The organism is Streptomyces sp. NPDC048295 (assembly GCF_040652135.1).
Taxonomy (GTDB): Bacteria; Actinomycetota; Actinomycetes; order Streptomycetales; family Streptomycetaceae; genus Streptomyces.
Genome location: NZ_JBEZLL010000007.1, coordinates 1 through 55,952 on the forward strand (window position 1 = coordinate 1; position 55,952 = coordinate 55,952).

A 55,952-nucleotide genomic window follows, 5' to 3' on the forward strand; every position below is an offset into this window, starting at 1 on the left:
GATCTTCCCGAGCCGCTCGTCCAGCATCTTGCCGGTGAACTTCGGCCACCAGAAGTGGAATCCGGAGAACATCGCGAAGACCACGGTGCCGAAGATGACGTAGTGGAAGTGCGCGACGACGAAGTACGAGTCCGAGACGTGGAAGTCCATCGGGGGCGATGCCAGGATCACGCCGGTCAGACCACCGAAGGTGAAGGTGATCAGGAAGCCGACGGCCCAGAGCATCGGTGTCTCGAAGGACAACGATCCCTTCCACATCGTGCCGATCCAGTTGAAGAACTTCACACCGGTCGGTACCGCGATGAGGAAGGTCATGAACGAGAAGAACGGCAGGAGCACACCGCCCGTGACGTACATGTGGTGCGCCCACACGGTCACGGAGAGACCCGCGATGGCGATCGTCGCGCTGATCAGGCCGATGTAGCCGAACATCGGCTTCCGGCTGAACACCGGAATCACCTCGGAAATGATTCCGAAGAATGGCAGGGCGATGATGTACACCTCTGGATGGCCGAAGAACCAGAAGAGGTGTTGCCAGAGCAATGCCCCGCCATTGGCCGCGTCGAAGACATGCGCACCGAATTTACGGTCCGCCTCCAGTGCGAAGAGCGCGGCGGCGAGGACCGGGAAGGCCAGCAGGACCAGCACACCGGTCAGCAGGACGTTCCAGACGAAGATCGGCATGCGGAACATCGTCATGCCGGGAGCGCGCATGCAGATGATCGTGGTGATGAAGTTGACCGAACCGAGGATCGTGCCGAAGCCGGAGAAGGCCAGACCCATGATCCACATGTCGGCGCCGACACCCGGCGACCGGACCGCGTCCGAGAGCGGGGAGTAGGCGAACCAGCCGAAGTCCGCCGCACCCTGGGGGGTGAGGAAGCCGGCCACCGCGATGATCGAACCGAAGAGGTACAGCCAGTACGCGAACATGTTCAGCCGCGGGAACGCCACGTCGGGCGCGCCGATCTGCAGCGGCATGATCCAGTTGGCGAACCCGGCGAACAGCGGCGTCGCGAACATCAGCAGCATGATCGTGCCGTGCATCGTGAACGCCTGGTTGAACTGCTCGTTCGACATGATCTGCGTGCCGGGACGGGCCAGTTCGGCGCGCATGAAGAGCGCCATCAGACCGCCGATGCAGAAGAACGCGAACGATGTGACCAGGTACATCGTGCCGATCGTCTTGTGGTCAGTGGTGGTCAGCCACTTGATGACGACGTTTCCCGGCTGCTTGCGCCGGACCGGCAGCTCGTCCTCGTACGAGTCGTCTGCTGCCGCGGCACCCTGAGGTTCGTTGAGGATGCTCACAGTTTGTTCGTCTCCGCATTCCTGGCCGGGTCAGTCTGCTCGATGCCGGCCGGCACGTAGCCCGTCTGGCCCTTCTTCGCCAGCTCCTTGAGGTGCGCCTGGTAGCGCTCCGGGGAGACGACCTTGACGTTGAAGAGCATCCGGGAGTGGTCGACGCCGCAGAGCTCGGCGCACTTGCCCATGAAGGTGCCCTCCTGGTTCGGAGTCACCTCGAAGGCGTTGGTGTGGCCCGGAAGGACGTCCTGCTTCATGAGGAACGGCACCACCCAGAAGGAGTGGATGACGTCACGCGAAGTCAGAACGAAACGGACCTTCTCGCCCTTCGGCAGCCACAGGGTCGGACCCGGGTTGCCGTTCTGCGGGTTCCGCGTTCCCGGGATGCCGAAGTCGTAGACGCCTTCCGCACCCTTGGGGAAGTCCTTGCGGAACCGGTCGGGGATGGCGTCGAGCTCCTTGGGGATCTTGTTGCCCGTGGCGGTCGAGCCGTCCACGTTCTCGATGTAGTTGAAGCCCCAGCTCCACTGGTAGCCGACCACGTTGATGGTGTGGGCGGGCTTCGGGGAGAGGGTGAGGAGCTTCGTTTCATCGCGCGCGGTGAAGTAGAACAACACCGAGACGATGATCAGAGGGACCACGGTGTACAGCGCCTCGATGGGCATGTTGTACCTGGTCTGCGGAGGAACCTCGACCTTGGTACGACTGCGCCTGTGGAAGATGACGCTCCACAGGATCAGGCCCCAGACCAGCACGCCCGTGGCGAGCGCTGCCGCCCACGAGCCCTGCCAGAGGGAAAGAATCCGTGGTGCCTCTTCTGTTACCGGCGTGGGCATTCCAAGGCGGGGGAAGTCCTTGTATGTGCAACCGGTGGCGGTCGCCAGGATCAGGCCCGCAGTCAGCACCTGCGGCAGCTTCCGCCGCATCGGGCGCCGCGACGAGCGGTCGGAGCCGTTGGGACTCACGTAGCGCCTTCCCGAGAGTCTCGCCCGCGCGGTCGGCGCGGCCGTCTTTCTGGTCGGTCGCCGCCCTGACGCGGGCAGGGGTTTGGATGTTTATGCGGACCAAACCCTACTGGACGCTATTTGGGGTCGCGCGGGGAGGGTGCCCAACGCGCCGTCCGACTCCCCGAAGGGGTGGAACACGGGCCTCGGAGCACCATCTGACGCCCCCTCTCCTGGCTGTGCGGGCGGCCTGTTCCCGGGCCGGGGCCCGGCTCGGGCTAGCGTGGCCGCGTGCCCTACTTCGACACCGCATCCGCTGCCCCCCTGCACCCCGTCGCACGTCAGGCGCTGCTTGCCGCGCTGGACGAGGGCTGGGCCGACCCGGCCAGGCTCTACCGCGAGGGGCGGCGGGCCCGGCTGCTGCTGGACGCCGCCCGGGAGGCGGCCGCCGAGGCCGTCGGCTGTCGCCCGGACGAGCTGACATTCACTCCTTCGGGGACCCGGGCGGTGCACTCGGGGATTGCCGGAGCCCTCGCGGGACGTCGGCGTGTCGGCCGCCATCTGGTCGTCTCCGCGGTCGAACACTCGTCGGTTCTCCATTCGGCGGCCGCCCATGAGGCGCAGGGCGGATCGGTCTCCGAGGTGGCGGTGGACCGGACGGGGGCGGTGAGCGCGCCGGCGTACGCGGACGCGCTGCGCGAGGACACCGCGCTGGCCTGTCTGCAGTCCGCCAATCACGAGGTCGGCACCGTGCAACCGGTGGCCGCCGTCGCGGAGCTCTGCCGGGCGGCGGGGGTGCCGCTGCTGGTGGACGCCGCCCAGTCGCTGGGCCGGGAGGCGGTGCCGGACGGCTGGTCGCTGCTGACGGGCAGCGCCCACAAGTGGGGCGGGCCCTCGGGCGTCGGGCTGCTGGCGGTGCGCAAGGGGGTGCGGTTCGCCGCTCAAGGACCGGCCGACGAGCGGGAGTCGGGGCGGGCGGCGGGGTTCGAGAACATTCCGGCGATCGTCGCGGCGGCGGCGTCGCTGCGGGCGGTACGGGCCGAGGCCGCGGCGGAGTCCGTGCGGCTGCGGGCCCTGGTGAACCGCATCAGGGCGACGGTGGCGGAGCTGGTGCCCGATGTGGAGGTGGTCGGCGATCCGGTGCGGCGGCTGCCGCATCTGGTGACCTTCTCCTGTCTCTATGTCGACGGGGAGACACTGCTGCACGAGCTGGACCGGGCGGGGTTCTCCGTGTCGTCCGGCTCCTCCTGCACCAGCAGCACGCTGACGCCGAGCCACGTGCTCAGGGCCATGGGGGTGCTTTCGGAGGGGAACGTACGGGTGTCGCTGCCGAACGGCACCGCCGAGGAGGACGTCGACCGGTTCCTGGAGGTGCTGCCCCGGGTCGTGGCCGAGGTGCGGCAGCGGCTGGGCGCGCCCGTCTCCGCGCCCCTGGAGGCCGCCCGGGGCGCGTCCCTGGTGGTGGACGCGCTGGGGAAGCGCTGTCCGGTCCCGGTGATCGAGCTCGCGAAGGTGATCGGGGAGGTGCCGGTGGGCGGGACGGTGACCGTGCTCTCCGACGACGAGGCGGCGCGGCTGGACATCCCGGCCTGGTGCGCGATGCGCGAGCAGGAGTACGTGGGCGAGGAGCCGGCGGACCGCGGCTCGGCCTATGTGGTCCGCCGGCTGTCCTGACTACGCGAGGTGCGTGCGGACCTCGGCGGCGGCGTCGTGGCCGTACGCCTTGGTGAAGCGGTCCATGAAGTGGGTGCGGCGCAGGGTGTACTCCTGGGTGCCGACCGTCTCGATGACCAGGGTGGCCAGCATGCAGCCGACCTGGGCGGCGCGCTCCAGGCCGACGCCCCAGGCGAGGCCGGAGAGGAAACCGGCCCGGAAGGCGTCGCCGACGCCGGTCGGGTCGGCCTTGACCTCCTCCTCCGGGCAGCCGACCTCGATCGGATCCTGACCGGCGCGCTCGATGCGCACGCCGCGGGCGCCGAGGGTGGTCACCCGGTGGCCGACCCTGGCCAGGATCTCCTCGTCGGTCCAGCCGGTCTTGGACTCGATGAGCCCCTTCTCGTACTCGTTGGAGAAGAGGTACGTGGCGCCGTCCAGGAGGATCCTGATCTCGTCGCCGTCCATCCGGGCGATCTGCTGCGAGAAGTCCGCGGCGAACGGAATGCCCCGGGAGCGGCACTCCTCGGTGTGGCGGAGCATCCCCTCGGGGTCGTCGGCGCCGATCGAGACCAGGTCGAGGCCGCCGACCCGGTCGGCGACGGCCTTCAGCTCGATGAGCCGGGCCTCGCTCATCGCGCCGGTGTAGAAGGAGCCGATCTGGTTGTGGTCGGCATCCGTCGTGCAGACGAAACGGGCGGTGTGCAGGACCTCGGAGATCCGGACCGAGCCGGTGTCGACGCCGTGGCGGTCGAGCCAGGCGCGGTAGTCGTCGAAGTCGGAGCCGGCGGCGCCGACCAGGATCGGCTCCGTGCCCAGCAGGCCCATGCCGAAGCAGATGTTGGCGGCGACACCGCCCCGGCGCACGTCGAGGTTGTCGACCAGGAAGGAGAGCGAGACCGTGTGCAGCTGATCCGCGACCAGCTGGTCGGCGAAACGGCCGGGGAAGGTCATGAGGTGATCGGTGGCGATGGAGCCGGTGACTGCGATTCGCACGGGGAGACTGCTCCTGCGTAGATCGGGGGAAACGGGTGGCTGTGTTCCCGGGGCGGCGTGACAGTTCACGCTACCGGTTCCCCGCACCCGTCCTGAAGGGGGGAAAACTACCCGATAGTAGGTCTTTCTTCCTGATGCCTGCGATGCCTACGGTGCCGATATGTCGAACAACATCGCCACGCGCGAGTCCGAGATCAGCCTGGCCGAGCTGCGCGGGGACTGCGCGCGGATGGCTCCGCACTGGGTGGCCCCCGCGAAGTCCGCCCCCGCTCCCGTCGCGCCGTCCCGGATCCACGGGGTCACCGTGCCCGCCTCCTCCGCCCGGCTGGTCGACGCCATGTCCGAGTACGGCGACTGAGGGGCGGCGAAGACCGGCTCCCCTCTCGCCTGACGCCCCGCACGGAAGCCGTGCGGGAACCGCGCGCGCCGCTGCCCCGTCCCACCGTTGTCCCCGTTCCCGGGGACGGACAGGCCGGGCAACGGCGTGTGACGGCAATGCAGGCGAAGGAGCGATCCGGTGAGCACCGAGCGATCCGACAACGACGTGACCGGCCCCCGGCGGCGTTCGCCGCTCGCCGTGGCCTCGGTGGCGGCAGCCGTACTGCTGGCCGGTGGCGGCGGCGCGTACTGGGCGGCGACCGCGGCGGACGGTGACGGCAGGTCCGGCGACAGCGCGGACAGCGGCGCGGGGCGCACCCCGCCCCCGCTGGCCCTGGACGGGCGGGAGGGCGCCCCTGCGGCGCCCGAGGCGCCCTCCCGGGGCATCGCACCGGGCGAGCCCGACCCGAACGGCGGCCGGGTGGTCTACCGCGCCGCCGGCAAGCTGCCCGAGGGGCCCCGCACGGCCGCCGTGCAGCGCGCCGCGGGGACCGTCTCCGCGGCCGAGGTGGCCCGGCTGGCGAAGGCGCTGGGGCTTGCGGGCACGCCACAGGCGGAGGGGACGTACTGGAAGGTGGGGTCCGACGGCGACGGTTCGGGCCCGTTCCTGCGGGTGGACAAGCAGGCCCCGGGCACCTGGAGCTTCGCCCGGTACGGCTCCGGCGGAACGGACAACTGCCCGAAGAAGGCGGTCTGTTCGGGCGGGAACCCGGCCCGGGGAGACAGCGGATCCCCGGTGAGCGAGAGCGCCGCCAGGGCCGCCGCGGCACCGGTGCTGAAGGCGGCGGGGCAGGACGGCGCCGCGCTGGATTCCCGTCAACTCATGGATTCGGTAAGGGTGGTGAACGCGAATCCGAAGGTGGACGGCCTTCCCACGTACGGCTGGTCGACCGGGATCCAGGTGGGTCCGGACGGTGAAGTGGTCGGCGGCAGCGGGCAGTTGAAGGGGCTGGAGAAGGGCGACAGCTATCCGGTGATCAGCGCCGCCGAGGCGCTGAAGCAGCTGAACGCCTCGGCGCACGGCACCCGGGCACGCGCGGACATCGGCGGATGCGCCACCCCCGTACCGCTGGACGAAGGCCGGAAAACGCCGAAGGTCCACTGCGGGACGCTGACCGGGGCGGAGCGGCCGACGACGACGGTGACGGTCGACAAGGCGGCGTTCGGTCTGGCGGCGCAGTACGTGGCGGGCAAGCAGACGCTCGTACCGTCCTGGCTCTTCTCCGTGCGCCCGGCCGCCGGTGGCCGGGGCACCACGGTCTCCCAGGTCGCCGTGGCCCCCTCGTACCTGGCGAAGGACGCGCCCTCGACGGCCCTCCCCACGCCGGCCCCCACGACTCCCCCGGGCGACGCGGAGAAGTCCGGGCCGCAGCCGCTGTCGTACCGCGCCGACGGGCGGACCCTGTCGGTGACGTTCTGGGGCGGGGCGTGCAGCACGTACACCGCGAGCGCGACCGAGGGCCCGGACCGGGTGACCGTGAAGGTGACGGAGTCGAAGCAGCCCGGGAAGAAGGTCTGCATCATGATCGCCAAGGAGCTGACCCGGACGGTGACGCTCGACGCGCCGCTCGGCGACCGGACGGTGGCAGACGCGGCGTCGGGCGGTGACGTGCCGCGCAGCTGAGCGCCGGCCCCTCGGACACGACGACGGCGGCGGCCCCGGATTCCGGGGCCGCCGCCGTCCTGCCGTTCCGCGCCGCGCTCAGGCGTACGCGCCGCCTTCAGGGCTCAGCTGAAGGAGTCGCCGCAGGCGCAGGAGCCCGTGGCGTTGGGGTTGTCGATCGTGAAGCCCTGCTTCTCGATGGTGTCGACGAAGTCGATGGAGGCGCCGCCCAGGTACGGAGCGCTCATCCGGTCGGTGACGACCTTGACGCCGTCGAAGTCCTTCACGACGTCACCGTCGAGCGAACGCTCGTCGAAGAAGAGCTGGTAGCGCAGGCCCGAGCAGCCGCCGGGCTGGACGGCGACGCGCAGCGCCAGGTCGTCACGGCCTTCCTGCTCCAGCAGGCCCTTGACCTTGGCTGCGGCGGCGTCGGACAGGAGGATGCCGTCGCTCACGGTGGTGGTCTCGTCCGATACGGACATCTGCTTCTCTCCCGGGTTGTACGGAGACTGCTTGCCGACGTTGCAACCGTCGGGACCGCGGATTCATTCCGGGCCGAGCGCTTGCCTGTTCCATTCATGCTCGCATACCGGTCGGCCGGGGGGATGCGTCACATCGACACTATGGCCATCGTCAAAGTGACGTGAACCGGATATCATAGATAGCGTCAATTAGACGAAAAGGCTTCGCGGAAGCTTTTCGCAGAGGCTTTCAGCAGAGAAGAAAGGGTGCGTGACGTGACCACGGCCCACCCCGTCCAGGATCTCGACGTCCAGCCGACGCCCCTCGCCCTGCTCCTGCTCGGCCGTGAGGCCGACCCGCGGAGCGAGCGTGGCGTCGAGTGCCCCGGCGACCTGCCATCCCCGTCCGACCCGGACCTGGTGGAGCGTGCCCGTGCGGCCAAGGAGAAGCTCGGGGACAAGGTGTTCGTCCTCGGCCACCACTACCAGCGTGACGAGGTCATCCAGTTCGCCGATGTCACCGGCGACTCGTTCAAGCTCGCCCGGGACGCCGCCGCGCGGCCGGAGGCCGAGTACATCGTCTTCTGCGGTGTGCACTTCATGGCCGAGTCCGCGGACATCCTGACCACCGACGACCAGAAGGTCGTGCTGCCGGACCTGGCCGCGGGCTGCTCCATGGCCGACATGGCCACCGCCGAGCAGGTCGCCGAGTGCTGGGACGTGCTGACCGAGGCCGGGGTCGCCGGGCAGGTCGTGCCGGTCTCGTACATGAACTCCTCCGCCGACATCAAGGCCTTCACCGGCAGGCACGGCGGCACGATCTGCACCTCGTCCAACGCGAAGCGGGCGCTGGAGTGGGCCTTCGAGCAGGGCGACAAGGTCCTCTTCCTGCCCGACCAGCACCTGGGCCGGAACACCGCGGTCCGGGACATGGGGATGTCGCTGGAGGACTGCGTCCTCTACAACCCGCACAAGCCGAACGGCGGCCTGACCGCCGAGGAGCTGCGGAACGCGAAGATGATCCTGTGGCGCGGGCACTGCTCGGTGCACGGCCGCTTCTCGGTCGAGTCCGTCAACGACGTCCGTGAGCGGATACCGGGCGTCAACGTCCTGGTCCACCCCGAGTGCAAGCACGAGGTCGTGGCAGCGGCGGACCACGTCGGCTCGACGGAGTACATCATCAAGGCCCTGGAGGCGGCCCCGGCCGGCTCGAAGTGGGCGATCGGCACCGAGCTGAACCTGGTGCGCCGGCTGGCGAACCGGTTCGCGGCCGAGGACAAGGAGATCGTCTTCCTCGACAAGACGGTCTGCTTCTGCTCGACGATGAACCGCATCGACCTGCCGCACCTGGTGTGGGCGCTGGAGTCGCTGGCCGAGGGCAACCTGGTCAACCGGATCGAGGTCGACCCGGAGACGGAGAAGTACGCCAAGCTCGCGCTGGAGCGGATGCTGGCGCTGCCGTAGGGCGGCGTGCAGAGCAGGAGGCCCCGGCACCGTGGAAGAACGGTGCCGGGGCCTCCTGTGCTGGGCCGCTGTGCGTTACGCCTTCGCGGGCTCCGGCTCCTCGGAGGCGCTCTCCTCCGCGAGGGCCGGGGCGGACCCGCCCGCCTTCTCCGCCCGCTTGAGCGCCTTCTTCTTCGCGCGGCGCTCCTTGCGGAGCTCCACCATCGCGTAGAGCGTGGGCACCAGGAGCAGCGTGAGCAGCGTCGAGGTGACCAGGCCGCCGATCACGACCACCGCGAGCGGCTGCGAGATGAAGCCGCCCTCGCCGGTGACGCCCAGTGCCATCGGGAGCAGGGCGAAGATCGTCGCGAGCGCGGTCATCAGGATCGGGCGCAGACGGTGGCGGCCGCCCTCGATGACCGCCTCGACGACGCCCATGCCCTGCCTGCGGTACTGGTTGATCAGGTCGATCAGCACGATCGCGTTGGTCACCACGATGCCGATCAGCATCAGCATGCCGATCATCGCCGCGATACCCATGGGGGTGCCGGTGATGACGAGCAGGCCGATGGCGCCCGTCGCCGCGAACGGGATGGAGACCAGCAGGATCAGCGGCTGGACGAGCGACCGGAAGGTGGCGACCAGCAGCATGAAGACGATCGAGATCGCCGCCAGCATGGCCAGGGCCAGCTTCACGAACGCGTCGGACTGGTCCTCGGTGACGCCGCCGATGGTGGCGGTGGCGCCGTCCGGGAGGTCCAGCTTCTTGATCGCGTTCTGGAGGTCGGTGCCGACCGCGCCGGTGTCGTCGCCGAGAGGCTTGGCGGTGATCGTCGCGGCGCGCTGGCCGTCGATCCGGGTCATGGAGACCGGTCCGGGGACCAGTTCGACATCGGCGATCTGTCCGAGCTTCACCGGGCCGAGGGGCAGGTTCTTCAGCTCTGCCATGGTGGTGGCCGGGTGGGCGGACTTGATGACGACGTCCCGCTCGGTGTCGTCCATGATCGCCTTGCCGGACGGGGTGCCGCGCACCGCTCCGGCGACGGCCGCGCCGAGCGCGGTCTGGTCGAACCCGGCCTCCGCGGCCTTGGGGGTGGCCCTGACCGAGATCCGCGGAACGCTCTGCGCGAGGTCGCTCTGGACGTCGGAGACGTTCTTGAGCTCGGCCACCTCGGTGCGCACCTTTTCGGACGCCTTCTTGAGCACGTCCGCGTCGGCGGCCTTGACCACGACGCTGAGCTTCTGGCTGCCGAAGCCGTCGCCCCCGGAGAGGGCGGTGTCGCCGATGCCGTCGAGCTTGCCCAGGGCCGTCTCGATGCGCTCCTGGGCTGCGTCGTAGTCGGACGAGTCCTTCAGCGTGATCTGGTAGGAGGCCTGGTTGGCGCCCGTACCGCCGCCGAAGGCCGCCATGAAGCCGGAGGAGCCGACGGTGACCTGGTAGTCCTTGACGCCCTTGTCGTCGGCGAGGACCTTCTCGACCTTCTTGGCCGCTTCGTCGGCGGCCGCCAGGCTGGTGCCCGGGGTGAGCTCCTGCTTGAGGGAGAGGACTTCCTGCTCGCCCTGGTCGAAGAAGGTGGTCTTCAGCAGCGGGGCCATGCCGAAGGTGCCGAGGAGCACGACGACGGCGATGACGACACTGGTGACACGGCGCCGGGTGGCGAAGCGCAGGACCGGGACGTACAGCTTCTGGAGCCGGCTGCGGGCCTCCTTCTCCTCGGCCTCGCGGCGCGCCTGGTCCGGGTTCTCCGTGGCGCCCTTCGGGGCGCGCAGGAACCAGTACGACAGGACGGGGACGACGGTCAGCGAGACCAGCAGGGACGCCAGCAGGGCCGCGGTGACGGTCAGCGAGAAGGAACCGAAGAGCTCGCCGACCATGCCGCCGACGAGACCGATCGGCAGGAAGACGGCGACCGTGGTGAGGGTCGAGGAGGTGACCGCGCCGGCCACTTCCTTCACCGCGGTGATGATCGCCGACTGGCGCTCCTCGCCGTAGCCGAGGTGACGCTTGATGTTCTCCAGGACCACGATCGAGTCGTCGACGACGCGGCCGATCGCGATGGTCAGCGCGCCCAGCGTCAGCATGTTGAGCGAGAGGTCACGGGTCCAGAGCACGATCAGTGCGAGGACCACGGAGAGCGGGATGGAGACCGCGGTGACCAGGGTCGAGCGCAGCGACGCGAGGAAGACCAGGATCACGATGACGGCGAAGAGCAGACCGAGCGCGCCCTCGGTGGTCAGACCGGAGATCGCCTTGGAGACGGCGGGACCCTGGTCGGAGACGACGGTCAGCTCGGCGCCGGCGCCGAGGTCCTTGCGGAGGTCCGGGAGCTTGTCCTTGACCGCGTCCGAGATGGCGACGGCACTGCCGTCCTTGTCCATCGTGGCCATCACGGCGAGGCTCGGCTTGCCGTTGGTACGGGTGATGGAGACCGCGGTGGACGGCTCCTGCTTCACCTTGGCGACGTCACCGACTCGGACCGGCTCGCCGGACTTGCCCGTGGCCGGGTCCTGGCCGGCGACCCGCAGGTCCTCGATCTGCTTCAGGGAGGTGAAGGCGCCGCCGACCTGGACGGTGCGGCTCTTGCCCGACTCGGAGAAGGAACCGGCGGGGACGGTCGCGCCGCCCGCCTGGAGCGCCTGGGAGAGCGTCATGGCGTTCAGTCCCGCGGCGGCGAGCTTCTTGTCGTCGGGGGTGATGGAGACCTGGAGGTCCTGCACACCGTCGACGGTGACCTGGCCGACGCCGCTGATGTCCTCCAGGGCGGGGACGACCGTGCGGTCCAGCTGGTCGGCGAGCGCCTGCTGGTCCTTGTCGGAGGTGACGGCGAGGACGACGGCCGGGATGTCGTCGGTCGAGCCGGCGATGACCTGCGGGTCGACGTCGTCGGGAAGCTGGGCGCGGGCGCGGTTCACCGCCTGCTGGATGTCGGCGACGAGCTGCTTGGTGCCCTCGCTGCCGAAGTCGAAGGACGCCATGATGACGGCGCTGCCCTCGCTGGCGGTCGAGGTGATGCCGGTGACGCCGTCGACGGCCTTGATGGAATTCTCGAGCGGTTCGACGACCTGCTTCTCGACCACATCGGGGGACGCACCCTGATAGGGGGCGATGACCGACACCATCGGGAGTTCGATGGTGGGCAGCAGCTGCTGCTTGAGCTGCGGGATCGCGATCGCTCCGAACACGAGCGCGACGATCGAGATCAGTCCGATCAGGGCCCGTTGCGCGAGGCTGAATCTGGACAGCCAGGACATGGGTGGGTCTCTCTTCTGTGGCTTACGCGGCAGGTGGGACGGGCGGCTGAGGGACAGACCCGGCCCGTCTATACGATCGCCTGTCGGCAAGGGTCCGGGCGTCGGCCCCAGGTCGCTTTCTTATGCCGCGCATACCGCAGGTGGAGTACGCCGTTTCTCCACCCGTCACTCCACCCTGGGGCGCACCAGGCCGGATTCGTAGGCAATTACCACCAATTGGGCCCGGTCCCTGGCACCCAGTTTCGCCATCGCCCTGTTCACATGGGTCTTGACGGTGAGCGGGCTGACGACGAGCCGCTCGGCGATCTCGTCGTTGGAATGCCCGCCGGCCACCAGTACGAGCACCTCGCGCTCGCGGCCGGTGAGCGCGGCGAGCCGCTCGGAGTACTCCGCGGCACTCGGCCCGTCGCCCTCCGAACTGCCGCCCTGCGCAAGGAAAGTGGCGATCAGGCCCTTGGTCGCGGCAGGTGAGAGCAGCGCCTCGCCGCCCGCGGCGACGCGGATGGCGTTGAGCAGTTCCTCCGGTTCGGCCCCCTTGCCGAGGAAGCCGGACGCCCCGGCCCGCAGCGACTGCACCACGTACTCGTCCACCTCGAAGGTGGTGAGCATGACGACCCGTACGTCGGCCAGCTCCGGATCGGCGCTGATCATGCGGGTCGCGGTGAGTCCGTCCGTGCCCGGCATCCGGATGTCCATCAGCACGACGTCGGCGCGGGTCGAGCGTGCGAGTTCCACCGCCTGCGCGCCGTCCGCCGCCTCGCCGACCACCTCCATGTCGGCCTCCGAGTCGACCAGGACCCGGAACGCGCTGCGCAGCAGCGCCTGGTCATCGACGAGCAGCACCTTGATGGGCGGTGTCATGCGCGCTCCCTCCTCCGCCTCATGCGTTCTCCCCCGCCGTCATGCCTGCTCCCCGGCCACCATGTCCGCTTCCCCGTCGTCACGCCTGCTCCCCCGCCGTCATGTCCGCTTCCCCGCCGTCATGCGTTCTCCGCCGTCCGGCCCTCCGCGCCCGGTCACCCGGACTCCGCCGCGCGGGCCTCGACGGGCAGGATCGCATGGACCCGGAATCCACCGCCGTAGCGGGGCCCGGCGGTCAGGGTGCCGCCCAGCGCGGTGACGCGTTCGCGCATACCGAGCAGGCCGTGGCCGCCGCCGGCGCCGTCGCCGCCCCCGCCGGCGCCGTTGTCGATCACGGTGATCTCGGCCGTTCTCCCGACCCGTACGACACTCACCTCGGCCTTCGCCCCGGGGCCCGCGTGTTTGCGGACGTTGGTCAGCGCCTCCTGGATGACCCGGTACGCGGCCAGGTCGACGGCCGCGGGCAGCGGGAACCGCCGGTCGGTGCAGGCCAGTTCGACGGGGAGCCCGGCCCTGCGGACGGCGTCCACCAGTTCGTCCAGAACGGCGAGGCCCGGGGCGGGTTCGGTCGGCGCCGCCGGGTCGCCGGACTGGCGCAGCAGCCCGACGGTGGCCCGCAGTTCGTCGAGCGCGGAACGGCTGGCCTCCCGGACGTGGGCCAACGCCTCCTTGGCCTGGTCGGGGCGCCTGTCCATGACGTGGGCGGCCACCCCGGCCTGCACGTTGACCAGCGCGATGTGGTGGGCGACGACGTCATGGAGTTCGCGGGCGATCCGCAGCCGCTCCTCGGCGACCCGCCGCCGGGCCTCCTCGTCGCGGGTGCGTTCGGCCCGTTCGGCCCGTTCCCTGATCGCGTCGACGAAGGCACGCCGGGAGCGGACGGCGTCCCCCGCTGCACCGGCCATGCCGGTCCAGGCGAAGACGCCGAAGTTCTCCTGGCTGTACCAGGGCGCCGGACCGCAGAGCATCGCCGCGGCCGTCAGTACGGCCACCGTCAGCAGGCCGACCCGCCAGGTGGTGGGCCGGTCGGTGCGGGCGGCGACGGTGTACAGCGCGATGACGGTGCTCATGACCACGGGCGTGGGCGGATCGGACCCCACCAGCTCGACGACCGTCAGCCCGGCGGTGACCGCGAGCACCGCCATGGGACGGCGCCGCCGCCAGATGAGCGCCAGCGCACCGGCCACCATCAGCAGCAGGCTGCTCACCGCGGGCGCACGGGTCTCGAAGGAGCGGCCCTCCCCCGCGCCCGGGTGGACGAACGACCCGATGATCATGGCGACCAGGACGGCCAGGGCCAGCGCGGCGTCCAGCGCGAGGGGGTGGTCGCGCAGCCAGTGCCGGACGCGCAGAACCCCGGTTCCGAGGGTGGTCACGTCAAGCTACGTTACGGCGTGTCGCGCGGAAATCGGACCGGGTCCCGTTCGAAGGGGCCGGACACGCACCGTGCCCCGGGTCCGGCGGACCGGACACGGGGCACGGGTTCGTGCGGGTGCTGGAGAAACGACCGGCGTCAGCCGGGAATCAGACCCTCGTCACGGAGCATGGCGCGCACCTCTTCGAGGGTCGCGTCGGGCGACGGAAGGATCAGCTCGGACGGCTCCAGGGAGTCGTCCGGCAACGCGGTGCCGAGCTCGCGCACCCTGGCCAGGAGCGCGTGGAGAGTCGCGCGGAAGCCGGGTCCGTCACCGCTCTCCATCTCGGCGAGCAGTTCGTCGTCGAGCCCGTCGAGCTCGGCGAGATGACTGTCGGCCAGTGCGACCTGGCCCTCCCCCATGATCCGTACGATCATGACGCCGCCTCAACTCTTGTCGAACCTGTGCGGGGACTGCGACGACTGCTGCTGGGCGGCGTCCTGCGGGCCGCCCTCGATCGCCTGCTGCGGGGTGGAGCCGCCGGCCAGCTCGGCCTTCATGCGCTGGAGCTCCAGCTCGACGTCCGAGCCGCCGGAGATCCGGTCCAGCTCGGCGGCGATGTCGTCCTTCGCCGTGCCGGTCGGGTCGTCCAGGGCGCCGGAGGCGAGCAGCTCGTCGATCGCGCCGGCCCGCGCCTGCAGCTGCTGGGTCTTGTCCTCGGCCCGCTGGATCGCCAGGCCGACGTCACCCATCTCCTCGGAGATCCCGGAGAAGGCCTCGCCGATCCGGGTCTGTGCCTGGGCAGCGGTGTAGGTGGCCTTGATGGTCTCCTTCTTCGTACGGAAGGCATCGACCTTGGCCTGCAGCCGCTGCGCCGCGAGGGTGAGCTTCTCCTCCTCGCCCTGCAGCGTGGTGTGCTGCGTCTCCAGGTCGGTGACCTGCTGCTGGAGTGCGGCGCGCCGGGAGAGCGCCTCGCGGGCCAGGTCCTCGCGGCCGAGCGCGAGCGCCTTGCGGCCCTGGTCCTCCAGCTTGGACGACTGTCCCTGCAGCTGGTTCAGCTGCAGTTCGAGCCGCTTGCGCGAGGTCGCCACATCGGCGACGCCGCGGCGTACCTTCTGAAGCAGTTCGAGCTGCTTCTGGTACGAGTAATCGAGGGTCTCGCGCGGATCCTCGGCCCGGTCAAGGGCCTTGTTTGCCTTCGCGCGGAAGATCATCCCCATACGCTTCATGACACCGCTCATGGGCTTCGCGCGCCCCCTTCTGACGGACTGAGCTCCAGCACTCCAACAGAACCCACAGTACGGGCCCTGCCTCTATTACCGCACTGTTCGAGCACGGATGTGCTCCTACCCAAGGACGACTGCACCAGGTCACCACTCCGGCCCAGGGAGTAGGGGAGGGCGGGAAAACCCGGTGCCGCCGGGTGTGCCGGACACTGCGGTACACCGGCGAGGACGCAGGCCGTTGCCGGATCGTTCCCGACCGGCCTGGGGTCGCGGCGATCGAACCCGTACCCTTGGGCCTTGTGTTCCGTAGCCGTTCGAAGGAAGAGAAGGCGCCCACCGGCAAGGTGACGGCGGACCTCTCCAAGCAGCCCCGCGACCCGCAGGCCCCCAAAGGTCGCCCCACCCCCAAGCGCAGCGATGCCCAGTCGCAGCGCCGTCGTGCCTCCGGTGGCGCGCCGCTCGACCGCAAGGAGGCCATGAAGCGGCAGCGCGAAGCGCGCCGTGTGGACCTGGCCAAGCAGCGCGAGGCGCTCGCCAGTGGCGACGAGCGCTATCTGCCTGCGCGCGACAAGGGCCCGGTGCGGCGCTTCGTCCGCGACTACGTGGACTCGCGTTTCTGCATCGCGGAGTTCTTCCTGCCGCTGGCCGTGATCATTCTGATCCTCAGCGTGATCCAGGTGCAGAACATCCAGAACATCTCGCTGCTGCTCTGGCTCATCGTGATCGTGCTGATCGTCGTCGACTCGATCGGTCTCTCGTTCCGCCTCAAGAAGCAGCTCAACCAGCGTTTCCCCGATACGCCCAAGCGTGGCGCGGTCGCCTACGGCCTGATGCGCACGCTTCAGATGCGTCGCCTCCGGCTCCCGAAGCCGCAGGTCAAGCGGGGAGAGCGGCCCTGAGTACGCACCTCTCCGGCCTGGCCGGCGGTCCGTCCGCCGGCCGGCCGGACGGTGCCGTGCCCGTGACCGGGTTCTCCGGCGCCTCCTCGATGTGGCTGAAGGGCCTCGGCGGCCTGCGCAACACCGTCCGCCAGGAGCTCGTGGCCCGGCAGCTCGACGAGCAGATAGCGGCGCGCTTCCCGGTCGGCCAGCGGCTGCGCGTGCTCGACGTGGGCATGGGCCAGGGCACCCAGGCGCTGCGCCTGGCGCGGGCCGGTCACACGGTGACGGGCCTGGAGTCCGACGCCGAGATGCTGCGGGTGGCCAAGGAGGCCCTCGGCAGTGAACCCGCGGGGATCCGCGAGCGGGTCCGGCTGATCGAGGGCAACGGCCTGGACACCGGGGTGCACTTCCTGCCCGGCAGTTTCGACGTGGTGCTCTGCCACGGTGTGCTGATGTACGTACGGGAGCCCGACGCGATGCTGGCGGGCCTGGCCCGGATGCTGGCCCCGGGCGGGCTGCTGTCGCTGCTCGTACGGAACGCGGACGCGCTGGCGATGCGCCCCGGGACCGCCGGGGAATGGAGCGCGGCGCTGGCCGCCTTCGACACGGACACGTACACCAACCGGCTGGGCCTGACGGTGCGGGCCGACCGGCTGGAGGCCCTGACGGCCACGCTCGCCGGGATCGCCGCGCCGCTGCACGCGTGGTACGGGGTGCGCGTCTTCACGGACAACGTGAGCAACGACGTGGAGCTGCCGGCCGCCGCCGAGCTGGAGCAGGTGCTGTCCGCGGAGGACCGGGCCGGGCGGACGGATCCGTACCGCCGGGTGGCCGCGCTGCTGCACCTGTGCGGGGTACGGGGCTGAGCGGACACGGGAGCGAGCCGTTGGGGCTGTCCGACGGCACACCCGCCCGGCCGAACCCGGCAGGCCACCAACGGTGCCAAAAGTAATAATCCGGACATGGATGCATCCCACTTCCGCGGCCGTGCGCGTCGGCTGCTGCTGCCTCTGACCGCAGGTCTCTGTGCGATCGCCCTGGTGAGCGGCTGCTCGGACGCCGCTTCCGATGCACCGAGGGCCGAACCCAGCGATCCGGCCTCCGCCACCCGCACCGCAGGCGATCTACAGAGCGACTACCAGACCGTGATCAAGAACGTGCTGCCGTCGGTGGTGCAGATCCAGACCTCCGTGGGCCTGGGCTCCGGCATCGTCTACGACACCAAGGGCCACATCGTCACCAATGCCCATGTGGTCGGCACCGACAGGACGTTCAAGGTCACCGTCGCCACTGGCGAGAAGGTGCAGAAGGCCACGCTGGTGGCCACCTATCCGGAGCAGGATCTGGCCGTCATCAAGCTCGACAGCGTGCCGCCCGGGCTGAAGCCGGCGAAGTTCGGCGACTCGGAGAAGGTCGAGGTGGGGCAGATCGTGCTGGCGATGGGCTCGCCGCTCGGTCTGTCCTCCAGCGTCACCCAGGGCATCGTCTCGGCGCTCGGCCGGACCGTCAGCGAGAGCCGCGCGGGCGGCGGCACCGGTGCGACGATCGCGAACATGGTGCAGACCTCGGCCGCGATCAACCCGGGCAACAGCGGGGGCGCGCTGGTCAACCTGAACAGCGAGGTGATCGGCATCCCGACGCTGGCGGCGACCGACCCGGAGCTGGGCGGCAGCGCCGCGCCGGGGATCGGGTTCGCGATCCCCGTGTCGATGGTGAAGACGGTCGCCGATCAGATCATCAAGAGCGGCAGGGTCATCGACTCCGGCAGGGCGGCCCTGAACATCACCGGCCGCACGGTCGTCGACGACACCTACCAGCCGGCCGGGGTGGCGCTGGTCGACGTCACGAAGAACGGCGCCGCGGACAAGGCGGGGCTGCGGCCCGGCGACGTCATCATCGGGATCGACGACCAGCCGGTCACCACGATCACCTCCCTGTCGGAGGCGCTGGCCTCGGACAAGCCCGGCCAGAAGGTCACGGTGACCTATCTGCGCAACGGGACGGAGAACACGGCGAAGGTCACCCTGGGCGAGATCTAGGGTCTTCCGTCCGGATCAGGCCGGATCAGGCCGGATCAGGCCGAACCAGGCTGGATCCGTGCGGGTCAGGGCGGATCCAGCCTGACGCCCGGACCGAAGGCGGGCACGGGCTCCCCGCCGAAGGCGACCGTGCCCGCGTCCGCCTTGTGGAGTCCGGGCCGGGTCAGGGCGGGTCATTCCGGACCGGGGAGAGACGCGAGCCCGGTACGGTCCGGACGAGAGGCCTCGGGACGAGCGCCGCCGTACGGGCCCCTGCTCACGCCCGTACGGCGGCGCCCCGCCGCCCGGGGCGGATCAGCCCTGGTCGGCCTGGAGGCTCATGGGGCCGTAGATCTTCGTCGAGTCGTCGAAGAGCGTCACCTGGTCCGCCCCGCCGTCGAGGAGTTCCTTCCAGTACTCACCGATCCAGGACTCCGCGTCGCCCTGGGTGGTGAATTCCTCCGGCTGCAGGGCCGGCTCCGTCTCCGTGCCGTCGGACTTCTCGAACCGCCACGTCCACGCCATGTCCGCCTCCTGGGTCGCTGTGCTGCCCGCAGCCTAGTGCCTGAGTCCGGTGCGGGGACCCGGTCCGGACGGCCCCACGTCGCGCACCGGTTGCGCGGACGCGGGAGGATCGGAAGCGTGGAACTGACTCTGCTCGGCACCGGAGCCCCCGACGGGCTGCCGCGCCCCGAATGTCCCTGCGCCGCCTGCGCCGTCGCCCGCGGGGCGCGCTCGCGGGCGTCGACCGCGCTGCTGGTCGACGGCGCACTGCTGCTCGACCTCACCCCGGGCGCCGTGTTCGCCGCGGCCCGTGCGGGGCACTCGCTCGCGGGGGTACGGCAGGTGCTGCTCACCCATCCGCACGACGGGCCCGCCGTGGAACTGCCCGCGGGGCTTCCCCCGGCGGGGCGGGTACCGGACGGCCGGGAGCTGACGCTGATCAGCGGGCACCGGGTGCGGGCCGTGCCGATGGACGCGCCGGGGACGGGATACGAGGTCACGGGTCCGGCGGGCCCCCGGCTGCTGTACCTGCCGCCGGGGGCCGCGCCGGCCGGGCTCACGGACCGGGTCGCGGAGCCGTACGACATGGTGGTCGGCGATGTGGTGGGGCGGCCGGACGCGGTGGCGCGGCTGCGGGCCGTGGCGGCGATCGGCCCGGACACCGAGGTCGTGGCCGTCCACCTGGACCATGACGCGCCGCCCGGCGCCGAGCTGGACCGCCGGCTCGCGGCGGCCGGTGCGCGGGCCGTACCGGACGGGACGACGCTGGTGGTGGGCGAGTACCACGCGGCCCTGGAGGTGCCGCGGCGCACGCTGGTGACGGGCGGGGCCAGGTCGGGCAAGTCGGTGGAGGCCGAACGGCGCCTGGAGACGTTCCCCGAGGTGGTGTACGTGGCGACCGGCGGCGGCAGGGAGGGGGACACCGAGTGGGCGGCCCGGATCGGCCTGCACCGGGAACGCAGACCGGCCGCCTGGCGCACCGAGGAGACCTGTGAACTGGTGGAGCTGCTGGAGTCGGACGGGCCTCCGCTGCTGATCGACTGCCTGTCGCTGTGGCTGACCGACGCGATGGACCGGGTGGGCGCCTGGGACGACGCCGCGTGGGCGGGCGGCGGCGAGGATGCCCTGCGGGAGCGGGCCGCCGAGCTGGTCGCGGCGGTCCGCGGCACGCGCCGTACGGTCGTGGCCGTCACCAACGAGGCCGGTTCGGGCGTGGTGCCCGCGACGGCCGCCGGGCGGCGGTTCCGGGACGAGCTGGGCCGGCTGAACGCCGCGTTCGCCGACGAGTGCGAACAGGTGCTGCTGGTGGTGGCCGGGCAGGCACTGCCCCTGCGCGGCTGACCGGCGTCACACGGAGAACAGGAGGAGCGGACATGGCGGGCGTGCGACCGATGCTGAGCGGGGTCCCGGAGACCCTGCTGTGGACGCTCTACAACCGTGCGTACGAGGCGGGCCGGCGCTATCCGGTGCTGGACGACCCGGTGGCGCTGCGGCTGCTGGAGGATCTGGACTACCCCTTCGAGGAGCGGTTCGGGCGGCCGGACCCGTTCCACTCGCAGGCCCAGGGGCTGCGCTCGCGCTGCTTCGACCTGGCCGTGCAGGAGTACCTCGCCGACCGGCCGCGGGCCACCGTGGTCGCGCTCGGCGACGGCCTGGAGACCGGCTTCTGGCGGGTCGACAACGGCCGGCTGAGCTGGCTGAGCGTGGATCTGCCGGAGGTCGCCGAGCTGCGCCGGAAGCTGCTGCCCGCCTCGGACCGGCTGCGCACGCTGTCGCGGTCGGCGACCGATCTCTCCTGGCTGGACGAGATCGAGGACCCGCAGGGCCGCGGCGTCGTCGTCACGACACAGGGGCTGCTGATGTATCTGCGCCCCGCGGAGGTCCGGGAGATCCTGGCCGCCTGCGCCGAACGGCTGCCCGGCGGCGTCCTGGTCCTGGACACGATGGCTCGCTGGCTGGCCAGGACCACCGTGACCGGCCGTTCCAAGGTCGGCACGATGACCGTTCCGCCGATGCGCTGGGCCATGAACCCCGGCGAGCGGCCCAAGCTGCGCGGTGCGCATCCGGCGATCACCGAGGTGCGTGCGCTGCGGCTGCCGCGGGGGCGGGGCGCGATGGGCGAACTGATCCGGATCCAGTCGCTGCTCCCGGGGCTGCGGACCCTGACGCCCGCGATGACGCAGCTGCGGTTCGGGGGAAGGACCTCGCACTGACCGGGCGTCAGAAAGGTGGCGGGTACTGTTCCGCAGTGAGCCCGCCGCCGGGCTCACCGGCCCACTCGACGCATCGACCCGCGAGGCAGACCCCCGTGAATCTGGACGACTTCTCCGATCTGATCGAACGCCCCGACGGCGGCGTACGGCGCGACGCCGAGGAACGCCGGGAGCGCATGACCATTCCCGTCGGCTCCCTGGGCCGCCTGGACGAGCTGGGCGAATGGCTCTCGGCCGCGCAGCAGTCCGTACCGGTCAGGGCGATCGAGCAGCCGCGCGTGGTGCTCTTCGCCGGTGATCACGGAGTGGCCGGGCTGGGTGTCTCCGGGCGCGCGGCCGGCACCGCGCACGAGCTGGTGCGGGCCACGCTGGACGGCGCGACGCCGCTCGCGGTGCTGGCCCGGCAGTTCGGCGTACCGGTCCGGATCGTCGACGCCGGCCTGGACTGCGACCCGGAGCTGCTGCCCGAGTCGGTGGTGCGTCACCGGGTGCGGCGCGGCAGCGGCCGGATCGACATCGAGGACGCGCTGACGGCCGAGGAGGCCGAGCAGGCGGTGCGGCTCGGCATGGCGATCGCCGACGAGGAGGCCGACTCGGGCACCGATCTGGTGGTGCTCGGCGATCTGAGCGTGGGCGGGACGACGGCCGCCGCCACGCTGGTCGCGGCGCTGTGCGGCACGGACGCCTCGGTGGTCACCGGGCGCGGTGGTGCGGGGATCGACGATCTGGCGTGGATGCGCAAGTGCGCGGCGATCCGGGACGCGCTGCGGCGGGCCCGGCCGGTCATGGGTGACCAGCTGGAGCTGCTGGCCACGGTGGGCGGTGCGGATCTGGCGGCGACGACCGGTTTCCTGCTCCAGTGCGCGGTGCGCAGGATGCCGGTGATCCTGGACGGTGTGGTCTCGGCGGCCTGTGCGCTGGTGGGCCAGCGGGCGGCCTTCCGGGCGCCGGACTGGTGGCTGGCGGGTCAGGCCAGCGGTGAGCCGGCGCAGGCCAAGGCGCTGGACCGGATGGCACTCAACCCGTTGCTGGACCACGGCGTCATCGTGGGAGAAGGAAGCGGGGCATTGCTCGCACTCCCGCTTGTCCGGGCCGCTGCCGCACTCGCGGCCGAGCTGCCCGAACGCGACCCCGTCGCCGAGGAGAAGGACAGCGCCGACGAGGGAGCCGAGGCAGGCGCCACGTACGACGACGCCACCTGAGGCTCACGGACCGGCGGCGCTGCGGCCGTTGAACACCGGCCACAGCGCAGTCCCTCATGCAGTGCGATGCACCATATGATCGCTTTTCATGGGAGAGGTCCGAATGTCCACCGAGGATTCCGGGCGGGGCACCGCCAGGGCACCGAGCACGGTCCGGTCACGGCGCGGCGCGGCATTCGCCATCTGGTACCTGCGCGTCGTGTCGTTCATCAATTTCCTGAGTGCCGTCTGGGTCACTCTCGGCAATGACCTGCGCCGCCACAACACCGCGAACTACTTCACTCCCTACCTGCTGACCGCGGGCTTCTCCTCCGGCGTCGTCGCGCTCTTCCTCGCCATCACCATGCGCCGCCGCAAGCGGGCCGCCTGGATCGTGAACATGGTGGTGAGCGGCCTGCTGCTGCTTCTCTTCGCCCTGGTGATCCTCTTCCCCGAGGTCCGGCGCTATCCGCAGAACTGGATCTCGCTGACGCTGACCGCCGCCTTCGTCGTCGCGCTGCTCCTGGGACGGCGCGAGTTCTACGCGAAGGGCGACCGGTCCAATCCGAAGCTGGCGGCCGTCGTCGCGGTCGGCGGGCTGCTGATCACCTCGCTGATCGCCGCCGGCCTGGTCACCCTCACCAACACCGCGACCGACGGCTACCGCTCCTCCTTCCTGGACCGCTGGCGCTACGGGGCGCTGAGGCTGGTCTCGGTCGCCGACAACGACGCCGCCTTCGCCGGGATCACGACCCCGGGCTGGGTCGACGTCACCATCAACGTGCTCTCCACGCTGCTGCTGATCGCCGTCGTGTACGCGGCGTTCCGGGCCCGCCGGGCCGTCGACCCGATCACCCCCGAGGACGAGGCCCGGCTCCGGGCGCTGCTCGACCGGCACGGCGACCGCGACTCGCTCGGCTACTTCTCGCTGCGCCGGGAGAAGAGCGTCACCTGGTCCCCGACCGGGAAGGCCGCCGTCGCCTACCGGGTGGTGGGTGGGGTGTCGCTCGCCTCCGGTGACCCCATCGGTGACCCGGAGGCATGGCCCGGGGCGATCGAGCCGTGGCTGGCCGAGGCCCGCGAGCACGGCTGGATCCCGGCGGTGATGGGGGTCAGCGAGGAAGGCGGCACGGTCTACGCACGGCACGGCCTGGACGCCCTGGAGCTGGGCGACGAAGCGATCGTGGAGACCGCGGAGTTCACCCTGGAGGGGCGGGCGATGCGGACCGTCCGCCAGGCGTACAACCGGGTCCGGCGCGCCGGGTACGAGGTGACCGTCCGCCGCCACGCGGACATCCCCGAGGAGGAGATGGCCGAACTGGTACGGCGCGCCGACGACTGGCGCGACGGGGCGACCGAACGCGGCTTCTCCATGGCGCTCGGCCGGCTCGGCGATCCGGCCGACGGGCAGTGCGTGATGCTCGAATGCCGCGACGCCGCGGCCGAGGAGGGCGGCGCGCCGGGCGAGTTGCGCGCCGTGCTGAGCTTCGTCCCCTGGGGGCCGAACGGCCTCTCGCTGGACCTGATGCGCCGTGACCGGGATGCCGAGAACGGGCTGATGGAGTTCATGGTCATCGAGCTCCTCCAGCGTGCCGAAGAGATCGGGATCACTCAGGTCTCGCTGAACTTCGCGATGTTCAGATCCGTCTTCGAGCGCGGTTCGCGGCTCGGTGCCGGACCGGTGCTGAGGCTGTGGCGTTCGATGCTCAGCTTCTTCTCGCGCTGGTGGCAGATCGAATCGCTGTACCGCGCCAACGCGAAGTACCGACCGATCTGGGAGCCGCGTTTCATGCTGTTCGAGAAGAGTTCGGACCTGCTGCGCATCGGTCTCGCGGCGGGGCGTGCCGAAGGGTTCCTGGAGGCGCCCGGTCTGCCCAAGTGGCTGCACCGCTCGCACCTCGGGACCGGTGGATGAGACCCGCACACGTGCTGCGCGGGGCGGCCCGCCGGGAGTGGGGCCCGCTGCTGAGGGCCGTACGCGGCACGCTCGCCGCCCTGCGGCTCCGGGCGATCCCGATGACGATCGCCGCGGTCTGTCTGACGGCGCTGCTCCAGGTGGTGCAGAACCGGCCGTGGGGCTTCGGGACGGTGCACGCCCTCGGGGCGGTGCGGGCCGAGGATCCGTTGTGGGCGGCGCTGCTGCGCACCCCGCTGTCGCTGTTCGTGCCGGCGCTGGATCTGCCGGTCTGGGGGGCGCTGGTGCAGATCCTGGTGGTGTTCGGGACCGCCGAGATCTGTCTGGGCCGGTGGCGCACGCTGCTGATCGCGTACGTGGCGACGCTGGCCGGGACGCTGTACGCGCGGATCGGTGTCGCGCTCGGCCCGGACGGGCTGTTCGGGCTGCCGGCCTCCGACGCCCAGGTCGTCGACACCGGCCCGTCGGCGGCGGTGGTCGGCCTCGCCGTCTATCTCTGTTACGCCTACCGGGCCCGCTTCACCGGGGCGCTGGTGATCGTGGCGATGGTGGTCGAGGTGGTGCTGAAGAACAATCTGGCGGGCAAGGAGCACCTGGTGGCGATCGCCGCGGTCCTCCTGCTGTGCGTCCGTCCGCCCCGCCGGGACCGGCCCCGGGATCAGGATTTGCGTCCGGGGAGCGGCGTCCGGTCCGGTGCGCCGCCGATCAGATCCTCGAATCTGCGCCGCGGGCCCACCCAGCGCACGTCGTGATGGTAGGCGCGCAGCACCGCCCGGGCGCGCGCCCGGTGGCGGTTGCGATAGAAGTGCCTCGCCCACATCGAGGTCGGCCGGGCCAGCCGGATCGCCCCGATCAGCGCGACGAACGGGACGAGCGTGCCGACGACCGCGAGCCGCGCCTTGCCCTTGAAGAGGGAAATCAGCACGAAGCAGAAGTTGACGACCAGGGTCAGGACGACGCCGAGCCTGCTCTGCTGCTCGTCGCTGCTCAGCTCGTTCACGCCGAGCGGTGAGAACCCGCCCAGCACCAGCAGCACCAGCGCCGCGGTGAGGACCACCACCTCCACGCTCCGGCGGCCCTCCTCGGTCCAGTACACGTCGTCGAGGTGGAGGATCAGGGCGAACTCGTCCAGCACCAGCCCCGCGCCCGTACCGAAGACCACGGCACAGACCCCCGCGGTGACGCCGTGCCGGCCGCTGGCCACCGCGCCGAAGCCGCCGACGACGCTCAGCACCACGCCGGGGACCACGTGGTGGATGTGCATCCCGCCAGGCGTGAAGTTGCGGAACGGGCCCTTCCCCGCCCGGATCATCCGGGTGACGAACCGGGTGATCGCGAAGGTGAGCACAAAGGCGGCCAGGGCGAGGAGCAGCGGCAGCTTTCCCGGCTCGACGATGTTCCGATCGAACCAGTGACCCATGCCACCCACTCCCGATAAGCCGCTACCGTCATGTTCTGTCGCGTTATGCGCAATCTATCGGCCGGGCGCACCGATTAGCCTGCGCGCCGTGACCTCCCTGAACAGCCACGGCATCCGTTTCGCCTTCGGCACCCTGACCGTGCTCCCCGTCCGCGTGACCCGCTGGGACCGTACGGCCGCCCGCGCCGGGATGCTGTGCGCCCCGCTCGCCGGCCTCGTCGTGGGGCTGCTCGCCGCGGTGCCCGGCGTCCTGTTGCTGCTGCTCGGCTCGGGGCCGCTGCTCGCCGCGGTCGCCTCGGCGGCCGTTCCCGCGGTGCTGACCCGGGGCCTGCATCTGGACGGTCTCGCGGACACCGCCGACGGCCTGGGCAGCGGCAGGCCCGCCGTTGACGCGCTGCGGATCATGAAGCAGTCGGACATTGGGCCGTTCGGTGTGATCACCCTGCTGTTCGTACTGCTGGCCCAGGTCGCTGCGCTCCATCAGCTGTACGGGCGGGGCTGGGCGTACGGCGCGGTGGCGGCGGCCGTCGCCGCGGTCACCGCCCGGCTCGCGCTCACCCTGGCGTCCCGCCGGGGCGTGCCGCCGGCCCGTCCGGAGGGGCTGGGCGCGGCGGTGGCGGGCACGGTCACGGTGCGGGGCGCGATGGCGGCCGGGGTGGTGGTGGTCGCGGGGTGCGCGGGGGCCGGGGCGCTCCTCGGCGGGTACGGGGCGCTGCGCCACGCGCTGGCCGCACTGGTCGCGCTCGGTGCCGCCCAGCTCCTGCTGCGGCACTGCGTGCGGCGCTTCGGCGGGGTGACCGGCGATGTCTTCGGCGCATTGGCGGAGACCGCGGCGACGGCGGCCCTGGTGGCCCTGACGATCGGTTAGGGCCTGTCCGTACCGCTCAGGTACGGGCCTTCGGGCACTCCTGGCGCCACACGCCGAGTTCGTACTTCTTCAGCAGCGAGCTGAGCCCCAGCCGCTGCGACTCGGCGCAGAACCGGCCGACCGGCAGCTCGTACTCGACGTGGAAGACGGCCTTGCCGGCCTTCACGAACGGGGTGAGTTCCCCGCACTCCTCGTACTGCGCGCACTGCTCGTTGACCGCGAAGTCGAAGTCCGGCTCCAGCTCCGGGATCTGCCCGAGGTCGTTCTTCAGGCCGACGGCGAGCCCGTGGCGGTGCGCGATCCGGGCGATGAGCCGGTTGTAGCGCAGCTGGTCGGCCGCGGTCAGCGGGAAGCCGGTGCGGTTGCGGTAGCCGTCCATGTTGTCCGGCTCGACCGCGTCGAACCCCTTCTCGGCACACATCTCGATGCGCCGCTCCATCAGCGGCTCCAGGATGTCCGTACGGCGGATGTCGAGCCAGTACTCCCCCTCCCAGCCGTTGCTCCTTCCCCGTATCGCGGCGGGGAACTTCCCGGCGTCCGGACGGAACTCCTCCCAGGCGCCGGTGGAGAGGTAGCAGATCACCTTGCGGCCCCGGCGGTGCAGATCGCCGACCGCGGCGGCCTTGTGGTCGAAGCCGTCGATGTCGTACACCGGGACGTCCACCGTCGGGTCCAGCCGGCCGGAGAGCTGCCACTGCCAGCCGGTGCCCGGCCCGGGCCGCCAGCGGTCCTTCCCGGAGGGTTCCGGTGCCGAGGTACAGCCGGTCAGCAGGACCAGCAGGGTCAGTACGGCGGCGGTCAGCGGCCGGCCTGCCCGCCTCACGCGTGCGGCCCCACAGGCGTGCATGGTTCTCCCCTTGTCGGTCCGGCACCGCCAACGACCCTACGTCCACGCCCGGTTCCGGCCTCATGGCCCCCGCCCCCCGACGCCCCGGACCGGTCCCGGGGGCCCACAACAGGCCACCGACGGCCCGCCGCCGTGATCCCGCAGCAATGGCGCGCGTAGGCTCATTCCCGGCACATTGCGGCGGCGTCTACGATGCGCCGGGCACGGTCGGCCCACCCCTCGACCGACAACGAACTCAACGGAAGCGAGATTTCACCACCGTGACTGCTCTCACTCTCAGCACTGCCGGTGCGGCGACGCTGCGCGCCGACGCACTCGTCGTCGGCGTCGCCAAGGGCGCCAAGGGGCCGGTCCTCGCACCGGGCTCCGAGGCCGTGGACAAGGCGTTCGGCGGAAAGCTCGCCACCGTCCTGGAGGCCCTGGGCGCCACGGGTGCCGAGGGCGAGGTGACCAAGCTCCCCGCGCCCGACGGCCTCAAGGTCCCGGTCGTCATCGCGGCCGGGCTCGGCGCCGTCCCGGAGAAGGACGAGGCGTACGGCACCGAGCCGCTGCGCCGCGCCGCCGGCTCGGCCGCCCGCGCCCTGAGCGGCTCGAAGAAGGCCGGCTTCGCGCTGCCCGTCGCGTCCGCCGAGGACGCCGAGGCGATCGCCGAGGGCGCGCTCCTGGGCGCGTACGCCTTCACCGCCTACCAGGGCGGCGAGAACAAGCTCGCCCCCAAGGGCAAGAAGAACGGCAACGGCCCGAAGCTCCCGCTCGGCGAGGTCGCCCTGCTCGGCGCCAAGCCGCGCGACAAGGCGTTCAAGGCGGCCGCCGACCGCGCCGTCGCGGTGGCCGAGGAGATCAACCGCGCCCGCGACCTGATCAACACCCCGCCGAACGACCTGTACCCCGAGTCCTTCGCCGCCGTGGCCACCGCCGCGGGCAAGGAGCACGGCATCAAGGTGCAGGTCCTGGACGAGAAGGCGCTCGTCAAGGGCGGCTACGGCGGCCTGCTGGGCGTCGGCCAGGGCTCGACCCACGGCCCGCGCCTGGTGAAGCTCGCCTACACGCACCCGAAGGCGGAGAAGACCCTGGCCCTGGTCGGCAAGGGCATCACCTACGACTCGGGCGGCATCTCGCTGAAGCCGGCCGGCCACAACGAGACGATGAAGTGCGACATGAGCGGCGCCGCCGCCGTGTTCGCGGCCGTCGTCTCGGCCGCCCGCCTCGGCCTCCAGGTCAACGTCACCGGCTGGCTGGCGCTCGCCGAGAACATGCCGTCGGGCAACGCCACCCGCCCCGGTGACGTGCTGCACATGTACAGCGGCAAGACCGTCGAGGTCCTCAACACGGACGCCGAGGGCCGGCTCGTCCTCGCCGACGCGCTGACCCGCGCCTCCGAGGAGAACCCGGACGCGATCGTCGACGTGGCGACCCTGACCGGCGCGATGGTGCTGGCGCTGGGCAACCGCACCTTCGGCATCATGGCGAACGACGACGCCTTCCGTACCTCCATCCACGAGATCGCCGAGGAGGTCGGCGAGGCCTCCTGGCCGATGCCGCTCCCCGCCGACCTGCGCAAGGGCATGGACTCCCCGACCGCCGACATCGCCAACATGGGCGAGCGGATGGGCGGCGGCCTGGTGGCCGGTCTGTTCCTGCAGGAGTTCGTGGGCGAGGGCATCGCCTGGGCGCACCTGGACATCGCCGGCCCGGCCTTCCACGAGGGCGCGCCGTACGGCTACACGCCGAAGGGCGGCACGGGCTCCGCGGTCCGCACGCTGGTCAGGCTGGCCGAGCGCACCGCCGCCGGCGACCTCGGCTGAGGTCTCCCGAACGCGACGTACGGCCCCGGGCACAGGCCCGGGGCCGTACGCGTTACGCCCATGGCATCGCCGCACGGATCCGGCCGGTTTCGCTCTGGACGAAATCAGCAGGGGTCTACGCAGCGGTAACCGCCTGAGACGGATGATCGTCCGCCTCAGACCCGGGCCCCGCGTCCCGCTCACCGTCAACAAGTGCGAAGATGGGTTCTCGGCAGGACAGGGCCCCCACCACAGGGCCGAATGACAAAGCGGCCGAACACCAGCCGACCGGCCGGTCACACCCCAGCGACGGGGCCCGGCGTACGGCGCACATGCATGGAGGACGTGACGTGGCGAACGACGCCAGCACCGTTTTCGACCTAGTGATCCTCGGCGGTGGTAGCGGCGGTTACGCCGCGGCCCTGCGCGGAGCGCAGCTGGGCCTGGACGTCGCTCTGATCGAGAAGGGCAAGGTCGGCGGCACCTGCCTGCACAACGGTTGTATCCCCACGAAGGCCCTGCTGCACGCCGGTGAGATCGCCGACCAGGCGCGCGAGTCCGAGCAGTTCGGTGTCAAGGCCACCTTCGAGGGCATCGACATCGACGCCGTCCACAAGTACAAGGACGACGTGATCTCGGGCCTGTACAAGGGTCTGCAGGGTCTCATCGCCTCGCGCAAGGTCACCTACATCGAGGGTGAGGGACGGCTCTCCTCCCCCACCTCGGTGGATGTGAACGGCCAGCGCGTCCAGGGCCGCCACGTGCTGCTCGCGACCGGCTCCGTGCCGAAGTCGCTGCCGGGCCTGGAGATCGACGGCAACCGCATCATCTCGTCGGACCACGCGCTGAAGCTGGACCGTGTCCCGAAGTCCGCGATCGTGCTGGGCGGCGGCGTCATCGGCGTCGAGTTCGCCTCGGCGTGGACGTCCTTCGGCACCGACGTGACGATCATCGAGGGCCTGAAGCACCTCGTCCCGGTCGAGGACGAGAACAGCTCGAAGCTTCTTGAGCGCGCGTTCCGCAAGCGCGGCATCAAGTTCAACCTCGGTACGTTCTTCCAGGGCGCCGAGTACACGCAGGACGGCGTCCGCGTGACCCTCGCCGACGGCAAGACCTTCGAGGCCGAGGTGCTGCTGGTCGCCATCGGCCGCGGCCCGGTCTCGCAGGGCCTGGGCTACGAGGAGGCCGGCGTCGCGACGGACCGCGGTTACGTCCTCGTCGACGAGTACATGCAGACCAACGTGCCGACCATCTCGGCCGTGGGTGACCTGGTCCCGACGCTCCAGCTCGCGCACGTCGGCTTCGCCGAGGGCATCCTGGTGGCGGAGCGGCTGGCCGGTCTGAAGACCGTTCCGATCGACTACGACGGTGTCCCGCGGGTGACGTACTGCCACCCCGAGGTCGCCTCCGTGGGCATCACCGAGGCCAAGGCCAAGGAGCTCTACGGCGCGGACAAGGTCGTCGCTCTGAAGTACAACCTCGCGGGCAACGGCAAGAGCAAGATCCTCAAGACCGCGGGCGAGATCAAGCTCGTCCAGGTCAAGGACGGTGCCGTGGTCGGCGTCCACATGGTCGGTGACCGTATGGGCGAGCAGGTCGGCGAAGCCCAGCTGATCTACAACTGGGAGGCGCTGCCGGCCGAGGTCGCGCAGCTCATCCACGCCCACCCGACGCAGAACGAGGCGATGGGCGAGGCCCACCTGGCCCTCGCCGGCAAGCCGCTGCACTCCCACGACTGATCCAGTCGACCGGGCGCGACGACCGACCTACTTCCGCACTTTCGTAAGGAGCAACTGAAACCATGTCGGTTTCCGTAACCCTTCCGGCGCTCGGCGAGAGCGTCACCGAGGGCACTGTCACCCGCTGGCTGAAGGCCGAGGGCGAGCGCGTCGAGGCCGACGAGCCGTTGCTCGAGGTTTCGACCGACAAGGTCGACACCGAGATCCCGGCCCCCGCGGCCGGCATCCTGGCCGCCATCAAGGTCGCCGAGGACGAGACCGTCGAGGTCGGCGCCGAGCTGGCCGTCATCGACGACGGCACGGGCGCCCCCGTGGCCGCCGCGGCTCCGGCCGCCGAGCCCGCGGCCGCCCCGGCCCCGGCCCCGGTCGCCGAGGCCCCCGCCGCGGCTCCGGCCCCCGCCGTCGAGGCCCCGGCCGCCGCCGCACCGGCCGGTGGCGCCGCCGGTACCGACGTCACCCTTCCGGCGCTCGGCGAGAGCGTCACCGAGGGCACCGTCACCCGCTGGCTGAAGGAGGTCGGCGAGGAGGTCACGGAGGACGAGCCCCTCCTGGAGGTCTCCACGGACAAGGTCGACACCGAGATCCCGGCCCCGGTTTCCGGTGTGCTGCTGGAGATCGTCGTCGCCGAGGACGAGACCGCCGAGGTCGGCGCCAAGCTCGCCGTCATCGGTGCCGCGGGTGCTGCCCCGGCCGCCGCTCCGGCTCCGGCCGCTCCGGCCCCCGTGGCCGCTCCGGCCCCGGCTCCGGCCGCCCCCGCCCCGGCCGCCCCCGCCCCGGCCGCCCCCGCGCCGGCTCCGGCCCCGGTGGCGCCCGCCGCCCCGGTCGCCGCTCCGGCTCCGGTGGCCCCGGCCGCTCCGGCTCCGGTCGCCGCTCCGGCTCCGGCCGCCCCGGCCGCGACCTCCGGTGACGACGGCGCGTACGTCACGCCGCTGGTCCGCAAGCTCGCCGCCGAGAACGGCGTCGACCTGGGCGCGGTCAAGGGCACCGGTGTCGGTGGCCGTATCCGCAAGCAGGACGTCGTCGCCGCCGCGGAGGCCGCCAGGGCCGCCGCTGCCGCCCCGGCTCCGGCCGCCGCCGCTGCTCCGGCCGCCTCGAAGGCGCCGAAGCTGGAGGCGTCCCCGCTGCGCGGTCAGACGGTCAAGATGACCCGCATGCGCAAGGTCATCGGCGACAACATGATGAAGGCCCTGCACTCGCAGGCCCAGCTGACCTCGGTCGTCGAGGTCGACGTCACCAAGCTGATGAAGCTGCGCAACAAGGCGAAGGACGCGTTCGCCGCCCGCGAGGGCGTCAAGCTGTCGCCGATGCCGTTCTACGTCAAGGCGGCGGCCCAGGCGCTGAAGGCCCACCCGGTCGTCAACGCCCGGATCAACGAGGACGAGGGCACCATCACGTACTTCGACTCGGAGAACATCGGCATCGCCGTGGACGCCGAGAAGGGTCTGATGACCCCGGTCATCAAGGGTGCGGGCGACCTGAACATCGCCGGTATCTCGAAGAAGACCGCCGAGCTGGCCGGCAAGGCCCGCGGTGGCGGCCTGACGCCGGACGACATGTCCGGTGCCACCTTCACCATCAGCAACACCGGCTCGCGCGGTGCGCTGTTCGACACCGTCATCGTGCCCCCGAACCAGGCAGCCATCCTGGGCATCGGTGCCACGGTCAAGCGTCCGGCGGTCATCGAGACCGAGGAGGGCACCGTCATCGGTGTCCGCGACATGACGTACCTCTCGCTCTCCTACGACCACCGTCTGGTGGACGGCGCGGACGCCGCCCGCTACCTGACCTCGGTCAAGGCGATCCTGGAGGCCGGTGAGTTCGAGGTCGAGCTCGGCCTCTGAACACCGCGGCTGTAACCAGCCTCACCAGCGGCGCCCCTGTCCGGAACACTTCCGGACGGGGGCGCCGCCGTATTGTCTAGACACCACCGGTCGCCCCGGCAATCGTGATGGTGCGGACAGCACCGGTTTGCCCCGAAGGAGCCCCTCATGACCCCGCCCGTCGTCCACTCGCTGCGCGAACAGATCCGCGAGCACATCGTGGACGGGATCGTCAGCGGGCGCTGGAAGCCCGGTGAGCGGATCGTGGAGCGCCGGATCGCCACCGAGCTGGAGGTCAGCCAGACGCCGGTGCGCGAGGCGCTGCGGGAGCTGGAGACGCTCCGGCTGATCGAGTCGGCGCCCAACAAGGGCGTGCGGGTCCGCAATCTCACCGCCGCCGACCTGGAGGAGAGCTACCCGGTACGGGCCGGCCTGGAGCAGATCGCGGCGGAGCTGGCGGCCCCGGCGCTCGGCGAGGACTGCTCGCGCCTCACGCCGCATGTGACGGCGCTCTACGAGGCGGACCGGCTGGCCGACGGTGAGGCGCAGGTGCGGCACACCGTGGCCTTCCACCGCGAGATGGTGCGGGCCGCCGGGAATGCCGTGCTGCTGCACACCTGGGAGGGGCTGGGCATCGAGGTGTTCACCGCCCTGTCGATCCGGTGGCTGGGCACGGTGCAGAAGTCGTACGCGGAGGAGCACGAGGCCCTCATCGAGGCGTTCCTGCGCAAGGACCCGGACATCGGCGTACTGGCCAAGGCGCACGTGCTCGGCTGCGCGCCGCGCGCCTGAGGACCGGTACGCATCTGTCGCCCGGGGTGCTCGTCCGTGCGGACGGGCGCCCTTTTCATGCGATAAATCCCGTCACTCCGTGCCCTGTTTCGCGGCACCGCATGCCAATTTCTTCATATCGAGAAGTTTTGCTCTTCATCCTTTGATCGATCATCGATCGGAGACTTACAGTTCACTCCGCGGGCCCACCGGCCCCATCGCCCTGTCCTGCCAGTCAGGGCCTTCTCCACCCCCCTCCACTCCGGAAGGCGGCGATCATGACCGACCCCGTAGGAAAGCTTCCGAGCGAGCTCGACCAGCTCCCGGACCGTGACCCCGAGGAGACCGCCGAATGGGCGGCCTCCCTGGATGCCGTCACCAAGGCCGCGGGCCCGCACCGGGCCGCGTACCTGATGCGTCGCTCGCTCGAACACGCCGAGGGCGCCGGTCTCGCGCTGCCCAAGCTGCTGGAGACCGATTACGTCAACTCCATCCCGACCGCCGCCGAGCCCGTGTTCGACGGCGATCTGGAGATGGAGTCCAGGATCACCGCCTGGAACCGCTGGAACGCGGCCGCGATGGTCACCCGCGGCTCCCGCTTCGGCGTCGGCGGCCACATCGCCACCTTCGCCTCGGCGGCCTGGCTGTACGAGACCGGCTTCAACCACTTCTTCCGCGGCAAGGAGGGGGACGGCTCCGGCGACCAGCTCTACATCCAGGGCCACGCCTCCCCCGGCATCTACGCCCGCGCCTTCCTCGACGGCCGGCTGAGCGAGCAGCAGCTCGACAACTTCCGCCAGGAGGCGGGCGGCAACGGCCTGCCGTCCTACCCGCACCCGCGGCGGCTGCCCTGGCTGTGGGAGTTCCCCACCGTGTCGATGGGCCTCGGCCCGCTCTCGGCGATCTACCAGGCGCGCTTCAACCGCTACCTCGCCAACCGCGGCATCAAGGACACGTCGAACTCGCACGTCTGGGCCTTCCTGGGCGACGGCGAGATGGACGAGCCCGAGTCGACCGCCGCCCTCGCGCTGGCGGCCCGTGAGCGGCTCGACAACCTGACCTTCGTCATCAACTGCAACCTGCAGCGCCTCGACGGCCCGGTCCGCGCCAACTTCCGCGTGGTCCAGGAGCTGGAGGGCGCGTTCCGCGGCGCCGGCTGGAACGTCGTCAAGACGCTCTGGGGCAACGCCTGGGACGAGCTGTTCCGGCTGGACACCACCGGTGCGCTGGTCCGCCGGCTCCGGGAGGTCCCGGACGCGCAGTTCCAGACGTACGCCACCCGCGACGTCGCGTACATCCGCGAGCACTTCTTCGGCGCCGAGCCCGCGCTCGCCGAGCTGGCGAAGCTGCTCACCGACGCGAAGATCGCCGAGTGCTTCTACACCTCCCGCGGCGGCCACGAGGCCCGCAAGGTGTACGCGGCGTACAAGGCCGCCGTCGAGCACAAGGGCGCGCCGACCGTGATCCTCGCCCAGACGGTGAAGGGCTTCACGCTCGGCAAGGGCTTCGAGTCCAAGAACGCCAACCACCAGATGAAGAAGCTGTCCGTCGACGAGTTCAAGGACATGCGCGAGCTGCTCGGACTCCCGATCCCGGACAGCGCCTTCGCCGACGGCCTGGTGCCCTACGGCCACCCGGGCGCCGACTCCCCCGAGGTCCGCTACCTCCAGGAGCGCCGTGCCGCCCTCGGCGGTCCCGCCCCGGCCCGCCGGGTGCACGCGGTGGCGCTGCCGCAGCCCGAGGAGCGCGCGTTCGCCGCGCTGAAGAAGGGCTCCGGCAAGCAGGAGATGGCCACGACCATGGCCTTCGTCCGCCTGGTCAAGGACCTGATGCGGGACAAGGAGACCGGCAGGCGCTGGGTTCCGATCGTCCCGGACGAGGCCCGTACCTTCGGTATGGAGTCGCTGTTCCCGTCGGCCGGCATCTACTCCCCGCTGGGCCAGACGTACGAGCCGGTCGACCGCGACCAGCTGATGTACTACAAGGAGGCCAAGGACGGCCAGATCCTCAACGAGGGGATCACCGAGGCCGGGGCCATGGCCGACTTCATCGCCGCCTCGACGTCGTACGCGACGCACGGCGAGACGATGATCCCCTTCTACATCTTCTACTCGATGTTCGGCTGGCAGCGGACCGGCGACCAGATGTGGCAGCTCGCCGACCAGCTCGGCAAGGGCTTCATCGTCGGTGCCACCGCGGGCCGTACGACGCTGACCGGTGAGGGCCTCCAGCACGCGGACGGCCACTCGCAGCTGATCGCCGCCACGAACCCCGCGTCGCTCAACTACGACCCGGCGTTCGCGTACGAGATCGCGGTGATCGTCAAGGACGGTCTGCGCCGGATGTACGGCCCCGAGGCCGAGAACGTCTTCTACTACCTGACGGTCTACAACGAGCCGAAGCCGCAGCCCGCGATGCCGGAGGGCGTCGAGGAGGGCATCGTCAAGGGCCTGTACCGCTTCAAGGAGGGCGCCGGGGCCTCGGCCGACGCCCCGCGGGTCCAGCTGCTGGCCTCCGGTACGGCGATCCACTGGGCCCTGGAGGCGCAGGAGCTGCTGGCCGCGGACTGGGGGGTCACGGCCGACGTCTGGTCCGCCACCTCCTGGGGCGAGCTGCGCCGCGAGGCGCTGGAGTGCGACGAGGCGCTGCTCCGCGGTGAGCAGCGGGTGCCGTACGTGACCCAGGCGCTGGAGGGCGCCCCGGGCCCGGTCGTCGCGGTCAGCGACTGGATGCGTCAGGTCCCGGACCAGATCAGCCAGTGGGTGGAGCAGGACTGGTCCTCGCTCGGCACGGACGGCTTCGGCCTCTCCGACACCCGCGACGCGGCCCGCCGCCACTTCGGCGTCGACGCCCGCTCGGTCACGGTCGCGGCCCTGGCCCAGCTGGCCCGCCGCGGCGAGGTGACCGCGGCCTCGGTCAAGGAGGCCCGGGAGCGGTACGGGCTGTGAGGTGACGGCGGCCGGGCACACGCCCGGCCGCCGCACGCGGTGTGCGGCCACAATGGCCGCATGCGCGCTGCCCGTCTCATCAGAATGGTGCTGCTCCTGCAGTCCCGTCCCGCCATGACCGCCGCCGAGCTCGCGAGGGAGCTGGAGGTGTCCGAGCGGACCGTGACCCGGGACGCGCAGGCGCTCTCGGAGGCGGGCGTTCCGGTGTACGCGGACCGGGGCCGGGCCGGGGGCTACCGGCTGGTCGGCGGCTACCGCACGCGTCTGACCGGCCTGGCCCGTGACGAGGCGGAGGCGCTCTTCCTCTCCGGACTGCCGTCCGCGCTGCGCGAGATGGGCCTGGAGGACGCCGCGTCCGCCGCCCGGCTCAAGGTGTCGGCGGCCCTGCTGCCCTCGCTGCGGGACGCCTCGGAGAGTGCCGGCCGGCGCTTCCACCTGGATGCTCCCGGCTGGTACCAGGAGCCGGTCACCCCCGAACTGCTGCCGGCCGTCGCCGAGGCCGTCTGGGACGACCGGATCGTCCGCGCGCGCTACCGCCGGGGCGGCGGGGACGGCGACGTGGAGCGGGAGATGGCACCGCACGGGCTCGTCCTGAAGGCCGGGGTCTGGTACGTCTGCGCCCGTGTCGGGGACGACTTCCGGGTGTACCGGATCGACCGGTTCTCGGCCGTGACGGTGACCGACGAGCGGTTCGGGCGCGACGAGCGGTTCGATCTGCCGGGCTTCTGGGAGGAGCGGGCCGCCCAGTTCGCCCGGTCGCTGCTGCGGACCGAGGTGAGGGTGCGGGTGTCGCCCGAGGGCGTACGCCGACTGCCGTACACCATGGACCGTTCGGCGGTCCACGACGCCCTGGAAGCGGCCGGCCCGGCCGATGCCGAGGGGTGGCTCACCCTCACCCTGCCGGTCGAGTCCGACGAGGTCGCCTACAGTCAACTGCTGTCCCTGGGACCGGAGTCGGAGGTCCTGGAGCCGGCCGCTCTGCGGGCCCGTTTCGCCGCTGCCGCCGAACGCCTGGGCGAGCTCTATCGCTGAGGGTTCCTTTTCCCCGCGTCCGCGTGCGTCGCCCCCGGCCAGGGCCGATGCTTGTCCCGTGATGGACGAGACGGAGTTCTGGGAGATCATCGACAGCACCCGCGTGGCCGCCGAGGGCGACCCCGAGGACCAGGCCGACCTGCTCGTCGAACGGCTGGTGCGGCTCGATCCCGACGCGGTGCTGGACTTCGCCCGGCACTTCGAGGCCCGTTTCAACCGCGCGTACCGCTGGGATCTGTGGGGCGCCGCCGCCGTGCTGCTCGGCGGCGCGAGCGACGACGCCTTCGACTTCTTCCGCTGCTGGCTGATCGGCCAGGGCCGGGAGATCTTCGAGGGCGCCCTGCACGACCCGGACGGCCTCGCCGGTCTCCTCGGCGACTTCGACGAGGAGATCGACGGGGACGGCGAGGATCTCGGCTACGCCGCCGACGAGGCGTACGAACAGCTCACCGGCGTGGTCGCCCCGGACCTCGGCCTGCCGCCCCAGGCCGCCGAGCCCGAGGGGACGCCCGTGGGCTTCGAGGACGACGCGGCCCTGGCGGAGCGCTTCCCCTCGCTCTGGGAGCGGTTCGGGCCGGGCTGAGCGGCGCTGTGGGGCCTTCGCCTCAGAAGTGGGTTCCGCCGTCGATACGGATCTCCGTACCGGTGATGAACGCCCCGTCCCGGGAGCCGAGCATCGCGACGACGCCCGCGACGGTGTCCGGGCTGGCGAAGCCCGCACCGAGAGCCGGGGCCAGCTTCACGAAGAGCGACATGTCGGCGTCGGCGGGCAGCCCCGGGCCGTTGCCGCTGGTCATGTCGGAGGAGATCGAGCCGGGCGCGACGGCGACGAACCGCAGCCCCTGCTTGCTGTACTCGCTCGCCAGCGCGTGCGTCATCGACTGGATGCCGCCCTTGCTCGCCGCGTACGCCGACATGTACGGGTGCGCGAAGCTCGCCGAGGTGGAGGAGAAGTTCACGACGGCCGGCTCGTTGCCCTCCAGCAGGGCGGGGATCGCCTCGCGGATCACCAGGAAGGTCCCCGTGAGGTTGACCGCGATGATCTTGTTGAAGAACTCCAGCGACGTCTTGTGGGTGTGCTCGGAGCGCAGGATCCCGGCCGCGTTGACCAGGACGTCGAGCCCGCCGAGGGTCTGGACGGCGGAGGCGACGCCCGCCTGGACCGCGGCCTCGTCCGAGATGTCCAGGACGAGGGTGGTGAGGCGCCCGGCGGTGCCGTTCGCCACGGCCGTGTCGTGGGTGGCCTTCAGCCCGGCCTCGTTGACGTCGGCGGCGACGACGAGGCCGCCCTCGGCGAGGAGGCGGTGGACGGTGGCCTGGCCGATGCCGGAGCCGCCCCCGGTGATGAGTGCGCGGCGGCCTTCGTAGCGGTTCATGTCTGTGTCTCTCCCGATCCCGGTGACTGCCCGGTGACTGCTGTCCCGATGCGTCTCGGCGGCGCCCCGATGACGTCCCGATCGGTGTCCACCGTACGCCTAGGTGGCACGTTTTGCCACGACGGCATTTCACGCAGCTCATTCCCCTGCCGGGGTAATCTCCTGGGAATGAGCACCGAGCCGACTCAGCCGTCCCTCACCGAGCGCCGCAAGGCCGCGACCCAGCTGGACATCGCGCGCGCCGCGGCCGCGCTGTTCGCCGAGCGGGGACCCGACGGCACCACGGCGGAGGACATCGCCGGCCGGGCGGGGGTGGCGCTGCGCACCTTCTACCGCTACTTCCGCTCCAAGCAGGACGCGGTGGGCCCGCTGCTCTCCGGCGGGGCCGAACGGTGGCGGGCGCTGCTGGAGGCGGCCGAGCCCGGGGCCCCGCTCGCCGCGGTCCTGGAGCAGGCGGTCACCGAGGCGCTCCGGGTGCCGGGCGAGGACGGCGCCGAGCAGCTCGGCTGGACGCGCGGGCTGCTGCGGGCCGCGGTGGACGACCCGGCACTGCGGGCCGTCTGGTACCGGGTCAATCAGGATTCGGAGGAGCGGCTGCTGCCGGTGCTGACCCGGCTGGCGGGCGACGGTGCGGACCCGCTGGAGGTACGCCTCGCCGCGGCCGCCGCCACGGACGCGGTACGGGTCGCGCTGGAGGCCTGGGCGCAGACGGACTCCCCGACGGCCGGGCCCGGCTCACCCGCCGATCTGGCGGTGCGCTGCCTGCACGAACTCATCGGCGGCATGCGCCTGTTCAAACCGTAGGTGCCGGCTCACGGGGCGAGCGGGCGCCCCATCAGTACGTCGTCGACGTAACGCCCGTCCAGGAAGAACTCACCGGGCAGCACCCCCTCGACGACGAACCCCTCGGACTCGTACAGGGCGCGCGCGGGCGTGTTGTGCCCGAGCACCCGCAGGGTCATCCGGTTCGCCCCCTCGTCGCGGGCCGCCGCGAAGGCGGCCCGCAGCAGGGCCCTGGCGACACCCCGGCCGCGCGCCCGGTCGGCCACGGCCAGGCCCTGTATCTGCCGGACATGGGAATTGCAGGCCAGCGGGGTCGGCGCGACCAGCCTGAGGTATCCGGCCGGGCGCGACCCGCCCGCCGCGTCCTGCGTCTCGGCCACCAGGAAGTGCTCGGGCCGGTGGCGGTCGTCGAAGAACGGCGCGTACGGCGGCTGCGGCCTGGGCATCACGGCGTGCAGCGTCGACCAGGTGGCACGGTCGAGTTCGCCGAGCGCGGCTTCGTCGAGGAGGGTGGCGGGGCGGACGCGGCAGGCCGGGGGCGTGGAGATCTCGGGCATGCGCGTCACTGTGCCACGGCGCCCCGGGCCGGGTCAGCCCGGTTTCGCCGCCCGGCACGCGCCGCGGACCCGAGGGCCTGCCGGGCCCTGCGGGGCCGCTGGGGCAGGATGGACCCATGCTGCACTCCCGTATCGCTGTCACCGGAGCATCCGGACTCATCGGAGCGGCGCTGGTGCGTTCGCTGCGCGCCGACGGGCACGAGGTGGTGCGCCTCGTACGGCACCCCGCGCGGGCCGGCGACGAGGTGGAGTGGGATCCGAAGCGGGGGTACGTCGACGTGGCGGGCCTGGTCGGCTGCGACGCCGTCGTCCACCTGGCCGGGGCCGGGATCGGCGACCACCGCTGGACGGCCGCGTACAAGCGGGAGATCCGGGACAGCCGGGTGCTCGGGACCTCGGCGGTCGCCGAGGCCGTCGCCTCGCTGGACGTACCGCCGAAGGTACTGCTGTCCGGGTCGGCGATCGGCTACTACGGCGACACCGGGGACCGTGCCGTCGACGAGAGCGCCCCGGCCGGCGAGGGCTTCCTGCCGTCCGTCTGCGTGGAGTGGGAGGCAGCCACGGCCGCCGCAGAGGAGGCGGGCGTACGGACGGTGCACGCGCGCACCGGTCTGGTCGTCGCCCGCGAGGGCGGGGCCTGGGCCCGGCTCTTCCCGCTGTTCCGGGCGGGGCTCGGCGGCCGGCTGGGCAACGGGCGCCAGTACTGGAGCTTCATCGCACTGCACGACGAAGTCGCGGCGCTGCGCCACATCCTGGACACCGAGTCGCTGTCGGGCCCGGTGAACCTGACCGGACCCGACCCGGTCACCAACAGCGAGGTGACGGCCGCGATGGGGCGGGTGCTGCACCGCCCCACCCTCTTCACGGCCCCGGCACCGGCCCTGCGGCTCGCCCTGGGGGACTTCGCGGAGGATGTGCTGGCCGGCCAGCGGGTGCTGCCGGGCCAGTTGCTGGACTCGGGCTTCGTGTTCGCCTTCCCGGGGATCGACGCGGCGATCCGCGCGGCGCTGCGCTGAGCCGGCCCCGCACCGGCCGGCACCCCCCGCGGGAAAGGCGCACCCGCCGTGAAACCGGACGGACATGCGACCCCGTGCAACGGTGCCCCGGGTGCGCGCGACTGCGCCTTCATCGGCCACCCTCCTAGCCTCCTTGCGAACTCGGGCATTCCGGGGGCCTGTTGGGGGCAATACCCTCCCAGCAGTCGCGCCGACTCGGGGAGGGGCACGTGCTCAGCACGGCACACCACGCGGACGTCGTCATCATCGGGGCCGGCATCGCCGGCCTGTCAGCCGCCCACCGATTGACCAGCGCAGGGGTAAGCGTCAGCGTCCTGGAGGCCGGCCCCCGGGTCGGCGGCCGGATGACCACCGCGGAGCTGGACGGCTTCCGGCTCGACCACCTCGGACCGCTCCTCAACACCTCCTGCCCGGAGCTGCGCATGACACCCGGTCTCGGAGGACTGGTGCTGCGCGGCTTCGCCCCGGGGGTCCTCGTCCACAGCGAGGGACGGCAGTACCGGACCGGCGATGTACGGGGCGCCCGGGGCGCATTCAAAGCGGCGCGCGCCCTCGCAAGCGCCCCCCGGCCGCCGATGGGCGGGCCGATCGACCAGGCCCGGCTGGGCTCCGCCCTGTCCCGGCTCGCCGCCACCCCGTCCGCCCGCATCCTGGCCCGGCCCGAACAGACGGCGCTCGCCGCCCTCTCCCACCGCGGCCTGCCCTCCCGCACGGTCAACGGCTTCCTGCGCCCGCTGCTCTCCGCGCTGCTCAGCGACCCCGGCCTCGGCACGTCCAGCCGGTACGCCGACCTCGCCCTGCGCGGCTACGCACGCGGCAGGCTGTGCGTGCCCGAGGGCGGCGCGGCAACGCTGCCCGAGCTCCTGGCGGCCTCGCTGCCGCCGGACACCGTACGCACGGGTGTGCATGTCACGGCCGCCGACATCACCTCGGTCCGCACCAAGGAGCACGGCGAACTGGGCTGCCGTTCCCTGCTGCTGGCGACCGGTGCGGGCGCCGCCGCCGAGCTGCTGCCCGGTCTGCGGGTTCCGTCCTTCCACCCCGTGACGGTCCTTCACCACACCGCCCCCGCTCCCCCGCCGACCGGTACCGCGCTGCTGCTGGACGCCGACCGCTCGGGCCCGGTCGCGCACACCGCGGTGATGAGCGCGGTCGATCCCTCGCGCGCGCCGCGCGGCCGTACGCTGATCAGCTCGACGGTGCTCGGCACCCCGCCGCCCGAGCTGGACCGCACGGTCCGCGCCCATCTCGCCGCGCTCTACGGCACCCCCACCGACGACTGGGAGCTGCTGGCCGCCCACCACGATCCCGAGGCGGTTCCCGCGATGCCGGCCCCGCACGATCCGCGCCGCCCGGTGCGGCTGCTCGCCGGTCTGTACGTGTGCGGCGACCACCGCGACACCAGCACCGTGGCGGGCGCCCTGTTCTCGGGCCGCCGCGCGGCCGAGGCGATCCTCACCGACCTGGGGGTACGGCCGGGGAACGGGAGCGGGACGGCGCTGTCCGAGGCGGCGTAGGGGCGTCCTGGGCGGTTCTACGGCACATCCCGGGCCGTTCGACGGCACGCCCCGGGCTCACCCCAGGGCGGCGACCCGGTCGCGGTAGCTCCGTACCGCCGCCGCGTCCCGGTACGGCTCCAGGCGCCGCTCGAAGTCCCGTACGTACTCCGTCGCCCGCACCGACCGCATCTCCGCGGCCTGCTGGGCGGCCTCGACGCCGAGCGCGCACGCCTGGTCGAGCTCACCGAGACCGAGCCGGGCGGAGGCCAGTACCACCCGGCAGAACAGCCGGCTGCGGGCGTACGCCGGGGAGCGCAGCTGGAGGGAGCGCTCCGCGTGCTGCGCCGCGGCGCGGTACTGCTGGAGGTCGCGGTGGCAGTGCCCGAACTCGTCGGCGAGCTGGGCCTCGTCGAAGTACCGGGCCCAGTGCGGCACGTCGTCGCCGGGCCGGGCGATCTCCAGCGCGCGTTCGGCCCGCGCCAGCGAGGTGGTGCAGTGCCTGGCCTCGCCGAGCACCCCGTGGCCGCGTGCCTCGACGGCGTGCAGCAGGGCCTGGACGACGGGCGGTGCCGAGGAGCCGATGCCCTGCTGGGCCACCCGGGCCAGCTGCACGGCCTCCCTGCCGTGGCCGAGGTAGACCGCCTGCCGGCTCATGGTGATCAGGACGTAGCTGCCGTAGGCGCGGTCCCCGGCGGCCTGGGCGAGCCGCAGTGCCTGGACGAAGTACCGCTGGGCCAGGCCGTGGGCGGCGATGTCGTACGAGGTCCAGCCCGCCAGCCGGGTCAGGTCGGCGGCGGCGGAGAAGAGCCGGCGGCCGGTGGCCTCCCCGTACGTCCCGCGGAGCATGGGCTCCGTCTCGTGCTCCAGGTACCGCACGAGGGCCTGGCGGGCGTGGCCGCCGCCGTAGGCGTTGTCGAGGGTGCGGAAGAGCTCGCCGACCGAGCGCAGGGCGGCGACGTCTCCACCGCTGACCCGCTGGCCGGAGCTGCGGTCGGACTGCCGCTGCCGGGGCACGCCGGGGGCGCCCGGCAGCCCCGTGCCGCCCGAGGGGGCCGGTGGTGGCGGGGGTGTGGGCGAGCCGGGGGGCGCGGACGGTCCGGAGGGCCGGGAGGGCACGGGCCCACGGGCCCGGCCGACGACGCCGGGCACCCCCGTACCGCCGTGCGCCCGGTACGGGCCGTGCACTCCGTGGGAATCGGGCGCCCCGGGCACTCCCCGCACCGCGCCGGGGACGGGACCGCCGCCGGGCCGCACGGAACCACCGGCCTCGGCGACTCCCCTGGCCCCGCTGATCCCACCGGGGCCACCGGCCCCGACGGACCGGCTGGTCCCGCCCGCCCCGGCGGCCCCACCGGTCCCGCCGTGCGCCTGGGGCGAGGGCTCGACGCCCCGGCCCACCCATTCGTCGGCCCGTCCGATCAGCCAGTCCCGGCTGGGGATGACGAGCCCGGCCGGGGTGAAGGCGATCTTGCGCAGCTCCGCATGGCTGCCCGAGTCCTTCCGCCACAGCCCGCTGACGATGTCGACCGCCTCCGCGGGCGTGGCCGCGAACTCCAGGCCCGCGTAGACCGGAGCGCACGCGTCGAGGCCCAGATCCTGCGCGGAGAGGCGGCGCCCGAGCCGCCGGGTGAAGACCTCGGCGATCAGCGCGGGGGTGGTCCCGCGGGGCTGCTGACCGCGCAGCCAGCGGGTCACGGACGTCTTGTCGTACCGCAGGTCGAGGCCGTGTTCGAGGCCGAGTTGGTCCACCCTGCGGGCGAGGCCGGCGTTGGAGAAGCCGGCCTCCGTGATGAGCGAGGCGAGTCGGCGGTTGGGGGTGCGCTGCGGAGGTCGTTCCGACATCAGCTGTACGGTCTCCTGCCTTCGGGGCCGGGCGGCGGCCCTTATGGAACGGCGCGAATTTAGCGGCCTCCGCAGCGGTCACAGCCACCTTCGCTTCACTTTCATCCGATCGTGTGAGGATTGAGGTCGGCGCTGACGGGAAGACCTGCCGGGCCGTCGCCCGGAGGCCGGTCGTACAGTGGCCAGGGGCGTGATTCAGTGCATGGTGACGCGGCTCCGGGCACCCCCGGCTCCCGGCACCGCGAGTAGGAAGGCATCTGTCGTGGCTGAGCTTCGGTTCGTCCGGCTGGGATTCGGCGAGGAAGCCGTCGACTACCAGGAGGCCTGGCAGAAGCAGCGCGAGGTGCACGCGGCCAGGTTCGAGGACACCGTCCCGGACACCTGTCTGCTGCTGGAACACCCTCCCGTCTACACGGCCGGGCGGCGCACGACCGACAGCGAACGCCCACTGGACGGCACCCCCGTCATCGATGTGGACCGCGGCGGCAAGATCACCTGGCACGGTCCCGGGCAGCTGGTCGGCTACCCGATCCAGAAGCTGCCCCGCCCGGTGGACGTCGTCGCGCACGTGCGCCGGCTGGAGGAGGCGCTCATCCGCACCGCCGCCGAGTTCGGCGTGGAGACCACCCGGGTGGAGGGCCGCAGCGGCGTCTGGGTGCTCGGCGACCCGGTCGAGGAGCGCCCGGCGATCGGCGGGCTCTCCCTCGACTTCGACCCGCGGCTGCAGGACGAGGAGTTCGACGCCCGGCTGAACGGCCCCGAGTACGCCCCGTCCAACGCCGGCCAGCGCCGCGAGGACCGCAAGCTGGCGGCGATCGGCATCCGGGTGGCGAAGGGCGTGACCATGCACGGCTTCTCCTTCAACGTGAACCCGGACAACACCTGGTTCGACCGGATCGTGCCGTGCGGCATCCGGGACGCGGGCGTCACCTCGCTGGCGTACGAGCTCGGCCGCGACATCACCATCGCGGACGTGCTCCCGGTCGTCGAGAAGCACCTCGGGGACGTCCTGGAGAACGCCGAGCTCGCCCCGCGCACCATCGGGCACACGGACGATGCCGTGGCCACGGCGTGACGCTCGGAGCGCACCTCCGGGAATAGGCCCTGCCGGCCACAGGTTGGCCACACGTAAAGCCGTCTGAACCACGGGCGTACCCTGGTGTTCGCCGAAGAATCCAATGCAGTGAAAGCAAAGGGGAGTGCCGGAGTGTCCGCTGTCGCACCCGACGGGCGCAAGATGCTGCGCCTCGAGGTCCGGAACAGCCAGACCCCCATCGAGCGCAAGCCCGAGTGGATCAAGACCCGGGCGAAGATGGGCCCCGAGTACAACCAGCTGCAGAAACTCGTGAAGAGCGAGGGTCTGCACACGGTGTGCCAGGAGGCCGGCTGCCCCAACATCTTCGAGTGCTGGGAGGACCGTGAGGCCACCTTCCTCATCGGTGGTGACCAGTGCACCCGGCGCTGTGACTTCTGTCAGATCGACACGGGCAAGCCGCAGGCGCTGGACCGGGACGAGCCCCGCCGCGTCGGCGAGTCCGTCGTCACGATGGACCTGAACTACGCCACCATCACCGGCGTCGCGCGCGACGACCTGGAGGACGGCGGCGCCTGGCTGTACGCGGAGACCGTGCGCCAGATCCACACGCTGACCGCGGAGCGGGAGGCCGGCCGCACCAAGGTCGAGCTGCTGATCCCCGACTTCAACGCGGAGCCCGAGCAGCTCGCCGAGGTCTTCTCCTCGCGCCCCGAGGTGCTCGCGCACAACGTCGAGACGGTGCCGCGGATCTTCAAGCGGATCCGCCCCGGCTTCCGTTACGAGCGTTCCCTGGAGGTCATCACGCGGGCCCGCGAGGCCGGTCTGGTGACCAAGTCCAACCTGATCCTCGGCATGGGCGAGACCCGCGAGGAGGTCAGCGAGGCGCTCCAGGACCTGTACGACGCGGGCTGCGAGCTCATCACGATCACGCAGTACCTGCGGCCGTCCGTGCGCCACCACCCGGTCGAGCGCTGGGTGAAGCCGCAGGAGTTCGTGGAGCTGAAGGAGGAGGCCGACGAGATCGGCTACTCCGGCGTGATGTCCGGGCCGCTGGTGCGTTCCTCGTACCGCGCGGGCCGTCTTTTCCAGCAGGCGATCGAGCGTCGCGGCGCCGTCGCCGCGACGCCCACCGTGTGAATCCGAGCACAAGAAGCTACCGCTCGGTAATAGCTGTTTCGGCGCGGCCCGTACGCTCCCCGCAGGTCGGGGGCGCGTATGGGCCGCTTCGGCGTGCGCGGCGCCCGTATCAAGGTTTCATTGGTGTTTGACCGACCGGTCATGCGCTGGTAACACCGAGCAGTGACGCTGGGTGCACACGGCGCGGTGGCCGGCAGCAGCCGCCCGGGCCGCTGCCGCCCCCGCTTCCCGCACCCCAGCGCACGCCACCCATTCCGCGCAACGCAGTCCCGGGCAGTTCGGCCCGGGCAGCTGAGTCCACGCAACTCAGTCCGCACATCCGCTCCGAGGAGATTTCCACGATGCAGGCCGTGCCGGTACGCGCCACCGCCATCCCTTCCGTCACCGATGCTCTCCGTGCCGTCGAGTCGCTGGTTCTGGCCAGCGGCCAGCGCACCGCCCGCCGCAACGCCTGGACCGCCGTCCTGGAGGACCGGCGCCGGGCCAAGGACAGGGTCGAGGCCGAGCACGTACTGGAGGCCGCGGCGGACCACCGTTCCTAGGCCACGTAAACTTCTGTACATGGCGAGGAAGGCAAAAACTGAAGGCGCGGACAGCGCCGAGAACGCGGGGCGGCTCAAGCAGATCGCCCTGACCTACAAGATGGCCAGGCGGTCCGACCCGAAGGTCGGTCTTGTCGTCGCGGGCGTGGGAATTGTCACCTTCGGTGTCCTCCTCGGAGTCGGCTTCCTGATCGGCCACCCGGTCTACCTGGGCATCCTGGGCTTCGTGCTGGCCCTCCTCGCGATGGCGATCGTCTTCGGACGGCGTGCCGAGCGTGCCGCCTTCGGGCAGATGGAGGGGCAGCCCGGCGCCGCGGCGGCGGTGCTGGACCGTGTGGGCCGCGGCTGGACGACGACACCCGCGGTCGCGATGAACCGCAGCCAGGACGTCATCCACCGCTCCGTCGGCAAGGCGGGCATCGTGCTGGTCGGCGAGGGCAACGCGAACCGCGTGAAGCTGCTGCTCGCGGCCGAGAAGAAGAAGATGGCCCGCATCGTGGTCGACGTACCGGTGCACGACTTCATCGTCGGCAACGACGAGGGCCAGGTGCCGCTCAAGAAGCTGCGCACCAAGATGCTGAAGCTGCCGCGCGTTCTCACCGGTCCGCAGGTGACGGCCACCAACGACCGGCTGCGCGCGATGGGCGACCTGATGAGCAACATGCCGCTGCCGAAGGGCCCCATGCCGAAGGGCATGCGGATGCCGCGCGGCGGAAAGATGCGCTGACCCCGCCGGACGTACGAAGAGGCGGGGCGCGAACCATCCGGTTCGCGCCCCGCCTCTTCGTTTGCCTCTTTGCTTCTTCGGCCTCTCGCCCTGGGTGCGGCCCCGGTGCTAGATGCGGACCTGGACGGCGCGGGCGAGCCGGTCGTGCAGGCCGCGGCCGTCACGGTCCCAGACCAGGGCCGGGATCACCAGGCACAGCAGCACGCTCCGGACGATCACCCGCCCGAACGTCAGCCGGCCGCCGTTCTCGGCGACGACCCTGAGGCCCAGGATGCGCTTGCCCGGCGTACAGCCGATGGTCCCGACGGTGAGCACGCTCAGTACGAGGAAGATCCCCACGGCCCAGTTTCCGGCCGCCTGCTGGTCACCGCGAGCGAACAGCCCGTATGCGATCAGCAGGCACAGGGCCCAGTCGATGAAGATCGCGCCGAACCGCCGGCCGAGCGGCGCCACGGAACCCGGCCCCTGCTCGGGCAGGCCGAGCCGCTTGCCCCGGTAGCCGAAATCGGCCCCCATCTCCTCGGCGGCCGCGCGCGGCCCGGAGAGCCACGATCCGATTGCTTGCCTGTTGTCCACCCGAACACGGTACTGCGCCCGCTCTCCCGCCCGGCCGGGCGGGTGCCGCTACGGGCCCCCGGAGCGGCCGGAACAGGGGGCCGTAACCGGTCACGAGGTGCCGGTCACACCCGGCTCGGTTAACTTCTGCGAAACAAATGGGTCATGCTTGAGAAATCCGGTCTGCCTATGGTCGGGTCCAGCGTGTGCCACCGCACTGGCCGCACCACGAGCTACAACCCCGTCCCTCCCGGGCCGGGAGTAGGAGGAGTTGGATGTTCCAGAACGCCGACGACGCGAAGAAGTACATCGCCGACAATGACGTCAAGTTCATCGATGTCCGGTTCTGTGACCTGCCCGGTGTGATGCAGCACGTCACCGTCCCGGCGGCGACCTTCGACCCGGCCGACGAGCTTGCCTTCGACGGCTCGTCGATCCGCGGCTTCCAGGCCATCCACGAGTCCGACATGGCGCTGCGCGCGGACCTGTCGACCGCCCGTGTCGACCCCTTCCGCCGCGACAAGACCATCAACATCAACTTCTTCATCCACGACCCGATCACCGGCGAGCAGTACAGCCGTGACCCGCGGAACGTGGCCAAGAAGGCCGAGGCGTACCTCGCCTCCACCGGTATCGCCGACACCGCGTACTTCGGTCCCGAGGCCGAGTTCTACGTCTTCGACAACGTCCGTTTCCAGACGTCGGCGAACGAGAGCTTCTACCACATCGACTCCGAGGCCGGCGCCTGGAACACCGGTGCGGTCGAGAACAACCGGGGCTACAAGGTCCGCTACAAGGGCGGTTACTTCCCGGTCCCGCCGGTCGACCACTTCGCCGACCTGCGTGCCGAGATGTCCCTGGAGCTGGAGAACAGCGGCCTCCAGATCGAGCGCCAGCACCACGAGGTCGGCACCGCCGGCCAGGCCGAGATCAACTACAAGTTCAACACGCTGCTCGCCGCGGCCGACGACCTGATGCTCTTCAAGTACATCGTGAAGAACGTCGCCTGGCGCAACGGCAAGACCGCGACCTTCATGCCGAAGCCGATCTTCGGCGACAACGGCTCGGGCATGCACGTCCACCAGTCCCTGTGGGCCGGCGGCGACCCGCTGTTCTACGACGAGCAGGGCTACGCGGGCCTCTCGGACATCGCCCGCTACTACATCGGCGGCATCCTCAAGCACGCCCCGTCGCTGCTGGCGTTCACCAACCCGACGGTGAACTCCTACCACCGTCTGGTCCCCGGCTTCGAGGCCCCGGTCAACATGGTGTACTCGCAGCGCAACCGCTCGGCCGCGATGCGCATCCCGATCACGGGCTCCAACCCGAAGGCCAAGCGCGTCGAGTTCCGCGCCCCGGACCCGTCGTCCAACCCGTACCTGGCCTTCTCCGCGCTGCTGATGGCCGGCCTCGACGGCATCAAGAACAAGATCGAGCCCGCCGAGCCGATCGACAAGGACCTGTACGAGCTGGCTCCCGAGGAGCACGCGAACGTCCAGCAGGTCCCGACCTCCCTCCCGGCCGTCCTGGAGGCGCTGGAGGCGGACAACGAGTACCTCCAGGCCGGTGGCGTCTTCACGTCGGACCTGATCGAGACCTGGATCGACTACAAGCGCACCAACGAGATCGCCCCGATCCAGCTGCGCCCGCACCCGCACGAGTTCGAGCTGTACTTCGACCTCTAGAAAGCGGATCGCCCGACCGCTCCGGATCGGACGCCCGCACAGTCCCATGAGCCCTCATCGATTTCTCGATGAGGGCTCATGGGCGATCGGGGCCGACACTCAACTACCGGACGCGGGACACCGTCAGGGGACTCACGCCTGCGCCGGCCCGGACTCTCCGCCTGTGGGAACAGGGAATCACAGAGCCGGCATCATCACTGGTTGCTCGCCGGTTCCGGTGCCGGGAGCGGTCGTCCCACCACCGGTACCCGGGGTAGTGGCCGTCCCACCACCGGTACCCGGAGTCGTGGTCGTCCCACCACCGGTACCCGGAGTCGTGGTCGTCCCACCACCGGTACCCGGAGTGGTAGTCGTCCCACCACCAGTGCCCGGAGTCGTGGTCGTCCCACCACCGGTACCCGGAGTGGTAGTCGTCCCACCACCAGTGCCCGGAGTGGTAGTCGTCCCACCACCAGTGCCCGGGGTAGTAGTCGTCCCACCACCAGTGCCCGGGGTAGTAGTCGTCCCACCACCGGTACCCGGAGTGGTAGTCGTCCCACCACCAGTGCCCGGAGTGGTAGTCGTCCCACCACCGGTACCCGGGGTAGTAGTCGTCCCACCACCGGTACCCGGGGTAGTAGTCGTCCCACCACCAGTGCCCGGAGTCGTGGTCGTCCCACCACCGACCGTGTTGCCACCGCCGACCGTGTTACCGCTTCCCGCGATGACGGACCCACCGATCGTGGAACCGATGATCTGGTTCAGGTTGTTGACCGTCTGATTGGTGACCTGGTTTATCACCGTCTGCGACAGGCCGAGGTTTCGCCCGGTGGCCTGCACGGCAGCTGCACCCTGTGCCGCCGCCTCCTGCGGGGAGGCGCCCCTGGCCCTCGCCGCCTGTGCCGCGCTCGTTCCGGCAGCGGCGGCAGTGGCTGCGCCCGCGCCGGCCGATGCCGCCGATCCTCCCCCGGCGCAGGCCACAGGGCCTACGGAGAAGCTGCCCGTGCCCGTCACAGCGGCCGGTCCTATACGACCGTCAAGAGAAGGGCGCAGCACCATCCCCCCGGGGGATACGACGAACAACGCGCTGGGATCGAAGTTCTCTCCCGTCAAGGTGCTCGCCACAACCCGACACGTCTGGGTCGGGGCAGCGGAAGCAGGAACGACAGTGGTCGCAGCCAGCCCTCCGACAAGCGCCACGGCCGCGGCGGAACTCAGGACGACGTTTCCTCTCACGGTTTTCCCCTTTCCGGCACTGTGCTTTCTTGCTGTTCCAGTCACATTCATCGTGAGCATCGGGCCTCGGCCACAGCGCGACTCCGACGTGATGCTGACGCGATGACGGGACCGACAGCAGCAACTCCAGGCGGAATCCTGGGATGCCTCCTCCCCAAGCTTGCGCGCTCTCCTCGCGGATGTCGCACCGAGAGATTTCCCGGATTCAACCAGTCACGACCGGCGAGTTGAGACAGGGGCCGTACGAGACGGAATCCGGGGAACGCGACACAACCGGAAACGACGGAACAGCAGGAGACCGGGCCGGACGATACAGTGGTTGTCAACGCCCAGTTCCAGCTCTACGAGCAGTTCTGGTTCTACGAGAATCCGTCCCCGTCGAGCCATGATGCCGGGGCCGCTGAAGTCCCAGCACGCCGATGGGGAACTCCAGTTCACCCCGAGCCTTTGAGCTGATGGACATGAAGATGACAACTTTGCGGAACATCGGTGTCGCCGCGGCGGCTTCCTTTTTGACAGCCGGCATCCTGGGCACGTCAGCGGGCAGCTCTGTTGCCTCGCAGCAGAATTTCCAGGTCGCGCCTTCGGTGCTCAAGTGCTACACACTCGTGGACAATCCGAATGAGGTCGTTTGCTACCGGGTTTCGCAGCGGGCGCTGAATACGGGAAGCGAGATCGTGTTCTTCCCCTTCCTCATCCAGGTGCCCACACCCTCGAATCCCCCGGCTCCGATCGTCGTGAGTGTTCTGCCGTCGATCTGACTCCGGGGGATTCCTCCAACGGCACGTGACAGTCGCGCGCCCTCGCGGCGTGATCAGTGCCGCAGAGCCCGTCCCACCTCGGCCTCAACCTCTCCCGACAGCTTGCGGTTGCTGCGGGCCGTGGCGTCCTTGGACGCCTTGGGGCCGATGTCGTCGACCGTCACCACGACCGTGTCGAGCAGATTGCCGCTCCCGTCACGGAAGTTGACCTGCACCGCGTACGACTTCGCGGAGTCGGTGCTGTTCTTCACGGTGACCTTCACGGTGGCGCGGCCGTCGTTGTCGGTGCTCGGCCTGCCCAGCTCGACGTCGCTCTTGGCATTCACGCCGTTCTTGAAGCCGTTCAGCTTCTCGCCCGCGGCGGCCGTCGCCGAGGCCACCACGTCGGCCCCCCGGGATGCCGCCGACGCCGCGGCGGACGCGGCCTTGGACGCCGTGCTGGAGGCGCTGCCGCCGCCGTCGGAACAGGCTGCGCCCGTCGACAGCACGGCCGTCGTCAGCAGTGCGGCCCACAGACCCCGCGCGGCTCTCCTCGTCATCGTGCCTCCCAGCACTCGCCACTCCCCCCTTCACCCATCGCCCCAGTCAAAGGGGCGGCGGCCGGCGCCGCATGCGGTGTACGCCGGTCGGGTGAGCGGAGGGACAGCGTCGATTCGCGGTGCCGCGCGGGGCGGCCGAGGCTGGGGGCATGAGCGACCAGAGGCCGGATGGAGTCCCGGAAGCAGCGCGGCGCCGGCGGCGGTGGCCCTGGGTACTGCTCGTGGTCGTGCTCGCGCCGGCCGGTGGTGGCGCCGTCGCCGTCGGGGCGGTCGCCGGTGCGCTGGCGAGGGAGGGGACGAAGCCGCTGCGGATCACGTACGAGGTCACCGGCACCGCCAAGGACGTCACCGTCACCTATCCCACCTGGCACGACGGCGAGCTCTCGACCACGCGGTTGACTCTGCGGACGCTGCCCTGGGCCGGGGAGACCCGGACCAGGGGCTTCATGAGCGGCGGCTCCTTCGCCGTCTCCCTCGGGGCATCGGGCGGCGAGGTCACCTGCGCGGTGACGGCGGACAACGGGACGGTTCGGACGGCCACGGCCTCCGGGGCCTTCGCCACGGCGACCTGCGGCGGGTTCTGAGCCGGGTCCATTACCGCCTGTGCATGACCGTGCTGTATGTGGCCGTGCCGTACATGACCGTGCCGGACGTGGCCGTGTCCCCGGGCCCCGTACAGGGGCTCGGGGACACGGTCGTCGGGTGCGCCGGACGTCAGCGGCCGTAGCGGATCAGGGCGCGGACCATGCGGCAGGTCGTGTCGGACGGCGGGTGGATGCCGATGCGCTCGGCGGTCGCGCATATCCTGTCGTTGGTCGCGGTCGACGGGTAGTAGACGCCCGTGTCGAGCAGGGCGATCGCCAGGCGCATGGCCTTCAGGCGGCGGTTGTGGGAGACGTACCACTCGCGGGGCCGGCCCGCGGGGAGCGGCTTCTTCATCAGGGGCTTGTGGAGCGGCTTGGTCGTGACTGCGGCAACGGCCATGGGCAACCTCCTGGCATGGTCGTGGAACCCTCACCAACTGCCTTTATTTTACTGCCCGGCACTGACAATCGGCGCTGTCCAGAAGGGCTTTCGGGTCGTCCCTCGCGTACCTTTGGCCCCATGGAGATCTGGATCAACCCCGCCTGTTCCAAGTGCCGCAGCGCGGTGCAGTTGCTCGATGCGGAGGGTGCCGAATACACCGTCCGCCGCTATCTGGAGGACGTGCCGTCGCCGGACGAGATCCGGGCCGTGCTCGACCGGCTCGGGCTGGAGCCGTGGGACATCACGCGGACGCAGGAAGCCGATGCGAAGGAGCTCGGGCTCAAGGAGTGGCCGCGCGAGGCCGGTTCGCGCGAGCGGTGGATCTCGGCCCTCGCCGAGCACCCGAGGCTCATCCAGCGGCCGATCATCACCGCGGACGACGGGACCGCCGTCGTGGCGCGCACGGACGAGGCGGTACGCGAGGTGCTGGACCGCTGAGCGTCCGCGGGCGGCCCGTGGGCAGGCCCGTGCACGGGCCCGTCACTCGATGAACTCCTCGATCCTGCGGTTCAGTTCGCCTGCCGTCGGCCCGTACAGCGGCAGCGTGTGATGCGTGGCGCCGGGAATCGTCGCCGTCGTCACCCGAGGGAGCAGCCGGGCCGCCGCGGCGGTGACGCGGGCCGGGTCGTGGGCCCGGCCGCGTTCGGCGAGCAGGATCAGGGTCGGTACGTCCAGTGCGCTCAGGGCCTCCGGCGCGGGGCGGGGACCGGTGACCGGGCGGGCGGACGGGAAGCCCGTGGCCGCGTCGCGCAGGCGCAGCCAGGCCGGGTCGAGCGCGGCGCCACCCGTCTCCCACCTCAGGAAGGCCCGCGTCCGCTTCGCGCTCGGCCGGATCAGCATCGGCAGCGCGTGCAGCAGGTAGCCGGGCCGGAAGCCGGTGAAGCACTGCGTCGGGTCCACCAGGACCAGCCCCGAGACGCGGTGGGGCGCGTGCAGGGCGTAATGGAGAGCGATCCAGGCCCCGTAGGAATGCCCGCCCAGCGCGGTGCGGCCGGCCCCCAGCCCGTCCAGCACCCCGTCGAGCCAGGACGCCAGGTCCGCCACCGTACGGATCGGGCGCTCGCCCGCGACGCTGCGGCCCGGGTCGCCGATCAGGTCGACGGCATGGACGCGGCGGGTGCGGCCCAGGTGGGCGGCCTGGGCGTACCAGACGGCGGAGGTGGCACCGCCGCCGGGCAGCAGCACCAGGGGCGGAGCGCCGGCGGGGCCGCAGCTGTTGACGCGGGTGGTGCCGTACGGGGTGGTGACCTCGGAGTACGTCGTCCCGGCGGGCCAGCCGACGGCGAGGACCTCGTCGTACGCCTGGTGGAACGACGTGGGTACCGATGTGGATGTCATGGGTTCCTCCCCGGTCGTACTGCTCCCGCTGCTCCCGCTGCTCCCGAATATTATCTCGCTCGGCGAGATAATAGACTCGGCGGAATGGAAGGACCAACGATGAGCGAGCAGGGCCCGAAGCCGGAACCGGAACTGGAGATCGTGCATCTGCTGCGCAAGGTGTCCGTCGAATTCGGGCTGCGCCAGGCCGAGTTCGCGGCCCTCCACGACATGCACAGCACCGATGTCCGCGCCCTGATCTGCCTGCTGGACGCCGCGCGGGCGGGTACGGACGCCACCGCGGGGTGGCTCGGCGCGCAGCTCGGGCTCAACTCGGCGGGCACCACCGCCGTCATCGACCGGCTGGAACGGCTCGGCCATCTCACCCGCACCCGTGATCCGCGCGACCGGCGGCGCGTACTGCTGGCGGTCGACGAGCGGGCGGTGGAGCTGGGGTGGGCGTTCTTCGGGCCCCTGATCGAGAGCATGGTGGCGGTGCTGCGCGACTTCGACGAGCAGGAGACGGCTGCCGTCCGGCGCTTCCTGCTCGCCGCGCACCGGGCGGTCACCCCGGCCCCCTGACCACCGGAGCGCCCCCGGCCGGCATAGCTCCCCGGCCCCACGGGACCGGGGCATGGCCGGAGCTCCGCCGGACGCCGATGCGGCGGGCGCCGCGGCGGAGCCGTCGCCGTACTACGCGTCCGTCTGCTTCTCGGCCTCCGCCAGCAGCTCCGTCAGACGCAGCCCGAACCGTACGTCGCAGGGGTGCGGGTCCCCCGTGCGCACCGAATGGATCAGCGCGTCGACCGCCGCCCGGAACCCGGCGACCGGGTCGGACCACCGCGGCAGGGTGGCCGTTCCCTGTTCGCCCCGGAGCTCGATCTCCGTGGCGGCCGCGGCCACGGGCGCGCCCAGGGCGAG

The 55,952-nt window shown here is 71.3% G+C and carries 52 protein-coding genes (1 of these 52 running past the window's edge); 32 read left to right on the forward strand and 20 right to left on the reverse strand.

What is annotated here, in order from left to right:
* On the reverse strand, positions 1-1,311 hold a 1,311-nt coding region (locus AB0D53_RS12265; protein ID WP_362443953.1), incomplete at its 3' end, for a cbb3-type cytochrome c oxidase subunit I.
* Entirely contained in the window at positions 1,308-2,270 is a 963-nt protein-coding gene (gene coxB, locus AB0D53_RS12270) for a cytochrome c oxidase subunit II (RefSeq protein ID WP_362443956.1), read from the reverse strand. The genes AB0D53_RS12265 and coxB, both read right to left, overlap by 4 nt.
* A gap of 270 nt (positions 2,271-2,540) precedes the next feature.
* Here coxB and AB0D53_RS12275 point away from each other — a divergent pair, with 270 nt between their 5' ends.
* Positions 2,541-3,923 carry an aminotransferase class V-fold PLP-dependent enzyme gene (locus AB0D53_RS12275; RefSeq protein ID WP_362443959.1) on the forward strand — a complete coding sequence of 461 codons (1,383 nt, stop codon included), beginning with the start codon at positions 2,541-2,543 and terminating at the stop codon, positions 3,921-3,923.
* On the opposite strand, the gene AB0D53_RS12280 is transcribed toward AB0D53_RS12275, so the two are convergent.
* The gene (locus AB0D53_RS12280; protein WP_362443962.1) at positions 3,924-4,898 is read right to left on the reverse strand and encodes a carbohydrate kinase family protein; all 975 of its coding nucleotides are present in this window, start codon (positions 4,896-4,898) and stop codon (positions 3,924-3,926) included. It abuts the gene before it with no gap.
* A 160-nt stretch (positions 4,899-5,058) separates the two neighbouring features.
* Here AB0D53_RS12280 and AB0D53_RS12285 point away from each other — a divergent pair, with 160 nt between their 5' ends.
* On the forward strand, positions 5,059-5,256 hold the full coding sequence (locus tag AB0D53_RS12285) for a hypothetical protein (RefSeq protein WP_362443965.1): 198 nt from the start codon (positions 5,059-5,061) through the stop codon (positions 5,254-5,256).
* 159 nt (positions 5,257-5,415) lie between these two features.
* The gene (locus tag AB0D53_RS12290) at positions 5,416-6,900 is read left to right on the forward strand and encodes a hypothetical protein (protein WP_362443968.1); all 1,485 of its coding nucleotides are present in this window, start codon (positions 5,416-5,418) and stop codon (positions 6,898-6,900) included.
* 104 nt (positions 6,901-7,004) lie between these two features.
* On the opposite strand, the gene AB0D53_RS12295 is transcribed toward AB0D53_RS12290, so the two are convergent.
* Positions 7,005-7,361, reverse strand: coding sequence for an iron-sulfur cluster assembly accessory protein (locus tag AB0D53_RS12295; RefSeq protein ID WP_030933606.1), 357 nt, complete (start codon positions 7,359-7,361; stop codon positions 7,005-7,007).
* A 246-nt stretch (positions 7,362-7,607) separates the two neighbouring features.
* Here AB0D53_RS12295 and nadA point away from each other — a divergent pair, with 246 nt between their 5' ends.
* Complete coding sequence (gene nadA / locus AB0D53_RS12300) at positions 7,608-8,804, forward strand: quinolinate synthase NadA (protein WP_362443971.1); 1,197 nt, start codon at positions 7,608-7,610, stop codon at positions 8,802-8,804.
* A gap of 75 nt (positions 8,805-8,879) precedes the next feature.
* Here the strand turns inward: nadA and AB0D53_RS12305 are convergent, their stop codons facing one another.
* The 5 genes from AB0D53_RS12305 to AB0D53_RS12325 form a co-directional block, all read right to left on the reverse strand.
* On the reverse strand, positions 8,880-12,035 hold the full coding sequence (locus tag AB0D53_RS12305; RefSeq protein ID WP_362443974.1) for an efflux RND transporter permease subunit: 3,156 nt from the start codon (positions 12,033-12,035) through the stop codon (positions 8,880-8,882).
* Positions 12,036-12,200: 165 nt separating this feature from the next.
* On the reverse strand, positions 12,201-12,896 hold the full coding sequence (locus tag AB0D53_RS12310; RefSeq protein WP_362443977.1) for a response regulator transcription factor: 696 nt from the start codon (positions 12,894-12,896) through the stop codon (positions 12,201-12,203).
* Positions 12,897-13,051: 155 nt separating this feature from the next.
* The gene (locus tag AB0D53_RS12315) at positions 13,052-14,272 is read right to left on the reverse strand and encodes a histidine kinase (RefSeq protein ID WP_362443980.1); all 1,221 of its coding nucleotides are present in this window, start codon (positions 14,270-14,272) and stop codon (positions 13,052-13,054) included.
* A 137-nt stretch (positions 14,273-14,409) separates the two neighbouring features.
* Positions 14,410-14,688, reverse strand: a complete 279-nt coding sequence (locus tag AB0D53_RS12320) for a hypothetical protein (RefSeq protein ID WP_329813871.1) — start codon at positions 14,686-14,688, stop codon at positions 14,410-14,412.
* A 9-nt stretch (positions 14,689-14,697) separates the two neighbouring features.
* Positions 14,698-15,480 (reverse strand): PspA/IM30 family protein, encoded by a 783-nt coding sequence (locus tag AB0D53_RS12325; protein ID WP_329813870.1) that lies wholly within the window; start codon positions 15,478-15,480, stop codon positions 14,698-14,700.
* Positions 15,481-15,776: 296 nt separating this feature from the next.
* Here AB0D53_RS12325 and AB0D53_RS12330 point away from each other — a divergent pair, with 296 nt between their 5' ends.
* The 3 genes from AB0D53_RS12330 (at position 15,777) to AB0D53_RS12340 (ending at position 18,397) form a co-directional block, all read left to right on the forward strand.
* Positions 15,777-16,376, forward strand: coding sequence for a DUF3043 domain-containing protein (locus AB0D53_RS12330; RefSeq protein WP_329813869.1), 600 nt, complete (start codon positions 15,777-15,779; stop codon positions 16,374-16,376).
* An 89-nt stretch (positions 16,377-16,465) separates the two neighbouring features.
* Positions 16,466-17,224, forward strand: a complete 759-nt coding sequence (locus tag AB0D53_RS12335) for a methyltransferase domain-containing protein (RefSeq protein ID WP_362444804.1) — start codon at positions 16,466-16,468, stop codon at positions 17,222-17,224.
* A 96-nt stretch (positions 17,225-17,320) separates the two neighbouring features.
* Complete coding sequence (locus AB0D53_RS12340) at positions 17,321-18,397, forward strand: trypsin-like peptidase domain-containing protein (protein ID WP_362443986.1); 1,077 nt, start codon at positions 17,321-17,323, stop codon at positions 18,395-18,397.
* Between the two features lie 294 nt (positions 18,398-18,691).
* Here the strand turns inward: AB0D53_RS12340 and AB0D53_RS12345 are convergent, their stop codons facing one another.
* Positions 18,692-18,901, reverse strand: a complete 210-nt coding sequence (locus tag AB0D53_RS12345; RefSeq protein WP_072483289.1) for a hypothetical protein — start codon at positions 18,899-18,901, stop codon at positions 18,692-18,694.
* 117 nt (positions 18,902-19,018) lie between these two features.
* Here AB0D53_RS12345 and AB0D53_RS12350 point away from each other — a divergent pair, with 117 nt between their 5' ends.
* From AB0D53_RS12350 to AB0D53_RS12370, 5 genes are all read left to right on the forward strand, one after another.
* On the forward strand, positions 19,019-20,221 hold the full coding sequence (locus AB0D53_RS12350; protein ID WP_362443989.1) for a bifunctional adenosylcobinamide kinase/adenosylcobinamide-phosphate guanylyltransferase: 1,203 nt from the start codon (positions 19,019-19,021) through the stop codon (positions 20,219-20,221).
* A gap of 32 nt (positions 20,222-20,253) precedes the next feature.
* The gene (locus AB0D53_RS12355) at positions 20,254-21,093 is read left to right on the forward strand and encodes a class I SAM-dependent methyltransferase (RefSeq protein ID WP_362443992.1); all 840 of its coding nucleotides are present in this window, start codon (positions 20,254-20,256) and stop codon (positions 21,091-21,093) included.
* A 95-nt stretch (positions 21,094-21,188) separates the two neighbouring features.
* Positions 21,189-22,295 carry a nicotinate-nucleotide--dimethylbenzimidazole phosphoribosyltransferase gene (gene cobT, locus AB0D53_RS12360; RefSeq protein ID WP_362443995.1) on the forward strand — a complete coding sequence of 369 codons (1,107 nt, stop codon included), beginning with the start codon at positions 21,189-21,191 and terminating at the stop codon, positions 22,293-22,295.
* An 88-nt stretch (positions 22,296-22,383) separates the two neighbouring features.
* The gene (locus tag AB0D53_RS12365; protein WP_362443998.1) at positions 22,384-24,189 is read left to right on the forward strand and encodes a phosphatidylglycerol lysyltransferase domain-containing protein; all 1,806 of its coding nucleotides are present in this window, start codon (positions 22,384-22,386) and stop codon (positions 24,187-24,189) included.
* Positions 24,186-24,941, forward strand: a complete 756-nt coding sequence (locus tag AB0D53_RS12370; protein WP_362444001.1) for a hypothetical protein — start codon at positions 24,186-24,188, stop codon at positions 24,939-24,941. Before AB0D53_RS12365 ends, AB0D53_RS12370 begins: the two co-directional genes overlap by 4 nt.
* Here the strand turns inward: AB0D53_RS12370 and AB0D53_RS12375 are convergent.
* On the reverse strand, positions 24,848-25,609 hold the full coding sequence (locus AB0D53_RS12375; RefSeq protein WP_362444004.1) for a hypothetical protein: 762 nt from the start codon (positions 25,607-25,609) through the stop codon (positions 24,848-24,850). The genes AB0D53_RS12370 and AB0D53_RS12375 overlap by 94 nt on opposite strands.
* 88 nt (positions 25,610-25,697) lie before the next feature.
* Here AB0D53_RS12375 and AB0D53_RS12380 point away from each other — a divergent pair, with 88 nt between their 5' ends.
* Positions 25,698-26,477, forward strand: a complete 780-nt coding sequence (locus AB0D53_RS12380; protein WP_362444007.1) for an adenosylcobinamide-GDP ribazoletransferase — start codon at positions 25,698-25,700, stop codon at positions 26,475-26,477.
* Positions 26,478-26,493: 16 nt separating this feature from the next.
* Here the strand turns inward: AB0D53_RS12380 and AB0D53_RS12385 are convergent, their stop codons facing one another.
* A complete protein-coding gene (locus AB0D53_RS12385; protein WP_362444010.1) occupies positions 26,494-27,300 on the reverse strand; it encodes an endo alpha-1,4 polygalactosaminidase in 807 nt (268 codons plus the stop codon).
* A gap of 284 nt (positions 27,301-27,584) precedes the next feature.
* Here AB0D53_RS12385 and AB0D53_RS12390 point away from each other — a divergent pair, with 284 nt between their 5' ends.
* The 7 genes from AB0D53_RS12390 to AB0D53_RS12420 all read left to right on the forward strand — a co-directional run bounded on the left by AB0D53_RS12390 (position 27,585) and on the right by AB0D53_RS12420 (position 38,001).
* Positions 27,585-29,129, forward strand: coding sequence for a leucyl aminopeptidase (locus tag AB0D53_RS12390; protein ID WP_362444013.1), 1,545 nt, complete (start codon positions 27,585-27,587; stop codon positions 29,127-29,129).
* A gap of 329 nt (positions 29,130-29,458) precedes the next feature.
* The gene (gene lpdA / locus AB0D53_RS12395) at positions 29,459-30,847 is read left to right on the forward strand and encodes a dihydrolipoyl dehydrogenase (RefSeq protein WP_362444016.1); all 1,389 of its coding nucleotides are present in this window, start codon (positions 29,459-29,461) and stop codon (positions 30,845-30,847) included.
* A gap of 62 nt (positions 30,848-30,909) precedes the next feature.
* Positions 30,910-32,688, forward strand: a complete 1,779-nt coding sequence (gene sucB / locus AB0D53_RS12400; RefSeq protein WP_362444019.1) for a 2-oxoglutarate dehydrogenase, E2 component, dihydrolipoamide succinyltransferase — start codon at positions 30,910-30,912, stop codon at positions 32,686-32,688.
* A gap of 147 nt (positions 32,689-32,835) precedes the next feature.
* Positions 32,836-33,459 carry a GntR family transcriptional regulator gene (locus tag AB0D53_RS12405; protein WP_329813855.1) on the forward strand — a complete coding sequence of 208 codons (624 nt, stop codon included), beginning with the start codon at positions 32,836-32,838 and terminating at the stop codon, positions 33,457-33,459.
* 257 nt (positions 33,460-33,716) lie between these two features.
* Entirely contained in the window at positions 33,717-36,386 is a 2,670-nt protein-coding gene (gene aceE / locus AB0D53_RS12410) for a pyruvate dehydrogenase (acetyl-transferring), homodimeric type (RefSeq protein ID WP_362444022.1), read from the forward strand.
* A 60-nt stretch (positions 36,387-36,446) separates the two neighbouring features.
* Entirely contained in the window at positions 36,447-37,418 is a 972-nt protein-coding gene (locus AB0D53_RS12415) for a WYL domain-containing protein (protein ID WP_362444025.1), read from the forward strand.
* Between the two features lie 61 nt (positions 37,419-37,479).
* Positions 37,480-38,001 (forward strand): DUF4240 domain-containing protein, encoded by a 522-nt coding sequence (locus AB0D53_RS12420; RefSeq protein WP_362444807.1) that lies wholly within the window; start codon positions 37,480-37,482, stop codon positions 37,999-38,001.
* 22 nt (positions 38,002-38,023) lie between these two features.
* On the opposite strand, the gene AB0D53_RS12425 is transcribed toward AB0D53_RS12420, so the two are convergent.
* On the reverse strand, positions 38,024-38,794 hold the full coding sequence (locus AB0D53_RS12425) for an SDR family oxidoreductase (RefSeq protein WP_362444028.1): 771 nt from the start codon (positions 38,792-38,794) through the stop codon (positions 38,024-38,026).
* A 168-nt stretch (positions 38,795-38,962) separates the two neighbouring features.
* Here AB0D53_RS12425 and AB0D53_RS12430 point away from each other — a divergent pair, with 168 nt between their 5' ends.
* Positions 38,963-39,598, forward strand: a complete 636-nt coding sequence (locus tag AB0D53_RS12430) for a TetR family transcriptional regulator (RefSeq protein ID WP_362444031.1) — start codon at positions 38,963-38,965, stop codon at positions 39,596-39,598.
* An 8-nt stretch (positions 39,599-39,606) separates the two neighbouring features.
* On the opposite strand, the gene AB0D53_RS12435 is transcribed toward AB0D53_RS12430, so the two are convergent.
* Positions 39,607-40,134, reverse strand: a complete 528-nt coding sequence (locus tag AB0D53_RS12435; protein ID WP_362444034.1) for a GNAT family N-acetyltransferase — start codon at positions 40,132-40,134, stop codon at positions 39,607-39,609.
* A 116-nt stretch (positions 40,135-40,250) separates the two neighbouring features.
* Here AB0D53_RS12435 and AB0D53_RS12440 point away from each other — a divergent pair, with 116 nt between their 5' ends.
* Together AB0D53_RS12440 and AB0D53_RS12445 are read left to right on the forward strand one after the other, a co-directional pair.
* Entirely contained in the window at positions 40,251-41,150 is a 900-nt protein-coding gene (locus AB0D53_RS12440) for a TIGR01777 family oxidoreductase (protein ID WP_362444037.1), read from the forward strand.
* A 209-nt stretch (positions 41,151-41,359) separates the two neighbouring features.
* The gene (locus AB0D53_RS12445; protein WP_362444040.1) at positions 41,360-42,667 is read left to right on the forward strand and encodes an NAD(P)/FAD-dependent oxidoreductase; all 1,308 of its coding nucleotides are present in this window, start codon (positions 41,360-41,362) and stop codon (positions 42,665-42,667) included.
* A gap of 57 nt (positions 42,668-42,724) precedes the next feature.
* Here the strand turns inward: AB0D53_RS12445 and AB0D53_RS12450 are convergent, their stop codons facing one another.
* Positions 42,725-44,491 (reverse strand): regulator, encoded by a 1,767-nt coding sequence (locus tag AB0D53_RS12450; RefSeq protein WP_362444043.1) that lies wholly within the window; start codon positions 44,489-44,491, stop codon positions 42,725-42,727.
* Between the two features lie 262 nt (positions 44,492-44,753).
* Here AB0D53_RS12450 and lipB point away from each other — a divergent pair, with 262 nt between their 5' ends.
* From lipB to AB0D53_RS12470, 4 genes are all read left to right on the forward strand, one after another.
* Complete coding sequence (gene lipB, locus AB0D53_RS12455; protein WP_362444046.1) at positions 44,754-45,566, forward strand: lipoyl(octanoyl) transferase LipB; 813 nt, start codon at positions 44,754-44,756, stop codon at positions 45,564-45,566.
* Between the two features lie 132 nt (positions 45,567-45,698).
* Positions 45,699-46,664, forward strand: a complete 966-nt coding sequence (gene lipA, locus AB0D53_RS12460; RefSeq protein WP_362444049.1) for a lipoyl synthase — start codon at positions 45,699-45,701, stop codon at positions 46,662-46,664.
* A 341-nt stretch (positions 46,665-47,005) separates the two neighbouring features.
* Complete coding sequence (locus AB0D53_RS12465) at positions 47,006-47,206, forward strand: hypothetical protein (RefSeq protein ID WP_329813844.1); 201 nt, start codon at positions 47,006-47,008, stop codon at positions 47,204-47,206.
* 19 nt (positions 47,207-47,225) lie between these two features.
* A complete protein-coding gene (locus AB0D53_RS12470) occupies positions 47,226-47,933 on the forward strand; it encodes a DUF4191 domain-containing protein (protein ID WP_362444053.1) in 708 nt (235 codons plus the stop codon).
* A gap of 108 nt (positions 47,934-48,041) precedes the next feature.
* On the opposite strand, the gene AB0D53_RS12475 is transcribed toward AB0D53_RS12470, so the two are convergent.
* Entirely contained in the window at positions 48,042-48,509 is a 468-nt protein-coding gene (locus tag AB0D53_RS12475; RefSeq protein ID WP_362444056.1) for an RDD family protein, read from the reverse strand.
* A gap of 254 nt (positions 48,510-48,763) precedes the next feature.
* Between AB0D53_RS12475 and glnA the strand changes: the two genes are divergently transcribed.
* Both glnA and AB0D53_RS12485 read left to right on the forward strand, forming a co-directional pair.
* Complete coding sequence (glnA, locus tag AB0D53_RS12480) at positions 48,764-50,173, forward strand: type I glutamate--ammonia ligase (protein ID WP_329813841.1); 1,410 nt, start codon at positions 48,764-48,766, stop codon at positions 50,171-50,173.
* Between the two features lie 1,670 nt (positions 50,174-51,843).
* Positions 51,844-52,149: a hypothetical protein gene (locus AB0D53_RS12485; protein ID WP_362444059.1), complete on the forward strand. Its 306-nt coding sequence runs from the start codon at positions 51,844-51,846 to the stop codon at positions 52,147-52,149.
* 53 nt (positions 52,150-52,202) lie between these two features.
* On the opposite strand, the gene AB0D53_RS12490 is transcribed toward AB0D53_RS12485, so the two are convergent.
* Positions 52,203-52,688 (reverse strand): FxLYD domain-containing protein, encoded by a 486-nt coding sequence (locus AB0D53_RS12490; protein WP_362444062.1) that lies wholly within the window; start codon positions 52,686-52,688, stop codon positions 52,203-52,205.
* Positions 52,689-52,837: 149 nt separating this feature from the next.
* On the opposite strand from AB0D53_RS12490, the gene AB0D53_RS12495 reads away from it, so the two are divergent.
* Positions 52,838-53,272, forward strand: coding sequence for a hypothetical protein (locus AB0D53_RS12495; protein ID WP_362444065.1), 435 nt, complete (start codon positions 52,838-52,840; stop codon positions 53,270-53,272).
* A 130-nt stretch (positions 53,273-53,402) separates the two neighbouring features.
* Here the strand turns inward: AB0D53_RS12495 and AB0D53_RS12500 are convergent, their stop codons facing one another.
* A complete protein-coding gene (locus AB0D53_RS12500) occupies positions 53,403-53,672 on the reverse strand; it encodes a hypothetical protein (protein WP_329813837.1) in 270 nt (89 codons plus the stop codon).
* 120 nt (positions 53,673-53,792) lie between these two features.
* Here AB0D53_RS12500 and AB0D53_RS12505 point away from each other — a divergent pair, with 120 nt between their 5' ends.
* A complete protein-coding gene (locus AB0D53_RS12505; RefSeq protein WP_362444068.1) occupies positions 53,793-54,152 on the forward strand; it encodes an arsenate reductase family protein in 360 nt (119 codons plus the stop codon).
* Between the two features lie 42 nt (positions 54,153-54,194).
* On the opposite strand, the gene AB0D53_RS12510 is transcribed toward AB0D53_RS12505, so the two are convergent.
* A complete protein-coding gene (locus AB0D53_RS12510) occupies positions 54,195-55,052 on the reverse strand; it encodes an alpha/beta fold hydrolase (RefSeq protein WP_362444071.1) in 858 nt (285 codons plus the stop codon).
* 99 nt (positions 55,053-55,151) lie between these two features.
* Between AB0D53_RS12510 and AB0D53_RS12515 the strand changes: the two genes are divergently transcribed.
* Positions 55,152-55,613, forward strand: a complete 462-nt coding sequence (locus AB0D53_RS12515) for a MarR family transcriptional regulator (RefSeq protein WP_362444074.1) — start codon at positions 55,152-55,154, stop codon at positions 55,611-55,613.
* Positions 55,614-55,724: 111 nt separating this feature from the next.
* Here the strand turns inward: AB0D53_RS12515 and AB0D53_RS12520 are convergent, their stop codons facing one another.
* Positions 55,725-55,952: the end of a Gfo/Idh/MocA family oxidoreductase gene (locus AB0D53_RS12520; RefSeq protein WP_362444077.1), read on the reverse strand. Its footprint extends 684 nt past the window's final position; only the last 228 of its 912 coding nucleotides appear in the window; its start codon lies beyond the right edge, outside the window — the gene reads right to left on this strand; its stop codon occupies positions 55,725-55,727.

What these genes read in the sequence shown, in the direction of transcription:
- AB0D53_RS12285 (WP_362443965.1), top strand. Translation starts at nt 5,059, where the DNA reads ATGTCGAACAACATCGCCACGCGCGAGTCCGAGATCAGCCTGGCCGAG.
- AB0D53_RS12295 (WP_030933606.1), bottom strand. Translation starts at nt 7,361, where the DNA reads ATGTCCGTATCGGACGAGACCACCACCGTGAGCGACGGCATCCTCCTG.
- AB0D53_RS12305 (WP_362443974.1), bottom strand. Translation starts at nt 12,035, where the DNA reads ATGTCCTGGCTGTCCAGATTCAGCCTCGCGCAACGGGCCCTGATCGGA.
- AB0D53_RS12310 (WP_362443977.1), bottom strand. Translation starts at nt 12,896, where the DNA reads ATGACACCGCCCATCAAGGTGCTGCTCGTCGATGACCAGGCGCTGCTG.
- AB0D53_RS12320 (WP_329813871.1), bottom strand. Translation starts at nt 14,688, where the DNA reads ATGATCGTACGGATCATGGGGGAGGGCCAGGTCGCACTGGCCGACAGT.
- AB0D53_RS12325 (WP_329813870.1), bottom strand. Translation starts at nt 15,480, where the DNA reads ATGAAGCGTATGGGGATGATCTTCCGCGCGAAGGCAAACAAGGCCCTT.
- AB0D53_RS12335 (WP_362444804.1), top strand. Translation starts at nt 16,466, where the DNA reads ATGTGGCTGAAGGGCCTCGGCGGCCTGCGCAACACCGTCCGCCAGGAG.
- AB0D53_RS12340 (WP_362443986.1), top strand. Translation starts at nt 17,321, where the DNA reads ATGGATGCATCCCACTTCCGCGGCCGTGCGCGTCGGCTGCTGCTGCCT.
- AB0D53_RS12345 (WP_072483289.1), bottom strand. Translation starts at nt 18,901, where the DNA reads ATGGCGTGGACGTGGCGGTTCGAGAAGTCCGACGGCACGGAGACGGAG.
- AB0D53_RS12355 (WP_362443992.1), top strand. Translation starts at nt 20,254, where the DNA reads ATGGCGGGCGTGCGACCGATGCTGAGCGGGGTCCCGGAGACCCTGCTG.
- AB0D53_RS12365 (WP_362443998.1), top strand. Translation starts at nt 22,384, where the DNA reads ATGGGAGAGGTCCGAATGTCCACCGAGGATTCCGGGCGGGGCACCGCC.
- AB0D53_RS12370 (WP_362444001.1), top strand. Translation starts at nt 24,186, where the DNA reads ATGAGACCCGCACACGTGCTGCGCGGGGCGGCCCGCCGGGAGTGGGGC.
- AB0D53_RS12375 (WP_362444004.1), bottom strand. Translation starts at nt 25,609, where the DNA reads ATGGGTCACTGGTTCGATCGGAACATCGTCGAGCCGGGAAAGCTGCCG.
- sucB (WP_362444019.1), top strand. Translation starts at nt 30,910, where the DNA reads ATGTCGGTTTCCGTAACCCTTCCGGCGCTCGGCGAGAGCGTCACCGAG.
- AB0D53_RS12405 (WP_329813855.1), top strand. Translation starts at nt 32,836, where the DNA reads ATGACCCCGCCCGTCGTCCACTCGCTGCGCGAACAGATCCGCGAGCAC.
- aceE (WP_362444022.1), top strand. Translation starts at nt 33,717, where the DNA reads ATGACCGACCCCGTAGGAAAGCTTCCGAGCGAGCTCGACCAGCTCCCG.
- AB0D53_RS12415 (WP_362444025.1), top strand. Translation starts at nt 36,447, where the DNA reads ATGCGCGCTGCCCGTCTCATCAGAATGGTGCTGCTCCTGCAGTCCCGT.
- AB0D53_RS12420 (WP_362444807.1), top strand. Translation starts at nt 37,480, where the DNA reads ATGGACGAGACGGAGTTCTGGGAGATCATCGACAGCACCCGCGTGGCC.
- AB0D53_RS12425 (WP_362444028.1), bottom strand. Translation starts at nt 38,794, where the DNA reads ATGAACCGCTACGAAGGCCGCCGCGCACTCATCACCGGGGGCGGCTCC.
- AB0D53_RS12430 (WP_362444031.1), top strand. Translation starts at nt 38,963, where the DNA reads ATGAGCACCGAGCCGACTCAGCCGTCCCTCACCGAGCGCCGCAAGGCC.
- AB0D53_RS12435 (WP_362444034.1), bottom strand. Translation starts at nt 40,134, where the DNA reads ATGCCCGAGATCTCCACGCCCCCGGCCTGCCGCGTCCGCCCCGCCACC.
- AB0D53_RS12440 (WP_362444037.1), top strand. Translation starts at nt 40,251, where the DNA reads ATGCTGCACTCCCGTATCGCTGTCACCGGAGCATCCGGACTCATCGGA.
- AB0D53_RS12450 (WP_362444043.1), bottom strand. Translation starts at nt 44,491, where the DNA reads ATGTCGGAACGACCTCCGCAGCGCACCCCCAACCGCCGACTCGCCTCG.
- AB0D53_RS12465 (WP_329813844.1), top strand. Translation starts at nt 47,006, where the DNA reads ATGCAGGCCGTGCCGGTACGCGCCACCGCCATCCCTTCCGTCACCGAT.
- AB0D53_RS12470 (WP_362444053.1), top strand. Translation starts at nt 47,226, where the DNA reads ATGGCGAGGAAGGCAAAAACTGAAGGCGCGGACAGCGCCGAGAACGCG.
- glnA (WP_329813841.1), top strand. Translation starts at nt 48,764, where the DNA reads ATGTTCCAGAACGCCGACGACGCGAAGAAGTACATCGCCGACAATGAC.
- AB0D53_RS12485 (WP_362444059.1), top strand. Translation starts at nt 51,844, where the DNA reads ATGGACATGAAGATGACAACTTTGCGGAACATCGGTGTCGCCGCGGCG.
- AB0D53_RS12490 (WP_362444062.1), bottom strand. Translation starts at nt 52,688, where the DNA reads ATGACGAGGAGAGCCGCGCGGGGTCTGTGGGCCGCACTGCTGACGACG.
- AB0D53_RS12495 (WP_362444065.1), top strand. Translation starts at nt 52,838, where the DNA reads ATGAGCGACCAGAGGCCGGATGGAGTCCCGGAAGCAGCGCGGCGCCGG.
- AB0D53_RS12500 (WP_329813837.1), bottom strand. Translation starts at nt 53,672, where the DNA reads ATGGCCGTTGCCGCAGTCACGACCAAGCCGCTCCACAAGCCCCTGATG.
- AB0D53_RS12505 (WP_362444068.1), top strand. Translation starts at nt 53,793, where the DNA reads ATGGAGATCTGGATCAACCCCGCCTGTTCCAAGTGCCGCAGCGCGGTG.
- AB0D53_RS12510 (WP_362444071.1), bottom strand. Translation starts at nt 55,052, where the DNA reads ATGACATCCACATCGGTACCCACGTCGTTCCACCAGGCGTACGACGAG.
- AB0D53_RS12515 (WP_362444074.1), top strand. Translation starts at nt 55,152, where the DNA reads ATGAGCGAGCAGGGCCCGAAGCCGGAACCGGAACTGGAGATCGTGCAT.